Consider the following 56,841-nt stretch of genomic DNA (forward strand, 5'->3'; position numbering starts at 1 on the left):
GCGAGCAGCACGATGACGGGGAACGGGCCGAGCCGGCCGCTGCCGAGCGAGCTCGTCAACAGTGGCACCTGCAGGCTCACATTGGTGCCGTTCGTGATCACCTGGGCGAGGCCGAGGGCGATGCCCATCGTCGCGAGGGTGGTGATCAGGGCGGGGATCCGCAGCACCGAGACGACGACGCCGTTCAGGATGCCCCACGCGACGCCCGTCGCGACCGCGACGAAGAGGCCGACGACGATCGCGAGCGGCTGGCTTGTCGGTGCGATCGCGTTCATGGCGAGGCTCGAGACGACCGAGGCGAAGATCAGCACCGATCCGACGGAGAGGTCGAAACTGCCCGAGATGATCAGGAAGGTCTGGCCCACCGCGATCACGAGGATCACCGAGGTGCCGATGGCGATGGACGTCAGGTTGAACTGGGTGAAGAACTGCCCGGGGGCGAGCACCGAGAACAGCAGGACGAGGCCGGCCAGCACGAGCACGATCCAGCCGTTGCTGTCGGCCACGGCGGACCAGACGCGCCGGAGTGCGCCGGGCGCGGCGTCGGGAGCGGGCGGGTGCTCGGTCAGGGTGGACATCAGTGGTCTCCTTCGGTGCTGAGGGCGCCGGTCATCGCGGCAACGAGCTGTTCGGCGGTGGTATCGGCCGTCCGGAACGCGCCGACGCGCTTGCCGAGGCGGAGGACTTCGACGCGGTCGCAGGTGTCGATGACCTGGGGCATGTTGTGGCTGATCAGCACAACGGCGGTGCCGGTGTCCCGCACCCGGGAGATCAGCTCCAGGACGCGCGCGGTCTGGACGACGCCGAGCGCCGCCGTCGGTTCGTCGAGCATGACGAGCTTCGCCGACCATGCGACGGCGCGGGCGATGGCGACAGACTGCCGCTGACCGCCGGACAGGGAGGAGACCGGTTCGCTCTGCGAGCGCAGGTTCACCCCGAGCTCCGCGAACTTCTCCTGCGCGACCGTCGTCATCCGCTTCGTGTCGAGCATGCGCAGCATGCCGCGGATCCCGCTCGCGTAGAGCTCCCGGCCGAGGAAGAAGTTCGCGGCGGGGGTGAGGTCCGGGGCGAGCGCGAGGTCCTGGTAGACGGTCTGGATCCCGGCGTCCTGGGCGTCGCGCGGGGAACCGAGCGTGACCGGGCGGCCGTCGACGAGGAGCTCGCCGGAGTCCGGCTGGACGGCGCCGGAGAGTACCTTCACGAGCGAGGACTTGCCGGCGCCGTTGTCGCCGATCAGGCCGACGACCTCGCCGGGGTTCACGGTGAAGCTGGCTCCGTCGAGGGCCCGGACATGTCCGTAGTTCTTGACGATCGCTCTCGCTTCGAGGATCGGGGTGGGCATCGCATCTATCCCTTCGTCGGGGTGCTGTGGCGGGCGGCGGACGATCGTGGATCGTTCGGGTCGTCGCCCTGGTGGAGGAAGGCGCGGATCTCCGCGCGGGTGGGGATCGACTCGGCCGCGCCCTCGCGGGTGCAGGCCAGGGCCGCGGCGGCCTGCCCCCAGCGGAGCGCCTCGGCCGTGTCGACGCCGGCGCTGAGCTCGGCGACGAAGCCGCCGCAGAACGCGTCGCCGGCGCCGACGGTGTCGACGGCGTGCACGGTGTGACCGGGGGTGAAGCGCCGGCCCGCGGGGGAGAGCATCGCGACGCCCCGCCGGCCGAGGGTCACGAGCGTCGTCTCCGGCATCCCCGGTCGCCAACTCGTGTCGCCGTCGAAGGGGGAGCCGAAGCTCAGCTCGAACTCGAGCTCGTTGAGGATCAGGGCATCGGCGAGGGCGAGCTCCGCCGGTGTGACCGCGTCCGCGGTTCCCGCGTTCAGGATGGTGGTCACCCCGAGGTCTCGCCCCGCCGCGAGGCAGAGCTCCGCGATGGCCGCGCCGAGCTCGCGCTGCACGAGGAGGAAGCCGGCCTCGGCGAGCACCTCGGTCACGGCTCGCCCGAGCGTCGGCGGCGCCGGCGTCGCGGGCGCGACCATGATCTGCTTCTCGCCGAGCCGGTCGACCGCCACGATCGCCACGCCCGTGCGCTCGGACTCGACCCAGTGGCCGTCGATCCCGGCCTCGTCGAGTCGTCGTCGCAGCCATTCCCCGCCGTCGTCCGCCGCGACCCCGCTGACCAGCCGGACGTCGGCGCCACTGCGCCGGGCGGCGATCGCCTGGTTCGCGGCCTTGCCGCCGAGCGTGCGTTCGATCCGGCTCGCGAGCACCGTCTCACCGCTGAGCGGGAGACGGTCCACTCGGACCCGGAGGTCGACGTTCGCGGCCCCCACGACGGCGACCGGGCGCGGCGAGCCGGTCATCGGGCGTCGGGCTCCGCGGCGAGCCAGCGGATGAGCTGGTCCCAGAGTCGGGCGTACCCGTCCCAGGCGAGGAACTCCGCGGGCGCCCAGTGCGGCGCGAGGTCAGAGGCGAAGGCGGCGGAGCGACCCTGACCGTACTCGCCCACGACGAGCAGCGGGTGCTCGGCGCACTCGGCGAGGGTCGTCGCCCCGGGCCGCTGCGTGAACTCGTTGAGACCGAGCAGCGCGGGCCAGACCGGGTCGAGGCCGTCGACCACCGGGTGGGCGGTGGCGACCGTCGGGGCGACGCCGGCGGGCAGCTCCACCCGGTCGTCGCGGTCGAGCAGCGCGACGGGGAGGGCGTCGGCGAGGGCGGTCCGGCCCCAGCGCGCCTTCGCGTCGATGCCGCTGAAGCTCAGGTACCCGCCGACCATCAGCAGGCTTCCGCCGCGCTCGACGTAGGCGCGGAGCTGCTCGGTCTTGTCCGGGGTCGGGATCGACTTCGTGAACGTCTCGGCGGGCAGCAGGAAGGTGTTCGCGCCGACGTCGCTGATGACGACGACGTCGAAGCGGTCGAGGAAGTCGCGGTCGAAGCTCGTGCCGTCGATGCGGTGCGACGGGAGGTACTCGACCTCGTGGCCGTGCGCGGCGAGCGAGTCGAGGAACACCCCGGCGCCCTCCACGTAGTCCGAGGTGTAGAAGGCGTCGAAGCCCTTCTGGTGGACCGTGTAGGTGAACCAGGATTCTCCGAGAACCAGTACGGAAGTCATATTTCGCTGCCCCTTCATTGCAGTGCGTGGGGCTACGGTATGAACGACAAAGCGTTTTGGCTAGCGCGAATCCGGGGATCTTGATTTCGGCGGCGATGGCCCTAGCGCGCGGCGGTCGCCGACTCGGCCGTGCTGCCGCGGACGACGAGCTCGACGGCAAGCCGGTCGAGCTGGGCCACGTGCGGGCGTCGGTCGTGGGTCGAGATCTCCCCGATCAGGTGGGTCATCGCCTGCCGGCCGATCTCGTACGCGGGCTGGCGGACCGTGGTCAGTCGCGGGTCCGTGTAACCGGCCTCCCGCACGTCGTCGAAGCCCACCACGGAGAGATCGTCCGGGCAGCGCAGGCCCGCCTCCCGGAGCGCGGTGAGCACACCGAGCGCCATCAGGTCGTTGCCGGCGAACACCGCGGTGGCGCCGTCGAGCCCCTCCGGCGAGGCGATGAGCTCGGCGATCAACGCCCGTCCCGAGGCGGCGTCGAAGGCGCCGGCGCGCCGGACGATGCGGCCGGGGAAAGCATCCTCGAAGCCCTGGGAGCGTTCGAGGCTGCTCACCAGGTTGCCGGGACCGGTGAGCATGACGGCCCGCGTGTGCCCGAGCTCGGCGAGATGGCGGCCGGCCAGCACACCGCCCGCGTAGTGGTCGGCGGTGACGGAGGTCACGTCGGACACGCCGTAGAACGTCTCGTCGGCGAAGACCACGGGGAACCGCCCGCGCAGGGAGTCGAGCCGGAGCTGGGTCGGATGCGATCCTGCGGCGTACACCATCCCGTCGATGAAGCGGGAGCGGATGAGGTCGAGGTAGGACTCCTCGCGCACCGGGTCCGAGGAAGTGTTGCAGAGGATCAGCCCGTAGCCGCTCTGGTGCGCGAGATCCTCGGCGCCCTTCGCGATCAGCGCGTAGAAGTCGTTCCGGATGTCGGGCACGAGGAGCGCGACGACGTGGGTCGAGCCGGACTGCAGGTTCCGTGCGAAGGAGGCCGGCACGTAGCCGAGCTGATCGACCGCTCGGCGCACGCGCGCCTCGGACTCGGGGGAGACCCGCCGCTTGCCGCTCAGCGTGTGACTGACCGTCGTGATGCTGACCCCGGCGAGCGCGGCGACGTCGTAGATCGAGGCCGGTTGGGTGCGCCGGCCTCCGCGCTCGTGTGCCACGCTCGGTCTCCTTCGGCTGGGCGGATGCAGCCGAGGCTACCGAATGCCGGGCTCGGCAGTGGCCCGGCGCGACCGCACGGCGGCGTCCGTCAGCCGAGCAGCGCCCGCGCCCGGTCGAGCAACGGGGCGAGGCCCGCGAGCACGGCGACGTGGCCGTCGCCCTCGCGGGCGTGCAGTTCGGGGCGGGGGAGCGCGGCGGCGATCCGCTCGGCATGGGCGAAGGGGATGACCCGGTCGGCCGTGCCCTGCACGAGCAGCACGGGCTGCGTCATCGCGGCGAGGGCGACGCCCCAGTCGGTGACGAAGGCGACGTCGTCGTCGACCGCGCCATCCGGTCCGAACGCGTCTGCGGCCTGGGCGTCCTCGCCGACCGCGCCCCATTCGCCCTCGAGCGCGGCCCAGTCGACGGGGAGGAACTGCTCGGGGTCGAACACCTCCTGCGCGGCGTAGGCGAGGCGGGCGGCCCGGCCCTCGCGCGCGGCCAGCAGGCCGCCGGGCGCCTGCATGCCGGCGAACCATCCCCCGCCCGTCATTCCGGTGTCGCCCTTGAACGGCGCCGGGCTCACGACCGCGACGACCGCGCCCACGAGCTCGGGCGCGAGTGCGGCGAGGGCGAGCGCGTGCGGGCCGCCGCCGGAGTAGCCGGCGGCGATCGCCCGGGTCACCCCGATCGTGTGGAGCACGGCGAGGGCGTCGCGCGCGGCGCTCGCGACGGTGCGGCCCGGGTGCGGCGTCGAGCCGCCGAAGCCAGGCCGGGCGATCGAGACCAGCCGGAGCCCCAGCCGTTCCGCGTGCACGACGAGCGGCGCCGGCGGCCGGCCGGTGTGCGGCGTGCCCGGATGCCACACGATCGCGGCCTCGGCATCCACCGGTCCCGTCTCGAAGCTGCGGATCATGCGCCCATCGGGCAGCACGGTGTCACTGGCTCGCATCGTCGTCCTCCGCGTTCGCGCACTCGCTCGTCGCCCGCATCGTGAGCCGGGCGCGCTCGTCGTCGCCGGTTGCGACGACATCGACCGTGATGAGCTCTCGCCCGACGATCCGAATGTCGAGGTTCTCCCGGCGGTCGAGCGCCGTCACACGCCGCTGCCACCCCTCCGCCTGGGGGAACGCGTCGCCGAGCGTCGCGGCCCACTCCACCCGGTCGAAGCCCGGATCGAGCTCGACGTGACGCCGGTGCACGGTCTGCTCGCCTCGGCCGGCAACCGGGCAGGGCTGCGTCATGACCTCGGCGGTGCGATCGAGCGCGCTCGCCGCGGGGACCGTCGCCTCGATCGCGTCGAGCTGCGCCGCGACGGCCGAGGCGGCCTGAGCAGCGGTGCGCGTCTGCTGCGCCTCGGTGACCGCCACCGCGACCCAGACGGTCCCGCAGAGTGCGACGACGCCCGCCACTGGCAGGGCGACGCGCCAGAACTCCCGCCGTGCTTCCCCCATGCCAGCACGCTACCCGAGCGGGGTCACCGGCCGTTCACGATCCGTTCGATTCGGAGTCCGCCGGTCTCGTAATTGCCGGACACCTTCGGGAGTTGGAATACCGATGGTCTCGGAATGCCGAGGCATCCCCCTTCCGAAAGGTCATCATGCGCCGCTTCACCCTGCCCGCCGTCGGCGTCCTCGGCGTCGCCGCCCTCGCCCTCACCGGCTGCCAGAGCACCGCCGGAGAGGCGGCCGCCGCCAACCCGAACGCGCCGATCACGATCGCGACGATCCCCGTCGGCGAGGATCCCACCGCCGAGAACCCCGTCGAGGTGTTCGCCGAGCTCCTCGAAGCGGCGACGGGCCGCGACGTCGAGATCACCGACGTGCCCGACTACCTCAGCGTCGTCGAGGCGATCCGCGCCGACCACGTCGACATCGGCATCATGAGCGGCTTCCCCTCGGCCCTCGCCGTGAACACTGGCGAGGTCGACGCGCTCGTCGCGTTCCAGGGCGACGATGCGCCGGTCTCGACCTGCGTCGTGCTCGACGACTCGCCCATCCAGGAGGTCGAGGACCTTGCGGGCAAGACCGTCGCCTTCGCCGACCAGACGTCGAGCTCGGGCTACTTCATGCCGGTGTACATGCTGCACGAGGCGGGGCTCGAGCGGGACGCGGACTACGAGGCGATCTTCGCCGGCGGACACGAGGGCAGCTTCGCGGCGCTCGCGCAGGGCCAGGTGGACGCCGCCTGCACCGCGGTCATGCTGACCCAGCTCGGCAAGCCGATGTTCCCCTTCGAGGACGGCGAGTGGCGCGCGGTCGGCGAGAGCCCGGCCATGCCGATCGCGGGCGCCGTGCTCGGCCGGCAGTCGCTCGACGCCGAGACCCGCAAGGTCATCCAGGACGGCATCGCCGAGGTCTTCTCGCCCGAGAACGCCGAGCGGCTCGGCGCGTACGGCTCCTTCGCCGCTGCCCCGCAGACCGTCGACCCGAAGGCCGAGGAGTTCGCCGGCTTCGCCGAGATCGCGGCCGTCGCCGGGGTCGAGCTCAAGGATCTGAAGTGACGCTCGTGGCGGGCGCGCACGAGGTCGAGCCGCGCGTGACGACGGCCGAACTGCGCCAGGCCCTGCCGCTCGTCACCGTGCGCGGGCTCGAGGTCGCCTACGACGCGCAGCGGGTGCTCGCCGGCGTCGACCTGGAGCTGTTCCCCGGTGAGATGGTGGCGCTCCTCGGCGCCTCCGGCTCCGGCAAGTCCACGCTCATGCGGAGCCTCACCGGCTTCGCCCCCATCACGGGCGGCGCGGTGCGGGTCGCCGGGCACGACGTGACGAACCTCCGCCGCGGGCAGCTGCGGACGCTCCGCAGCGAGGTGGGGCAGGTGTTCCAGCAGTTCAACCTGATCCCGCGGCTCAGCGTGCTGACGAACGTGCTCGCGGGCGCGCTGCACGACGCCGGGCCCATCAACTTCGTCGGCGGCTTCTCGAGCGCGCACCGCCGGCGTGCGCTCGAACTGCTCGACCGGGTCGGCATCGCGCACAAGGCCCTCGAGCCCGCCCGATCGCTCTCGGGCGGGCAGCAGCAGCGCGTCGCGATCGCCAGGGCGCTCATGCAGCGGCCCAAGGTGATCCTCGCCGACGAGCCGGTCGCCTCGCTCGACCCGAAGCTCGCCGACTCGGTGCTGGAGCTGCTCCGCGAGATCGCGAGCGAGGACGGCATCCCCGTGCTCGTGAGCCTGCATGTGCTGCCCCTCGCGCTCGCGCACAGCGACCGCATCGTGGGCCTGCGCCGGGGCGAGATCCTCGTCTCCGGTCGCACATCGCAGCTGGATGCCTCGGCGCTCGCGCCGCTCTACGAGGACGAGGAGCCCGGCGATGACGAGCACTGAGCCGCGCAGCCGGGTCGCGACCGGCACCTCGGCGGGCGGCCCGAGCGCCGCGGACCCGGTGCTCGCCGCCGCCGAGCGGCAGCGCCTGGAGCGCGCGTTCCGGATGCCTCGCACCCGCTTCCTGATCGGGCTGCCCGTCGCGGCGCTCCTCCTGATCTGGTCGTTCAACGGCGCCCAGTTCAACTTCGTGAAGCTCGGCGAGGGCGCGGTGAACATGGGGGAGTTCCTCTCCCGGCTGTTCCCGCCGGACTTCTCGAAGCTCGGCACAATCCTCGCGCTGCTGCTCGAGACGTTCCAGATGGCCGTCGTCGGCACCGTGCTCGGCGCCGTGCTCTCGCTCTTCGTCGCGGTCTGCGCCGCGTCGAACATCGCCCCGAAGTGGCTGTATTACCCGACGCGCTGGGTGATGAACATCATCCGCTCGGTGCCCGACCTCGTCTTCGCGCTCATGTTCGTCTCGGCCGTCGGGCTCGGGCCCTTCGCCGGCATCCTCGCGATGACGCTCGGCTCCATCGGCTCGATCGGCAAGATCTTCGCCGAGGCGATGGAGCAGGTCGATCGCGGCCCCGTCGTCGCCATGCAGGCCGTCGGCGCCTCCAAACGCCAGGTCGTGCAGTACGGCGTGCTGCCGCAGGCGGCGCCGCTGCTCACCTCGTACAGCCTGTTGCTGTTCGAGGGGAACGTGCGCGGCGCGACCATCCTCGGCCTCGTCGGCGCGGGCGGCATCGGCCTCGAGCTCACGACGGCGATGCGCATGTACGACTACGGCCACCTCAGCGCCATCATCATCTGCATCATCGTGCTGGTGACGGCCATCGACCAGGGCAGCGCCCTCATCAGAAGGAGAATCACATGACGATCATCGACGGCCCCGCGCTCGCCCTCAGCGCCCCGGTCAACCTCCGCGACCTCGGCGGCATCCGGATCGACGGGGGCGTGCTGCGCGCCGGCCTCGCGATCCGCACCGACGATCTCGCCCTCGTGACGGAGGAGGCGGCCGACGAACTGGTCGCCGCCGGCCTCACCGCGATCATCGACCTGCGCTCGGCCGACGAGGTCGCCATCAGCGGGCGCGGCCCGTTCGGCTCCCGTCCGGTCGCGTACCACCACCTCGCGCTCATGGCGAACGTGGGCGACTCGATGCAGACGCAGCTGCCGTTCACGCACGAGTCGATGGGGGAGTCCTACGTCGCGATGGTCGAGACCGCCGCGCCGCAGCTCGTGACGGCGCTGAACGTCGTCGCGCACGCCCCCGGGGCGACCGCGTTCCACTGCGCGGCCGGCCGGGACCGCACGGGCGTGCTCGCCGCGATGCTGCTGCTCGCCCTCGGCGCCGACGACGAGGACATCGTCATCGACTACGCCCGCACCGACGAGAACATGCCCGCGATCATGCGCCGCACGCAGGGCGTCATGGGGCCGCTGCTCGCCCGGCTCGGCTTCGACGAGGAGCGCCTGCGCGCCTCGCTGCCCGACGGGCCGATGGAGGTCTCGATGCGGATCCTGCTCGGCACGCTCCGCGCTCGCTACGGCGACCCGCTGACCCCGCTGCGCGACGCCGGGCTCTCGGCGGACACCGTGGCTCGCCTCCGCGCGCGGGCGCTCGCCGCGTGACGAGCCCCGCTCCGCTGCTCGCGCCGCCAGCAGCCGCCTCGGCCGGGGCCGCGCACCGCCGCGGTCCCGGTCGGCCGCGCGACGAGGAGCTCGACGGGCAGCTCGTCGCGGCCACGCTCGCACTCATCGATGCCGGTGAGGAGGTGACGGTGGGCCGGGTCGTCGCCCGCAGCGGGGTGAGCCGAGCCGCGCTCTACCGCCGCTGGCCCTCGCTCACGACCCTCATCGCCGCGGCCCTCGACGTCGGCCGCGAGGTGCCGCCCGAGGTGGGCGACGCGGTCGACCTCCACGAGCTGCTGCTCACCGGGCTCGGCCTCGGCGCCGACGGGGTCGCCCCCTCGGCCCCCGGCTACCCGGAAGCACGGTTCCGCCAGCGCATCCGCCTCGTCATGGCCGACCGCGCGCTGCAGCGGGCGTACTGGACCTCCCACGTCGCCCGCCGTCGCGTGCCGCTCGAACGCGCGCTCGCCGCGGGCGTCGCGCGCGGCGAGCTGCGCGCGGATCTCGACGTCGAGGCCGCGTTTGACGCCATCGCGGGCGTCGCCTACTACCAGCTCGTCGTGCGCGGCGAGCGGATCGACGAGCCCGCGGTCGTCGCGCGGATGCGCGCCGCGATCGAGCTGATCTGGCGGGGGATGCGGGCCTGAGCGGCGCCGCTCGAGCGGCGGTGACGGGCCGCTCGGGGAGTGGCGCGCCCTGGCGGAGATCGCGCTCCGGACCGGGGGCGTGGCCCTACACTGAGGGGATGGTCGAGCGGACACCCACGAAGAGGCCGATTGCCGATCAGATGTACGACGTCCTGCTGCAGCAGTTCATGTCGGGGGAGCGCGGCGCCGGCCAGAGCCTGAACATCGGCGCGCTCTCGCGCGAGCTCGACGTCAGCCAGACGCCGCTGCGCGAGGCGCTGGCCCGGCTCGAGCACACCGGCCTCGTCGAGCGCGAGGCGCTCCGCGGCTACCGGGTCGCGCCGATGATGACGCGCACCGAGGTGCAGCAGCTCATGGAGGCGCGACTGCTGCTCGAGCCGAAGCTCGCCGAGCAGGCCGCGCTCCGCAAGACGGATGCCTTCATCGCCGAGTTGCGCGAGGCGGTCGACGAGTTCCACCAGTCCGCCGAGCTCGCCGACATCGAGACCGAGGGCTTCGACCTGTACTGGCGCTCGGACGACCGCTTCCACATGTGCATCGCGGCGCAGGCCGGCAATCGCTTCCTGGAGATGGCGTACGGCGCGCTCGGGGGACAGATCCAGCGCTTCCGGCTGTTCTCGAAGTTCGGACGCACGGGGGCGCGGCGCGCGGCGCCCGAGCACACGGCGATCTTCGAGGCGATCGAGGCCGGCGACGGTGCGGCGGCTGCGGAGGCGATGCGGGCCCACGTGATCGGGGCGACGGAGCGACTGCTCGGCGACTGATCGAGCGCTCGGCGACTGAGCGGGTCGGGCGGCGCCTGTGGGGCAGCCGTCGGGTCAGTTCTCGAGATTGTGCAATACTATAGTCCATACTATTTTGAGGAGGCGGCGATGGAGCGCGACGGAACCGAGGCGGTGACCGCCGGCGGCGGCTACACGGCCACGCCGCTCGTCGAGGGTTTCCCGGGCAAGTCCGCCTCGCACGGCGCTTTCGGCTGGAGCAGCCTCTGGCTGCTCGACGACGGGGAGCGCCGCGTGCTGATCGACGCGGGCCAGCCCGCGTACATCCCGCTCATCCACGAGGGGCTCGGTCGGCTCGGCCTCACCCCGGCCGACGTCACCGACGTGCTCATCACCCACCTGCACTGGGACCACGTGGCGAACTTCACGATGTTCCCCAGCGCGACCACCTGGGTGGGGGAGGACGAGCTCGCCTGGGCCGCCGAGCAGCCGGCGGGCACGAAGTTCATCCCCGATCTGCACGTGCAGGAGCTGCTGCGCCGCCGCCAGGGCGTCGAGCGGATGCGCGCCGGGCAGGAGGTGCTCCCCGGCATCCATGCTCTCGCGAGCCCCGGGCACACCCCGCACCACCTCGCCTTCTTCGCCGAGCGCACCGACGACCGCTTGGTCTTCGCGGGCGACGCGGTGAAGAACCTCCACGAGCTCACCACCCTCCGCGCCGACTCGAGCCTGGACGACGAGGCGAGCACCGCCACGATCGACCGGCTGCGCTCGCTCCTCGGCGACACCGCGGGCCTGCTCGTGCCCGGCCACGACGTCGGGCTCGCGCTCGCCGACGGGGCCGTGCACCGCGTACGCCCGCAGCGCGCCGAGATCGGCTACTTCGCGGATGCCGAGGGCGAGCAGGACCGAAGCATCGGCTGACGCCGCTGCGAACGAAAGGACGACGATGACGACCGTGCTCTACACCGGCGGCACCGGCCGCATGGGCCAGGTGATCCGCGAGGGCCTCGCGGGCCGCTACGACCGGGTGGTGCTCTTCGCCCGCCGCGCCCCGGAGGGCGAGCTGTTCCCCGGCGAGGAGCTCGTGCTCGGCGACCTCGCGGAGCTCGACCGGCTCACCGAGGCCGCCGCGGGGGTCGACGTGATCGTGCATCTCGGCGGCGTCGCCGATGAAGCGCCCTACGAGGCCATCCGCACCGCGAACATCGACGGCACCTACCACGTGTACGAGGCCGCCCGCCGGGCCGGCGTCCGCCGCGTCGTCTACGCGAGCTCGAACCACAGCGTCGGCTTCCACCCCTCCTCCGAGCTGCTCGACGAGTCGGCGGCCCTCCGCCCCGACAGCTACTACGGCGTCTCGAAGGCCTTCGGCGAGGCGCTCGCGAGCCTGTACCACGACAAGTGGGGCGTCGAGTCGGTGCTGCTGCGCATCGGCACCTTCCGCCCCGCGCCCGAGGACACCCGCCAGCTCGCGCTCTGGCTCAGCTGGCCCGACGGCGTCGAGCTCGTCCGCTGCGCGATCGAGGGCGGCCCGGTCGGCTGCCAGGTCGTCTACGGCACCTCGGCGAACTCGGAGCGCTGGTGGAACGCCGACGCCGGCTGGGACGCCATCGGCTACCGGCCGAAGGACGACGCCGCCGACCACGCCGACGCGGTCGACCGCAGCAAGACCGTGCCCGCCTTCCACGGCGGCGCCTTCACCGCCGCCGACTACGAGGGAGGGATCTGGTGACCGGAACCGCCGACGTCCTCATCACGACCGCCTTCCTCCACCCAGGCGACGAGGTCGACCTGATGCTCGGCGCCGCCGGGCTCTCCACCCGGCACGTGCCGGACCTCGCCGCCCTCGGCGAGGCGGAACGGCTCGAGCTGCTCGCCGGCGTCCGCGCGATCATCGCGGGCACCCTGCCGCTCACCGCCGAGCACCTCGCCGCGGCCGAGCGCCTCGAGCTCATCGTGCGCACCGGCGTCGGCTACGACAGCGTCGATCTCGACGCGGCCACCGCCCGCGGCATCCCCGTCTGCATCACGGCCGGAGCGAACCGGCAGGCCGTCGCCGAGCACGTCTTCGCGCTCATGCTCGCCGTCGCCCGGCGCGTGCCCGAGAACATCCAGAACCTGGCGGCGGGCAGCTGGCAGCAGCTCACCGGGCGCGAGCTCGCCGGCGCTACGCTCGGCATCCTCGGCCTCGGCTCGATCGGCAAGGCCGTCGCGACCATCGCCGCGGGCTTCGGCATGTCGGTCGTCGCCTACGACCCCTACTTCGACGAGGCGTTCGCGGCCGCCAACGGCATCCGCCGCGCCGAGCTCGACGAGGTGCTCGCCCAGTCCGACTTCGTCACCCTCCACCTCTTCCTCGACGACTCCACCCGTAACCTCATCGACGCCGCACGCCTCCGCACCATGAAGCGCGACGCGGTACTCGTGAACACGGCCCGCGGAGGCATCGTCGACGAGGACGCCCTCGTCGACGCCGTCCGCGACGGCGTCATCGGGGGAGCGGCACTCGACGTCTTCGCCACCGAGCCGCTGCCCGCCGACAGCCCGCTGCTGCACACCCCCGGCATCCTCGCGACCACCCACGTCGCGGGCGCGACGCGGGAGGCCCGCGGCGAGTCCGGGCGGATGGCCGCGGCCAACGTCATCGACGTGCTGAGCGCCGCCGGCGCGCCCCGCTTCGTCGTGAACCCTGGCTACGAGGGGGTGCCCGCGTGATCGTCGAGACGGCCTCGGGGCCCGTGCGCCTCGCGGCGAACCTCAAGTGGATGTTCACCGAGCTGCCGTTCGAGCAGCGCTTCGACGCGGCCGCCGCGGCGGGATTCACCGCCGTCGAGTACGCCTCGCCGTATGAGTTGCCGGCCGAGCGGATCCGCGAGCTGCTCGCCGGTGCCGGGCTCGCCCAGGCGCTCATCAACACCCCGGCTGGGCCCGCGGGCTCGGCGACCGTCATGGGCGCCGGCTTCGTGCCGGGCGCGGGGGAGGAGTTCCGGGCCGGCGTGCTGCAGGCGCTGGAGTACGCGACCGCGATCGGCGCGCCCGTCGTGCACGTCATGGCCGGGCTCCGGCCCGAAGGCGTCGACCCGCAGCTCGCCTTCGCCGGCTACGTCGCGCACATCGGCTGGGCGGCCGAGCAGGCCCGCGGCACCGGCATCCGCCTCGTGCTCGAGCCGATCAACAAGCGCGACCAACCCCGCTACGGCCTCGCCACGATGGAGACCGCCGCGGCCGTCGCCGAGGCCGTCGACCCGGAGACGGTCGGCGTGCTCTTCGACGTCTACCACGCGCAGATCGACGGCGGGAACGTCATCGAGCGCTTCGAACGGCTCGTGCCGCGCATCGGGCACGTGCAGATCGCCGACAACCCCGGCCGCGGCGAGCCCGGCACGGGGGAGATCGCCTACGAGCGCGTCCTCGCACGCATCGCCGCGAGCGAGTACGACGGCTGGATCGGGCTCGAGTACGGGCCGGTCGCCGGCACCGTCGAAGGGCTCGGCTGGACGGAGAGGATCCGAGGATGACCGACCCGAGGATCGCGCTGATCAGCGCGACGCCGCTCGCCATCGCACCCGCCGCCGCGGCCATCGCCGCGCAGTTCCCCGAGGGCACGGTCTGGAACCTGCTCGACGACCGCCTGCTCGCGGACGCGCAGGGCGAGGGCGGGATCACCGCGCCGCTCGCCGCCCGGATGGACCGGCTCATCGCCCTCGCCATCGAGGGCGGCGCAGACGGCGTGCTGCTCACCTGCTCGCAGTACGGCGCGCGCGCCGAGCTGCGCGATCCGGTGGCCGACGGGGTGGCCGTGCTCGCCGCGGACGGCCCACTGTTCGACGCCGCCGTGGCGCTGGGCGCCGCCCGGGTGCTCCTCGTCGCCTCGCTCGACTCGGCCGCCGCCGACAGCTCGACCCGGCTCGCCGCCGCCCTCGACGCGGCCGGCGTCGCGACCGAGCTCGACACGCTCGTCGTACCGGCCGCCGCGAAGCCGCAGCCCGAAGCCGAGCTCACCGCCGTGCTCGCCGCGGCGATCGAGGCGGCCGCGCCGGGCTACGACGCCGTCGTGCTCGCCCAGTTCTCGCTCGCCCCGGCCGCCGCCGCTCTCGCCGAGCGCTTCGGCGTGCCGGTGCTCGATGCGCCCACGGCGGCGGCGAGCCGCCTCGCTGCGGAGATCGCGGGGCGCGGCCGATGATCGGCGTCATCGCCGACGACGTGACGGGCGCGACCGACGTCGCGGCGGCGCTCAGCCGAGCGGGCCTGCGCACCCTGCTGTCGCTCACGACGGAGCTCGAGCCGGGTGAGGCGGAGGCCGACGCGATCGTGATCGGGCTGAAGACCCGCTCCATCCCCGTCGCCGACGCCGTCGCGCAGAGCCTCGCGGCCCTCGCGGCACTGCGCGCGGCCGGTGCCGAGTGCGCCTACTTCAAGTACTGCTCCACCTTCGACTCGACGCCCGAAGGCAACATCGGACCGGTCACCGGGGCGCTCGCCGCCGAGCTCGGCGCGGCCCTCGTCGTGACGACCCCGGCGGCTCCGCTGCACGGACGCACCGTCACGGGCGGGCGGCTCTTCGTCGGCGGCGTGCCGCTCGACGAGACGCACATGCGCGAGCACCCGGTCACCCCGATGCGGGACTCCTCGGTGCCGCGGCTGCTCGCGCCGCAGGTCGCCGGCGAGGTCGGCCTGCTGCCGCTCGAGGTCGTCCGGGCGGGCGCCGCAGCGGTGCGCGACGCGGTCGCGGCCGCCGAGGCATCCGGCGTCGTCCAGCTCGTCGCCGACGCGGCCGAAGACGCCGACCTCGACGTGATCGCGGAGGCGATCGACGGCGCACCGCTCGTCGCGGGCTCGGCGGGCCTCGTCGGCGCGCTCGCCCGGCGCCGGCCAGCGAGCGGGCGGCCGGCGAGCGCCCCGCCCGCCGGCCGCACCGCGATCATCGCGGGCAGCTGCTCGCGCCGCACGCTGGAGCAGATCGATCGCTTCCAGCGTTCCGGGGCGCCCAGCTACCGCCTGCGCGCCGAGCGCGGCGACACCGCCGAGGGCCTGGCCGCCGGCGCGCTCGCCTGGTGGGATGCGCACTCGGGCGACGGCTCCGCCCTGATCTACTCGTCGAGCCCCGCGGCCGAGCGCGACGCCGAATTCCCCGAGGCGGGCGAGCTCTACGAGCGCACCGCCGGACTCATCGCCGAGGGCCTCGCGGCGCGCGGCGTGCAGCGGCTCCTCGTCGCCGGCGGCGAGACCTCGGGCGAAGTCGTGCGCGCGCTCCGCATGGGCACCGCGGTGGTCGGCGAGGAGGCCGCGCTCGGCGCGCCCTGGATCCACGACCCGCGCCGAGCGCTGCACCTCGTGCTGAAGTCCGGGAACTTCGGCGAGCCCGGGTTCTTCGTCGACGTCGCCGAAGCGGGGGCCGGCGAGTGAGCGGCGCCGGACCCGCGGCGCTCGCGGTCGAGCGCATCGCGCACGCCATCCACGGGCGCGGACTTAGCCACGGGCGCACCGGCAATCTGGCCGTGCGCGACGGCGAGCACATCCTGCTCACCCCGACCGGGGTCAGCCTCGGCGAGGTCGAGGCGGGGGCGCTCTCGGTGCTCGACGCCGAGGGGCGCCGGCTCGACGGGCCCCGCCCGACCAAGGAGGCGTTCCTGCATCTCGCGGTGCTCCGCGCCCGGCCCGAGCTGAACGCCGTCGTGCACACCCACTCGCCGTACGCCGCCGCGCTGTCGTGTCTCGACGGGCTCGACCCCGAGGCGCCCCTGCCGCCGCTCACCGCCTACTTCGCGATGCGGGTCGGCGCGCTGCGCCTGCTGCCGTACCTCGCGCCGGGGGATGCCTCGGGCACCGCCCTCGTCGAGGAGGCCGCCGCCGCGAGCCACGCCCTGCTGCTGCGCAACCACGGGCCCGTCGTCGCCGGTAGCGACCTCGACGGCGCGCTCGACGCGCTCGAGGAGCTGGAGCACACCGCGCAGCTCTTCTTCCTCACCGCCGGGCACCGCACCGCTCCGCTCACCGCGGAGCGGGTCGCGGCGCTCGCACAACCGCCCATTCAGCCGCCCACCGAGGGAAGGACCCCCGCCGCATGATCACCCTCTACAGCGGCCTCGTCGTGCGCCAGCCGCTCGTCGACTCGCTCATCCCCGCCTTCGAGGCGGAGACGGGCGAGCGCATCGAGGCGACCTTCGAGCCGACGACGGTGCTGCTCGACCGGATCGCCGCGGGCGAGCGCCCCGATCTCGTGCTCGGCGTCGCCGGTTCGGTCGGCGAGCTCGCGGCGCAGGGCGTGCTCGACCCCGAGACCGTCACCGAACTCGCCGTCTCGGCGATCGGCGTGGCGCGCCTGCCGGAGACACCGTCGCTGGCGGATGCCTCGGCCGAGGCGTTCCTCGACCGGCTGCTCGAGGCCCGGGCCGTCGCCTACTCGCTCTCCGGCGCGAGCGGGCTGCACTTCGCCGGGCTCCTGCGGAAGCGGGGCCTGCTCGAACGCCTCGACGAGCGCGCGGTGCGCTTCCCGGCCGGGCTCACGGCGGAGGCCGTCGTGGACGGCCGCGCCGAGCTCGCCATCCAGCAGCTGAGCGAACTGCGCTCGGTGGACGGGCCCCACCTCGTCGAGCCGATCCCGCACGAGCTGCAGTCCTACGCGCGCTTCGCGATCGGGGCGCGCAGCGGTGCGCCGGCCGCCGCGCGAGACTTCGCGGCGTCGCTCGCGGGGGAGCGGGCCCTGGCGGCGTTCGAAGCTGTGGGGCTCAGCGCCCCCTGAACCGTGCCGGCCAGCGCCGGCATCCGACCACGGCCGCAGGCCGGACGAGAACGAGAGAACAGAAGGAACGGACCATGAGGAAAGTAGTGGTGGACACCGACACCGGTGTGGACGACGCCCTCGCGCTGATGCTGCTCGCCGCCGATCCCGAGGTCGAGATCCTCGCGGTGCTGAGCGTCTTCGGCAACTGTCACGGCGACCGCGCCGCCGACAACGCGCGCTACGTGCTCGACACCTGCGGGCGGCAGGACGTTCCCGTGTACCGGGGCTCCGACGTGCCGCTGAAGCAGGAGCTGAAGCTCTCGTCCGGCGTGCACGGCGACGACGGCTTCGGCAACACCGGGCTGCGCCCGGAGACGAGCGTGCCCGCCGAGCCCAACGGCATCCCGATCCTGCTCGACCTCGTCGCGCAGCACGAGGGCGAGATCGACTACCTCGCCCTCGGCCCGCAGACGAACCTCGCGAAGGCGCTCCAGCAGGAGCCGCGGCTGCTCAAGCGGCTGCGCAGCACGACGATCGTCGGCACGCTGGGCCCGGCGCTCTACCACGACACCGAGCCGTGGGCCGACCGCCGATTCCGCGTCTCGCGCGACCCGAACGTGTCCTTCGACATCGACGCGGCCGAGATCGTCGCGAGCCACGAGGGGAACGTGACCTGGTGCGGTCCGTACGTGACCCGACAGGCGCTCGTGCCGGAGGACTTCTTCCTCGAGCTCGCCGCTGAGACGAAGTCGCCGCCCGCGGAGCTCATCACCGCGATCAGCCACGACTACGCGGGCTTCTACTCCCGTTCGTACGGCCGCCCCGACACTGCGCGCGTGATGGGCATCAACGACAGCCTCGCGGTGGCGACGCTGCTGCGGCCGGAGCTCGTCGCCGGGGCCGTGCAGCGTCCGCTGCAGACCTTCGAGGACCAGGCGACGGGGGAGCGGTTCCTCGCCGGCGTGCACCCGGTGAAGGGCGAGACCCGCCCGATCCACCGGGTGATCTTCGACATGGACTTCGACGGAGTGCTGGAGCTCATCGGGGAGACGCTCCGCCGCCCGCTGCCCTGGCGTTAATCCTATAGCGCCCGCTATACTATTTTATTACCGACAACCTCACCCCGCTTCTGCGAAGGTGGCATCGAGCGAAGGAGCTCCCCCCGATGTCGAAACTCCAAGACCCCGCGCCCGCGTCGCGCGCCGAGGCCTCGCCCGTCCGGAAGCCCGGGCACGCCAAGCAGCTGTTCGCCCTCAGCGCGGGCCACGCGCTCGAGTGGTACGACTGGGCGATGTTCGGGCTCCTGTCCGTCTACATCGGACAGGCCTTCTTCCCGGGGGAGAACGCGGTCGCAGCGACCCTGAACTCGCTCGCCGTCTTCGCGGTCGGCTTCGTCGTCCGCCCGATCGGCGGCGTCGTCTTCGGCCTCGTCGCCGACCGGCTCGGCCGCAAGCCCGTCATGGTGGGGGCCGTGGCGGTCACCGCGGCGGCGAGCCTCGTCATCGGCATCCTGCCGACGCACGAGACGCTCGGCATCTGGGCCGGCGTCATCGTGCTGTTCTGCCGCATCATGCAGGGCTTCTCGACGGGCATCGAGGGCTCGCTCGGCGCGGCCTACGGCGTCGAGCTCGTGCCGGACCGCCCGGGCTACGTCGCCGGCTTCATGGCGACGTTCAACAACCTCGGCAACATGCTCGCCCCGCTCACCGCGTTCGTCACGAGCTCGCTGATCGGCCCCGAGGGCATGGCCGAGTACGGCTGGCGCGTGCCGTTCATCCTGGGCGGCCTGCTCGGCTTCATCGTGCTGTGGCTCCGCCGCACCCTGCCGGAGACCCTGCCCGCCGCTTCGAGCGTCGCCGAGGGCAGCGCGGTCACCACGCGGAAGCAGACGAGCGAGGTCTGGAGGGGCGTGCGCAAGTACTGGCTCAGCATCCTCGCGGTCGTCTTCATCGTCGGCGCCATCCAGGCGTACAACTACACCTGGCTCTCGGGGCTGCCGTCCATCGCGACCGGCACCTACGGCGAGGACCCCACGGGCGTCTTCGCGGTGTCGACCTCGCTTGGCGTCATCCTCACCGTCGGCGCCTTCGTGCTCAGCCGCGTGCTCGACAAGTGGGACCTCTCGCGCTGGTTCGTGCTCGGCCGCCTGCTCGCGATCCCGACGATCTTCCTCGTGCTGCTCTACACGGGCAACGGCGTCGGCCCGCTCGCGGCCGTGCTCCTCGGAGGCTCCCTCGTGCTGCTGCTGAACCTCACGATCTTCAGCACCGTCGCGAACCTGATGATCCCCCAGCAGTTCCGCGGCACCGCCGTCGGTCTCGGCTACGGCATCGGCGTCGCGCTCTTCGGCGGCACGGCCTCGTACCTGTTCGTCTACCTGCAGAGCGTCGGCCTCGGGAACGTCTTCCCGTTCTACGTCGCCACGCTCTGCGCGATCAGCGTCGTGCTCTACCTCGTCGCGAAGCGCAAAAACGGCGTCTTCAAGGGCAAGCAGGCCGACTAGGCATCCAGATCGGCCGCGCCGTCGGTCCTCCGCGAACCGTGGGGGGACCGGCGGCGCGGTCGTGCGCGCGGAGACCGGAGCCTTATGGCGCCGGGCGCCTTCAGCGCGCGGGCGGCTCGGCCGTGCCGGCGCTCGCCGCGCGCTCGTCGGTGAGCGTGCGGCGCCTGGCCTCTTCGATGTGCGCCCGCATGAGCCGCTCCGCGGCCTCCACGTCGCCGCCCGCGATCGCGTCGTAGATGCCGCGATGCTCGGCCGCCGCCTCGAGCGCGTGCGTGCGGCCGGCCCGGCCGCTCAGCCGGAAGCGCTGCAACTGGCTGCCGAGCGCGGCGAAGGCGCGGTGCGTGAAGGGGTTGCCGGTCTGCGCGCTGATGAGCGTGTGGAAGGACTCGTCGGCGACCCAGCTCGCCTTCAGCGTCTCGGGGTCGGCGAGCTCGCCCGCCCGCTCCATCGTCTCGATGGTGGCGAGCAGCCGGCCGAGGAACTCGGGATCCGCCTTCGCCGTCGCCTCGCCCGCGAAGCTCGGCTCGAACAGCAGCCTGGCGTCCATGAGCTGCACGATCTCGGTGGGGGAGAGGAGCGGGGCGACCTCGTAGCCGCGGAGCGGATGCCGCAGTACGAAGCCGGTCGGCTCGAGTCGGGCGAGCGCCTCGCGGATCGGCGTCGCCGACAGGCCCATCTCGCGCGAGAGGGCGCCGATGTTGAGCCGGTCGCCCGGCTCGCGCCGCCCGCCGATCATCTGCAGCAGCAGCTCGTCGTAGGCGCGGTCGGCGTACGGCACGCGGGTGGACCGCCGTCGCGACGGCGGGACGCGCTCTTCGCTCACTCGGGCTCCTCGGGGTGGTCGGTCGTGCCTGCTCGAACCTATCGCGTCGCCGGCGCACGGCTCGGGGCCCGCGCCGTAGCGGCGCGGGCCCCGAGGTGCTGCGGGCGGGAGCTGGACGGCTCAGGCCGCCTTCTTGACCTGACCCGAACGCCAGAGCTGCACGAACTCGCGGGTCATCTCACCGCTCGCGGGCAGGTCCATGTCGGCGTTCGGCTTCGAGCCGTAGCCGAACACGGCGCCGTCGGCGACCTCCGCGTAGGTGGCGGCGTGCTTCGCCGTCATGCCCGAGCCGAGGATGATCGGGGCGTCCGCGATGGCGTCCTTGACCTGGCGCAGGCGGTCGAGGCTTGGCGGCATGCTCGTGTCGTCGCCGGCGAGGATGATCGCGTCGGCGCCGCCGCGGTGCAGCATGTCGGCCGCGATGACCGGTACGGGGCGCTCGACGAGCGGGCGCGCGTGCTTCGTCAGCAGATCCGCCAGGGTGAGGATGTGCTCGCCGCCGATGTGCTTCTTGTAGCGGGCCACGAGGTGCGCCTCGCTGTTGATGATGCCCTGGTCGGTCACCGAGGCGTCGGTGAGGATGTTCAGCCGGATGAACTGCGCGTCGACGGCCGCGGCGATGCCGAGCGAGGCCTTCCACGAGTTGCGGAGGATGTTGATGCCGATCGGCAGCTCGGTCTGGCGACGCACCTCGCGGGCGACGACGGCGGCCGCGGCGACGGTCTCCGGCTCGATGGTGACGGGGTAGAAGGGGTAGTCGTGGAAGTTCTCGACGAGGAGGGCGTCCACGCCGCCCTCGGCGAGGGTGTTCGCGTCCTGCACCGCGCGGTCGATGACGTCGTTCAGATCGCCGGAGAAGGCGGGGGCGCCGGGCAGGGCGTACATGTGCACCATGCCGATGACGGGGGCCTTGCCGCCGAAGACGCCGTTGAAGCGGTCGAGGTAGGGGTAGCTCATGGGAGGGCTCCTAGGGGATGGGACGTGGGCGCGCGGCCGCCATCGGCCGGGCGACGCTGCGTCGACGGGGTTCGTCCGTTCGGCGCACGCGCGCCGAACGGCGGCCGCGAGTGCGGCCCGGGGCGGAAAATGCCTGTCGACCGGCCGTTCTGCTCCCGTTGCTTCAAATAATATTGGATTTGTGTTGGAAGTCAAGGCGCAGGGATCGACGTCACCGACGGGTGCGGCGGCGCGGTGCGAAGCCGATCACGAGGCCGAGGGCGATGGCCGCCATCCCGAGCCAGGCGCCGGGCGAGGGGAGCGGTGCGCCGAGCGCCGCGGCGATGAGGGCCGCAGCCGGGGCGGCGGTCCCCGCGCACAGGCCGGCCGCGGCGGCGCCCATCCGGCTGACCCCCGTGAACCAGAGCACGAAGGCGAGGGCGGTGGCGATCGCGCCGAGGTAGGCGATCGCGCCGAGTGCGGCGGGTGAGGCGAGCGCCGCGGGATCCGGGCGTTCGGTGACGGCCGAGAGGAGGGCGAACACGAGCGCGGCCACGGCGCACGTCGCGGCCGAATAGCTCCACGCGCCCATGCGGGGCAGCGCCCGCGCGCCGAACAGGGTCAGCCCGACCTCGCCGGCCACGAGTGCGAGGCCCATCAGGATGCCGATTGGATCCGCGCGGCCCCAGCCAGTCACGGCGATCGCTCCGACGCTGACGACGACCGCGCCGACGACGAGGCGGGGCGAGGGGCGTCGGCCCGCCGCGAGCGGAGCGGCGAGTGCGAGCACGAGGGGGATGCAGCCGACCGCGGCGCCGAGGAACGCGGGCTCGGCATGGGCGGTGCCCACGATCGTCGCGAGGTTGAAGCCGACGAGGCCGGTCGCCGCCCCGCCGAGCACCCAGCCCAGGTCCCGGAGCCGCGGCAGTACCAGGCGCACCCGGAAGATGCGCGCGAACACCACGATGGCCGCGACGGCCACGGCGTAGCGGGCGGACTGCAGGGCGAACGCTGGCAGGGTGCGCGTCGCGTCGATCACCGCGACGCTGCTGCCGAGCAGCGCCATCGCGGCGAGTCCCGGCCAGAGCGCCCACCAGCCGAGCCCGGCGGTGCGGGACGGTGCGGTCGCTGTGAGAGAGGTGGTGGGCATGCCGCGAGCCTGCCCGCTCGAATGGACCATCGACAGGTGCCATCGATGATGGATAGATTGGGCCAATGCCGGGCGACGGATTCCTCCTGCTGGATTCGACCGCGGTGCCGCGCGGACGTCGCGCGGACTGGCTCGCCGGCGAACTGCGTGCGGCCATCGCGGGTGGCGCCCTGCGCGAGGGCTCCAGGCTGCCGGCGAGTCGGGTGCTCGCAGGCGAACTCGGCTTCGCCAGGAACACCGTCGCCGAGGCGTATCGACGGCTCGCGGAGGAGGCCCTCGTCGTGCCGCGCGTCGGGGTCGGTACCGTGGTTGCCGCCGCGGGCCCGCAGCGGGCACCGCGGGCATCGGCGACCGCCGCGGGGCAGGTCTTGCCGTCGCGGCCGCCCCGGCGCACGGCGCAGGATCCGATTGACCTCGCCGCGGGAGTACCCGAGCTCACGGCGTTCCCCCGCGCGGCCTGGCTGCGCGCGGAGCGCGAGGTGCTCGCCGAGGCGTCCCGGCGCACGCTCGGCTATCAGGACCCGGCCGGCGCCCTGGCGCTCCGCGAGGCGCTCTCGGCGTGGCTCGCCCGCTCGCGCGGCGTGGTCGCCGAACCGGGCGGCGTCATCGTCACCGCCGGCGTCACTGGAGCGCTCGCGCTGCTCGCCGGCGCGCTCCTCGGCGAGGGGCACGACTCGGTGGCGCTCGAGGATCCGGGCGCGACCGGCAACCGCCTGATCCTGGAATACTGGATGCCGCGGGTCGAGCCCGTGCCCGTCGACGGGGACGGCCTGGCGGTCGAGGAGCTCCGGCGGCGCGATGCCGACGTCGTCCTCGTGACGCCCGCGCACCAGTACCCGAGCGGCGTCGTGCTCGCCCCCGGGCGGCGGCGCGAGTTGGTGGCGTGGGCGGACGAGCGAGCACGCCGGCTCATCGTCGAGGACGACTACGACGCCGAGTACCGCTACGACCGACGCCCCGTGCGCGCGCTGCAGCCGCTCGCGCCCGAGCGCGTCGCCTACACCTCGAGTCTGTCGAAGACGCTCGCGCCCGCCCTCCGGCTCGGCTGGCTGGTGCCGCCCGCGCGGCTCGTCGAGCAGCTCGTCGAACGGCAGTGGGCGAGCGGACTCGGTTCGCCCGCGCTGCCGCAGCTCGCGCTGGCGCGGCTGTTGGACACCGGCGCGCTCGAACGGCACCTGCGGGCGATGCGGGCACGGCACCGGCTCCGGCGGGACGCGGCCGTCGCGGCGGTCCGCGCGCAGCTCCCCGGGGTTCGCGTGCACGGCGTCGCCGCGGGCCTCCACCTGCTGCTGGAGCTGCCAGACGGGGTCGACGATGCCCGGATCGCCGCCTCGGCGCGCGAACTGGGCGTGCTCGTGCAGCCGCTCAGCGCCCAGCGGCACCGCCCCGGCCCACCGGGCCTCATCGTGCACTACGCGGCGGAGCATCCCGCGCGCTTCGAGCAGGCGATCGCCATGATCGCCCGGGTGCTGCGCCCGCACCGAGGGGGTCGGTTTCCGAGATCCAATCGGCCCGTTGCGGGCGCGGATGCCGGAATGTGACCCCCTCGATGAGCGGAGAGCGTGTCGGCGGTCGTCGCTATCGTGGGCACGTGCCCGCAGAGTCCCCTGAGCCCTTCGTCGTTCCCGACGCCGCAGCCTGGCGCGCCTGGCTCGACGCCAACGAGCACGAGTCCGACGGGGTCTGGCTGTTGCTTGCGAAGAAGGGCACGCGCACGCCCACCTCGCTGAGCTACGCCGAGGCGCTCGACGAGGCCCTCTGCAGCGGGTGGATCGACGGGCAGAAGCGCAGCTACGACGAGGCGACCTTCCTGCAACGCTTCACTCCGCGGCGCCGCGCCTCGCTCTGGTCGCAGCGCAACATCGGGCTCGTCGCCGCGCTCATCGAGGCGGGTCGCATGCGACCCCGCGGCGAGGCTGAGATCGCGCGGGCGAAGGCCGACGGCCGCTGGGACCGCGCCTACGCGGGCTCGAAGACCGCAGAGGTGTCGCCCGATCTCCGGGCGGCGCTCGACGCGGAGCCCGCGGCCGCCGAGCTCTTCGCCAGACTCAACGCCACGAACCGCTTCGCGGTGCTGCACCGCATCGCGACCGCCCCGAGCGAGACGAGCCGCCGCAACCGCCTCGAGAAGCTCGTCGGCATGCTCGCCAGGGGCGAGACCCCCTACCCCCAATGAACCGGACCACTGCCCACCCTGGCGGGTGCGCGACATCGGGGCGGCGTGTGACGCGACCGAGTTGCACCCGTCGGGCAGTTTCGGCACGCTGAGTACCGTGCCGTCCTCCCCGCGCTCCGCGCTCGATTTCCGTTCGCCGAAGCGCCTCGCGATCCTCGCCGTCGGCGCGGTCGTGCTGCTCGGGCTCGCGGTGCTGCTCGCGCGGTGGCTGCGCACCCTGCCCGAGGTCGAGGCTTTTGTCGCGAGCTACCCCGGACACAGCCCGCTGCCGGAGGGGGCGCCCGTCGGCATCCCCGCCTGGCTCGGCTGGCAGCACTTCTTCAACGCGTTCTTCCTCGTGCTGCTCGTGCGCACGGGGCTCATCATCCGGTCCAAGGCGCGTCCGCCGGCGTTCTGGACGCGGGACAACACGCGCTGGCCGCGCACGAAGGGCGCCCCGCGCCGGCTCGGCATCTCCGTGTGGCTGCACCTCGTGGTCGACGCGCTCTGGGTGCTGAACGGGCTCCTCTATGTCGTGCTGCTCTTCGCGACCGGGCAGTGGCTGCGCATCGTACCGACGAGCTGGGACGTGGTGCCGAACTCCATCTCCGTCGTGCTGCAGTACCTCTCGCTCGACTGGCCCGTCGAGAACTCCTGGGTCGCGTACAACGACGCGCAGGTGCTCTCGTACTTCGCCGTCGTCTTCCTCGCCGCGCCCCTCGCCGTGCTGACGGGGCTGCGGCTCTCGCCCGTCTGGCCCATGCAGGGCCCGCTCGCCCGGGTGTTCCCCGAGCGGCTCGCGAGAGCCGTGCACTTCCCGGTGATGCTGTTCTTCCTGCTCTTCACCTTCGTGCACGTCGTGCTCGTGCTCGCGACCGGGGCGCTGCGCAACCTGAACCACATGTACGCCTCGCGCGACGCGAGCGACTGGGTCGGCTTCGCGATCTTCGCCGTCTCCGTGCTCGCCCTCGTCGGGGCGTGGGTGCTCGCGCGTCCGCTGCTGCTGGCGGGCCTCGCCGGCCGGTTCGGCCAGCTGCGGCGGATGCCTCCGCCGCCGCCCGCGAAACCCGCACCGCCGCGCGACTGAGCGCGCGCACCCGCGCACCGGCGCCGCCGCTCAGCCGGCCGCGTCGATCTCCGCGACGATCGCGCTGAAGCCGCGCTGCTCGGCGAGCCGGCGCGGCAGCACGCCGTCGCCGTCCGGGATCGAGGGGTCGGCGCCCGCGGCGAGCAGCAGCCGCACGGTCTCGACGTGCTCGGGGCTGCCGTCGCCGAGCACGATCGCCTCGTGCAGGGCGGTCCAGCCGAGCCGGTTCACGTGATTCACGGGCACGCCGGCCGCGAGCAGGATGCGCACCGTCTCGACGTGCGCGTGCTCGCTCGCCGGGATGAGCGCGGTGCCGCCGTACCGGTTCGTGCTCGCGACGTCGGCGCCGTGCTCGAGGGTGAGGCGGAGGACCTCGTTGAGGCCCTCGGCGCCGGCGTAGAGGAAGGCGGAGTCCTCGATCGCGTCCTTCGCGTTCGGGTCGGCCCCGGCCTCCAGCAGCGCCTCGGCGAGATCGGCGCGGTCGGCGCGGGTGGCGGTGACGAGGACCGGTCGGTTCTCGGCGTCTCGGGCGTTCGGGTCGGCGCCCTGCTCGAGCGCGCGCCGCGCCTCGGCGAGGTCGCCGGCGGCGGTCGCGGTGACGAGCAGCGCGGTCGCCTCGGCGGGCGGCAGGGTCGGGGTCGCGGGCATGGGGGTGGCCTCCTCGGCGGGTGCGGTGGTGGGCGGGGGAGTCGTGGGGCTCGGACCGGCGGCGACGCAGCCGGCGAGGGTGAGTGCGGCCGCGGTGGCGAGGGCTGCGGCCGCGGCCGTCCGAGCGCGTGTGGACCTCATGGGGACCTCCTGGTGGTGGCGGGGCCGGCGGTGGACCGTCGATTCGCGCGACGCGGCACGCGGGGGGACGCGAGCGGACCCCGGGGCGCGGGGCGCCCGGGGGCGAGGCCGAAGGCGAGCTGCGCGCCCGCGACGAGCGAGAGCCCTGCGATGAGCGGCGTCCACGGCACGCCGGCCGAGGAGAGCAGGCCGAGCGTGAGCGGGCCGAGTGCGGCGACGGCGTAGCCGGCGCCCTGGGCGACCGCGGAGAACGCCGAGGTGCGCGCGGCGTCGGGCGCGCGGGCCACGATGAGCCCGACCGCGAGGCCGAACGCGGCGCTCTGGGCGATGCCCAGTACCGCGACGAAGGCGGGCGCGAGCGCGATCGGCGCGAAGGCGAGGCCGAGGATGCCGAGGACGGAGCATGCGGAGACGACGGCGATGACCCCCGACTGGGTGCGGAAGCCCGCGGCGATCGTCGGAGCGAGCAGGGCGGCCGGGATGCCGGCGACGCTCATCCAGGCGAGCAGCAACCCCGCCTGGGAGGGGGCGAGTCCGCGATCGACGGCGATGGTCGGCAACCAGGCCGTCAAGGCGAAGTAGATGAGCGCCTGAGCGGCGAAGAACCCGGTGACCGACCACATGCGCGGCGCGCGCAGGATCGAGCCCGGACCGCGCGGGGTCGAGCGCTCCGGCAGGCGGGCGGCCGCGCCCGACAGCCGCGGCAGCACCGCCCAGGCCAGCACGGCGGCGGCGACGACGGGCAGGCCCCAGAGCCCGACCGCGATGGCCGCGCTGTCGCCGGTGAAACTGAGCATCGGCACGGCGAGGGAGGCGCCGAGTGCGGCGCTCGCGCCGAACGCGGCCGTGTACACCCCGGACCAGAGCCCGTGGCGCCGGTCGAGGTGGGTGCGGACGAGCTGCGGCGTGAGGATGCCGAGGAGGGAGATGCTCGCGCCGACGACGACGGTGCCGAGCAGCAGTGGCACCGTGCCGAGGGGGCGCAGCAGCATGGCGAGCGCGAGGGCGCTCAGCAGGACCGCCGCCGCTCGGTCGGCGCCGAGCCGACGGGCGAGCGGGGGAGCGATCGGCGCCGCGAGCCCGAACAGCAGGACCGGGATGGTGCTGAGCCACGCGGCGCCGCTCGCACCCAGCTCGAAGTCGCGCTCCAGCTCAGGCAGGAGCGCGGCGACGCTCGTGATCGGCGAGCGCACGGAGAGGCCGATACCGACGACGAGGGCGCCGGCCGCGAACGGCGCGCCGAGTGCGGCGCGCCGGTCAGCCATCGAGCGACTGCTCGCTCTGGTCGAGGACGCCGACCGCTGCGGCGGAGGCCGCGTCGACGTCGCGCCGCTCGATGGCGCGGAAGAGGGCCTCGTGCAGATCGGCGGTGTTCGGGTCCGCGTTGTTCGAGAGGCACGAGTTCTGCGCGACGGAGTGCCGGAGCGAGGCGTCGAAGCTCGCGTAGAGCCCGACGAGGAGCCGGTTGTGCGTGGCGCCCGCCACGCCGAGGTGGAACGCGACGTCGTGGTCGGCGAAGGCGTCGACGTCCTGCGCCTCGATGGCCGCACGGCGCCCGGCGAGGGCGTCGGCGAGCGCGGCGAGATCGTCGTCGTCGCGGTTCCCGGCCGCCTCGCGGGCCGCGAGGATGTCGAGGGCGCGACGGACGGCGAGCACCTCCCGGGCGTCGGCGACGTCGATGGTGCGCCGGAGCGCGACCTCGGTGGGGTCATCGGCGACGACGTAGGTGCCGTCGCCCTGCCGGGTCTCGAGCAGGCCGAGCTGCACGATCGAGCGCACCGCCTCGCGGACGGAGGGGCGGCTGACGCCGAGCTGCTCGGTGAGTTCCGCCTCGGTCGGGATGCGGGTGCCGACGGGCCAGGACCCGGAGGTGATCTCGGAGTGCAGACGGTCGACCACGGTGTCGACGAGGGAGCGGCGCTGGATGGGTTTCACGATTCCATTCTCTTCTCTCGTGAATGTATGGTTATCATACATCTGACAAATCGCCTGGGAGACCGCCACGCGGTCGAGCCGCGAGAACGAAGGAGTTCAGCAGGGATGCCCGAAGCCACCACCGGCACCGCCGCACACCACAACGGCGCGCCCGCTCCCGGCCGCGTGGTCGCGGGCGGCCTCGTCGACGCGCACGTCCACCCCGACAAGTCCAGCTGGGGCGGACCGTGGATGTCGCGCACCGCCGCCGCGGGACTCTCCGAGTTCATCGCCAACGATCTCGCGACGCAGCGCGGATACACGCGGAGCGTCGAGGAACGCGCGTACGGGCTGCTCAGCACCGCCCTCGCGAACGGCACGCTCGCCATGCGCGCCCACGTCGACGTGTCGAGCGAGCTCGGCCTGCGCAACGTGGAGGGCGTGCGCGCGGCCGCGTCGCGGCTCGCGCCGTGGCTCACCGTGCAGATCGTCGCCTTCCCGCAGTTCGGCCTCCTGACCAATCCCGGCACGCTCGAGGTGATGGCCGCGTCGCTCGACGCCGGCGCCGACCTCGTCGGCGGGATCGACCCGCTCGGGCTCGAGGGTGACGTCGAGGCCCACCTCGACGCGGTGTTCGGGCTCGCCGAGCGCAGCGGACGCGATCTCGACATCCACCTCCACGACGGCGGCGAACCCGGCCTCGCCCAGATCCGAGAGATCGCGGCGCGCACCGTCGCGCGGGGCATGCAGGGCCGCGTCACCGTGAGCCACGCCTTCGCGCTCGCCGAGCAGAACGCCCCCTCGCTCCGCGAGACGCTCGACCGGGTCGCGGAGACCGGACTCTGGGTCACCACCTGCGCGCTCGGCGACGACCCCGTGCTCGACCCCGAGCTGCTCGAAGCGCACGGCGTCGAGCTCGCGCTCGGTTCGGACGGCGTGCGCGACTCCTGGACCCCGTTCGGCACCGGCAGCATGGTCGACCGCGCCCACCTCTTCGCCTACCGCACCGGCGCCATGACCGACGCCCAGCTCGAACGCGCCTACCGCATCGCCTCCGAGCAGGGCGGCCGCCTCCTCGGCATCCCCGAACTGTCCGCCCCGGCCGCCGCCGACGCCCCCACCCGGCTGGAGTTCGCGGGCGAGTCGCTCGCCCAGCTCGTCGTCGACCGCCCGGCCCCCGAGCGCGTCGTCCGCAACGGACGGACCCTTCCCGCGCGCTGAAGCCGCGCGACCCAGTTTTCGCTCCATCCCCCCATCGAATCGACACACCGACGAAGGAGTTCCCGTGTCCCGACGCCGCATCACCCTCGCGACGGCCGCTTTGGCCGCCGCCGGGCTCGCCCTCACCGGCTGCACCGCGCAGACCGCGACCGGGGAGGGCGGCCTCGAGGTCGACCTCTCGAACCTCGCCACGACCACCGAGCCGGGCACCGCGCCCGTCGAGCTCGTGAAGTGGAACCTCCCGTACGAGCCGATGTCGCTCGACCCCATGTACACGTTCAACTACGCCGAGAACACCGTCGTGGCCAATCTCTGCGACAGCCTCATGCGCATGAAGCCGGATCTCAGCACCGAGCCGGGACTCGCGGCAGCGGTCACGCAGCCCGACGACACCACCGTCGTCTACACCCTCCGCGACGGCGTGACCTTCTGGGACGGCACCCCACTCACCGCCGAGGACGTCGTCTACTCGCTGCAGCGCCAGACCGGCGAGACCACGACGAGCTACTTCGCGAGCTACTTCCAGAACGTCGCCTCGATCACCGCGACGGCGCCGAACGAGGTCACGGTGACGCTCACCAAGCCCGACGTGCTGTTCACCCAGGCGATGGCGACGGCCGCGGGCGCGATCGTGTCGAAGCAGGCCGCGGAGTCGGCGGGCGAGGCCTTCGGCACGCCGAACGGCGGTCTGCAGTGCACCGGCCCGTTCTCGCTCGAATCCTGGAGCTCGGGCAAGAACCTCCGACTCGCGGCCAATCCCGGCTACTGGGACCAGGCGCTCGCGCCGAAGGCCGCCGCCCTCGAGTTCAGCTTCATCGCCGACGAGTCGACCGCGGTGAACGCCCTGCGCTCCGGCGACGTCGACGGGCAGTTCTTCTATCTGCCGCCGGCCGGCCTCACCCAGCTCGAGCAGAGCGACGAGGTCACCACCACCTACGGCAAGTCGCTCGTCTTCTGGACCATGACGACCACCGACTTCGACGGAGCGCTCGGCGACGAGCGCATCCGGCAGGCGCTCTCGCTCGCCATCGACCGGGAGGCGCTCACGAAGGTCGTCTTCCAGGGCGCCGGCATCCCGGCGACGAGCCTCGCGGGCCCGGACTACTGGGGGTACGAGCGCGACGCCTTCGAGGAGGCGTACGGCGAGTTCTCCGCCGAGCCGGATCTCGCCGCGGCGAAGGCGCTCGTCGCCGAAGCGGGCACCGTCCCACCGATCGTGCTCGCCGTGCAGGGTAGCTCGGCCGTGCACGAGCAGACGGCGAACGTCATCCAGGCCGCGGGCCAGGCGATCGGCCTCGACATCCAGACGAAGGTGATCCCCGTCGAGCAGTTCGGGAACCTCTACTTCGACCCCGCCGCCCGGGACGGCATCGACGGCTTCTTCACCACCAACTACGGCAGCTTCGCGGACGCGCTCGACGTCTACCAGTTCTTCGCGAGCACCGACAGCCACAACTACACCGGGTGGGACCTCGCCGACGAGCCGCTCTTCGCCGCCCGCGCCGAGACCGACGACGCCGCACGCGCCGCGCACGTCATCGAGGCGCAGCGCATCATCACCGAGCAGCTGCCCTGGATCCCGCTCGCCTACGAGCCCGTGACGCTCGTGCAGAACGACCGCATCTCGGGCGCGACGGCGTCCTTCGCCTACCTGTACGCGCCGTGGGCGGCCACGATCGGCGGGGTGGAGTAGCCGGATGTCCCTCGGCGCGTACCTGGCGCGGCGCACGGGCGGCCTGCTGCTCGTGCTCCTCGTCACCTCCTTCCTCGTCTTCGGGCTGCTCTACCTCGCCCCCGGAAGCCCGCTGGCGTTCATCCTCGGGCCCCGCGGCGGCACTCCGGAGCAGATCGCGGCGGTCACCGCGCAGTATCACCTGAACGATCCGTTCTTCGTGCGCTACGTGGCCTGGCTCGGCGACCTCCTTCGGGGCGACCTTGGCTACTCGATCGTGTACCGCCAGGACGTCTCCGACCTCATCGCCGGTCGCGTCGGCACCACGCTCGCCCTCGTGTCGATGGCGGCGCTGATCATCGCCGTCGTCGGCATCTCGGCCGGCACCCTCGCCGCGCTCCGCGGCGGCTGGACCGACCAGCTCACCTCCTCGATCGCGGCGATCGGGCTGTCCACCCCGTCGTTCGTGATCGGCGTGGCGCTCATCAGCGTCTTCGCCGTCGGACTCGGCTGGTTCCCCACGTTCGGCTCCGGGAGCGGCGGGCTGGACACCCTCGTGCACCTGGCGCTCCCGGCGCTCGCGCTCTCGGTCGCGAGCGCCGCCTACCTCGCCAGGATCACCCGGGCCTCGGTGCTCGAGGAGCGGGGGCGCGAGCACGTGCAGACCGCGACGGTCCGCGGCCTCGCGCCGGGCTACATCGTCCGCCACCACGTGCTGCGCAACTCGCTCGTCCCCATCGTCACCGTGCTGGGGCTGACGATCGCGACGCTCATCGCCGGGGCGGTGGTCGTCGAGAACGTCTTCGCGCTCGACGGCCTCGGCTCGCTGCTCGTGCGCGCCATCCTGCAGCGCGACTTCGCCGTGGTGCAGGCGGTCATCCTCGTGCTCGTCGTCGCCTTCGTCCTCGTGAACGCCGTCGTCGACGTGCTCTACACCTTCATCGACCCGCGCATCGCCCTCGGGAGCCGGAAATGACCACCCCATCGACCACCAGCCTGGCCGTCGCCAGAGTCGCCCGGGAACGACGCGGGGCCGGGCTCGCGAAAGCCGCCGGCGATCGGCTCGGCGTCGTCGGCTGCATCGCCGCGGCCGTGCTGCTCGTCATCGCCCTCGCCGCGGCGTTCGCCCCGGTCGTGGCCCCGTACGACCCGGACTACCCCGACCTGCTCGCCTCGCTCTCCGAGCCGAGCCCCGCGCATCTCCTCGGCGCGGACGCGCTCGGCCGGGACATCCTGTCCCGCCTCATCTGGGGCGCCCGCATCACGCTCGCGGGGCCCGGCCTCGTCATCCTCATAGCCACGGTGGTCGGCACGCTGCTGGCGCTCCTCGCCGCCTGGCGCGGCGGGCGCATCGACACCGCGATCAGCTGGCTGCTCGACGTGCTGTTCGCGGTGCCCGGCATCGTCTTCGGGCTCATCGCGGTCGCGATCTGGGGCCCGAGCCTCATCACCGTGGTCTGCGGGCTCGCGATCGCGTACGTGCCGTACGTCGCCCGCGTCGTGCGCGGCGCGGCGCTCCGCGAGCGGAACATGCCGTACGTGTCGGCCGCCTGGCTGCAGGGCCAGTCGGGCGCCGGCATCACGTTCACCCAGATCCTGCCGAACGTGCAGCCGATCGTGGTCGCGCAGGCGGTGTCGTCGCTCGGCTTCGCGGTCATCGATCTCGCCGCCGTGTCGTTCCTCGGGCTCGGCGTGCAGCCGCCGACGGCGGACCTCGGGCTCATGGTGAAGAGCGGCTTCGACTCCCTGCTGCGCGGCCAGCCCACCGAGGCGATCGCCGCCGGCACCCTCATCGTCCTGATCGTCTGGTGCGTCACCGTCATCGGCGACCGCCTGACCTCGAGTGCAAGGAGCATGCGATGACCGACCCCCTGCTGCGGCTCGACGACGTGCGAGCCACCCTGCGCCTCCGCGGCGGCGAACAGGAGCTGCTGCGCGGCGTGAGCTTCACGATCGGCCAGGGGGAAGCGCTCGGCCTCGTCGGGGAGTCCGGCTCGGGCAAGTCCCTCACGACCCGGGCCATCACCCGGATGCTCGACCCCGCGTTCCGGGTCACCGGCGACATCGCCTTCGAGGGCGCCTCGGTGCCGCGGATGAACGCCCAGGCGCTCCGCCGCTACCGGCAGCGGGACGTCGGCATGATCTTCCAGGACCCGCGGGCCCACGTGAACCCGGTGCACCGGGTGGGCGACTTCCTCACTGAGGCGCTCGTGCGCGACCGCGGCGTCGATCGCCGCGACGCCGAGCGGCGGGCCGTCGAGCTCCTCGACGAGGTCGGGGTGCGCAGCCCCGAGCAGCGGCTCCGCCAGTACCCGCACGAGCTCTCCGGCGGGCTCCTCCAGCGCGTGATGATCGCGAGCGTGCTGCTCGCCGAGCCGAAGCTCATCCTCGCCGACGAGCCCACGACCGCGCTCGACGTCACCGCGCAGTCCGACGTCATGGCGATCCTCGACGAGCAGCGGCGGGCGAGAGGCCTCTCCCTCCTGTTCATCACGCACGACCTCGAGCTCGCCGCGGCCTGCTGCGACCGGCTCGCCGTCATGTACGCCGGCGAGATCGTCGAACAGGGCGCGCACGTGTATGAGGCGCCGAGGCATCCGTACACGATCGAACTCCTCGGCGCCCGGCCGAGCATCGAGCACCGCGTGGAACGGCTCCCGGTGCTGCGCTACGACCGGGCCACCCACGAACTGCTGAAGGCGGAGGCGTCATGACCCCCAACGAGACCCACGCGACCGACCCGGCGACGGCCGGTCGAGCCGAGCCCATCGTCGTCGCCCGCGGGCTGCGCAAGATCTTCCCCGGCCGAGCGGGGGACGAGCCGGTGATCGCCGTCGACGACGTCTCCTTCGAGCTCTTCCCGAACGAGTGCCTCGCGATCGTCGGGGAGTCGGGCTCCGGCAAGACCACCGTCGCCCGGATGCTCGTCGGCCTCGAGACGGTCACCGCGGGCGAGCTCGCCGTGCGCGGCGAATCGCGCGCCGCCGGCGTGAAGCGGCTCGCCGACCGCCGCCGCTGGGCCAAGGAGGTGCAGTACGTCTTCCAGGACCCGTACTCCTCGCTGAACGGCCGCCAGCGCATCGGCGACATCGTCGCGACGAGCGTCGCGCTCCACGCCGGGGACGCCGCGACGCGGCGCGCCGTGCAGCGCCGCGCGCTCGAGATCCTCGACAGCGTCGGTCTCGACGAGCGCTTCGCCGCGAAGCACCCGCACCAGCTCTCCGGCGGCCAGCGCCAGCGCGTCGCGATCGCCAGGGCGCTCGCCGCCGACCCCGCGGTCATCGTGCTCGACGAGGCCGTCGCCGCCCTCGACGTCTCCATCCAGGCTCAGATCCTCAACCTGCTCGCCGACATCCGGGCCGCCCGCGAGGTCAGCTATCTCTTCATCTCCCACGATCTCGCCGTCGTGAACCAGATCTCCGACCGCATGATCGTGATGGAGCAGGGCAGGGTCGTCGACGGCGGCCGCACCGCGGAGCTCCTCGCCGACCCCGTGCACCCATACACCCGCTCGCTCCGCGCCGCGGTGCCGCGGCCGGGATGGCGCCCGGTGCGGCGCGAACGGCTCGCCTCGTGACCGCGCGACGGACGCTCGTCACCGCGGACTGGGTCGTCGCCCGGGCCGGGGAGCGGACCGCATTGCTCGAGCAGGGCGCCGTGCTCGTCGAGGGGGAGCGGATCGCGGCCGTCGGCCGACCCGGCGATCCCGCGCTCGCCGGAGCGGTCGACGAGCGCATCGAGCTCGGCCGCAGCGTCCTCATGCCCGGCCTCATCGACCTCGACGCGCTCGCCGACCTCGACCACCTCCAGCTCGACGCCTGGGGCGACGCCGCCCACGAGCAACGCCTCGGCTGGTCGGCCGACTACGCCGCGCACCGCCGGCGCGAGGTGCTCTCGGCCGAGGACCGCTCCACGATGCGGCGGTACGCGCTCGCGCAGCTCGCGCTGCACGGCATCACGAGCTTCGCGCCCATCGCCTCGGAGGTGCACTCGGCCTGGGCCGAGCAGCACGACGATCTCCTCGACGTCGCGCGAACCGCCTCGGCGTTCGGACTGCGCGCCTTCCTCGGCCCGAGCTACCGCTCGGGGGTGCACGTCACCGACGAACGAGGCGCCGCCGCGATCCACTGGGAGGACGAGCTCGGCCGAGCCGGCTTCGCCGACGCGGTGCGCTTCCTCGACACGGTCGAACGCCTCGACGACCCGCTCGTCACCGGGATCCTCGCCCCGTGCCGGATCGAGACGCTGCGTGAGGAGCTGCTGCACGAGACCGGCCGGGTCTCGGCCGAGCGGGGCGTCCGGGTCCGGGTGCACGCCTTCCAGGACCACGCCGAACGCGAACTCATCGCCGCGGCCAGCGGCACGACGCCGCTCGGCCTCATCGAACGGGCCGGCCTGCTCAACGAGCGCCTCATCCTCGCCCACGGGGTCTACCTCGACGTGCATCCCGACGTCGCGGGCGAAGACCTCGGCGACCTCGCCGCGCTCGCCGGAGCGGGGGCCAGCATCATCCACTGCCCGCTCACGAACGCCAGATACGCCTTCCTCCTCGAACGGCTGTCCGACTACCTCGACGCGGGGGTGAACATCGCCCTCGGCACCGACTCGTTCCCGCCGGACCTGATCCGCGGCATCGACGCCGGGGTGCACCTCGCGAAGGCGCAGCACGGCGAGCTGTCGCGGGGATCGCTCGCCGAGTACTTCGAGGCGGCGACCCTCGGCGGCGCGCACGCGCTCGGCCGACCCGATCTCGGGCGGATCGCGCCCGGTGCGAGCGCCGACCTCGTCGCGTTCGGCCTCGACGAGTTCCGCACCGGACCGGTCGACGATCCGCTGCGCGCGCTCGTGCTCGCGGGATCCGCGCGGGACACCAGGTTCAGCATGGTCGCTGGCCGGCCCGTCGTGGTGGACGGGGCGCTGCCGGGCGTCGACCTCGCCGCGCTCGCGGTCGAGGCGCAGCGGATCTTCGAGCAGCTTCGCGCGGCCTACGCCGAGCGCGACGTGCGACCGGGGGACGGTCCGCTGTTCCCGGGCACGTTCCCGCTGCTCGGCTGACGAGCCGCGGGCCGGGGTCCAGCCGAGCGAAGCTCAGGGACACGCCGCGTTCCCGCCGAGGCTGGACATGTGGGAGGCCCTGGGGTTCCATTGAACGAGGGGCCCTCGTCCGGGGGGACGGCGGGCGACCGCGACGCAGCATCGGGGAGACAGACGCGGATGGATCGGAATCTCCGGAATCGGGACTTCATCGACCGGCGTACACCGCTCGGGGTGCTCGGCGGGCTGCTCGGGCTCGTCCTCGCCTCCGCGGCCGCGGGCGCGCTCATCGTCGCCGGCATGACCCCGGTGATCGGGCTCGTCGGCGCCTCCGCCACGCAGTCGATCGGCATGTTCGAGAGCCTTCCCGGGTACCTCGACATCGAGGAGCCCTCGGAGAAGAGCAACATCTACGCGACCGCGTCCGACGGCAGCCAGGTGCTGCTCGCCTCGTTCTACGAACAGAACCGCGTCGAGGTCGGCTGGGACCAGGTCGGGCAGTTCGTGAAGGACGCCGTCGTCGCGGGGGAGGACCCGCGGTTCTACGATCACGGCGGCGTCGACGTGCAGGGCACGCTGCGCGCGGCGGTGAAGACCGTCACCGGCGGCAACACTCAGGGCGGTTCGTCGATCGCTCAGCAGTACGTGAAGAACGTCCGGGTGCAGGAGTGCGAGACCGAGTCCGGCGACGCGGCGATCGCCGAGGCGGAGGAGCAGGCGACGGCGGAGGGGCGGGAGCTGACGAGCGAGGAGCGCGACCAGCTCGTCGCGGACGCGAAGGAGAGCTGCTACGACAAGGTCACCGAGACCAGCCTCGACCGCAAGCTCAAGGAGGCGCGCTACGCGATCGGCGTCGAGAAGCGCTACTCGAAGGATCAGATCCTGCTCGCGTACCTGAACATCGCCGGCTTCGGCGGCACCGTGTACGGGATCGAGGCGGCCGCGAACTACTACTACGGCACGACGGCCGCGAACCTCAGCCTCGCGCAGGCCGCCTCGCTGGTCGCGATCGTGAACAACCCCGAGAAGTTCCGGATCGACCAGCCCGACAACGAGCGCAACGGCGCGGCCGACGGCTACCGGAACAACACCGACCGACGCGACTACATCCTGCGCGAGATGCTGAAGCTCAAGAAGATCACCCAGGGGCAGTACGACGAGGCCATCGCCACGCCCGTGACCCCGACGATCGTCGAGCCGAGCACGGGCTGCCAGACGGCGGGCGGCAGCGCCTACTTCTGCGACTACGTCAAGACGATCCTGGAGACGGACCCCGCCTTCGGCGAGGACAGCGCGGAGCGCCTCGCGAACTTCCGACGGGGCGGCTACAACGTGTACACCACGCTCGACCTCGACCTCCAGGCCGCTGCCGAGGCCGCCATCGCCGAGAACGTGCCGCAGACCTACCCCGGCTGGGACCTCGGCGCGGTGATCTCGAGCGTGCAGGTCGGCACCGGCCGGGTCCTCGCGATGGCGCAGAACAAGATCTACAGCCAGGACCCGACCGTGCTGGCCCAGGGGCCGCAGTACTCGAGCGTCAACTACAACACCGACTTCGACCACGGCGGATCGAGCGGCTTCCAGCCCGGCTCGTCCTACAAAGTCTTCACCCTCGCCGAGTGGCTGAAGGAGGGCCACGCGCTCACCGAGCGAGTCGACTCGAAGCCGAAGGCGAACTGGGGCTCGTTCCGGGACAGTTGCGACGGCACCCAGGTGGCGACCGGGTGGAACCCCAAGAACGACGCGAACGAGTCGGGCGCGAACTACACGGCGCTCGAGTCGACGACCGGCTCCATCAACACGGGCTACGTCGGGATGGCGAAGCAGCTCGACCTCTGCGGCATCCGCAAGACCGCCGAGGCCTTCGGCGTGCACCGGGCGAACGGCGGGCCGCTCGAGCAGTACCCCTCGACCATCCTCGGCACGAACGAGGTGGCGCCGCTCACGATGGCGATCGCCTACGCGGGCATCGCCAACGACGGCGTGACCTGCACGCCGGTCGTCATCGACCGCATCGTGGACCGCAACGGCGAGGAGCTCCCGGTGCCGCAGACCTCGTGCACGGCCGCGGTCTCACCGGAGGTCGCCGGCGCTATGCATTACGCGATGAGCCGGGTGATGTCCGGCGGCACGGCCACCGCGTCGAACCGCGCCGTCGAACCGTACGTGCCGCTGATCGGCAAGACCGGCACGACGGACGGCAACAAGGACACCTGGATGGTCGGCGCGTCCACCGCGGTCGCGACCGCCGCAGCCGTGGTGAGCGTGAACGGCGAGGCGAACCAGCGCGGCATCTACTTCGACAGCGGGCAGGCCGCGACCGCCCGGCACCGGATGTGGCCGCGCGTGATGTCCGTGGCCGCGGCGAAGTACGGCGGCGGCGAATTCTCGATGGCCGGTCCGGGGCCGGTCGCGCCGCGCGCGGGCACCACGCCGACGGCGGACCCCACGGGTGCCGGTCAGGACGCCGCGGATCGCGGCGACGAGCCCGGACGCGGCGACGAGGGCGACGACTCCGACGACTGAGGGCCGCTCGCTCGCGGAGCACAGCGTCGGTCGCCGGTCTGAGGTCGCCGCTCAGAAGTCGCCGCTCAGAAGTCGATCGTGTCGCCGGGCTCGAGCGCCAGGTACGCCGAGCCCGCCCGCTCGGCGGCCCACGCGAGTCGCGCGTTCGCGAGGTCCTTGCCGGCGCGCGAGAGCAGCATCTCGTGGGTCGGGAACGCCCGGCGCGGTGCGACCGCCTCGACGTAGTCCATCGCCTCGCTGAGCCGCATCCAGGGCGCGCCAGCGGGGGCGGCGAGCACGTCGACGTCGACGCCCTCGGGGACGGTGAACGCGTCGCCGCCGTAGTACAGCGCGTCGTTCACGAGCACGCCGAGGTTGTCGATGACGGGGATGGCCGGGTGGATCACCGCGTGCCGGCCGCCGAAGAAGCGGAGCCGGAACGGGCCGAGCTCGCGCTCCTCACCGGCCCGCACGGTCTCCACCGCATACTCGCTCGCCGCGGCGGCGACCCCGGCCGGCCCGAAGATGCGGGCGTCCGGGCTCTGCTCCAGGATGCGGTCGAGCTGGGCGGGCGCCCAGTGGTCGTCGTGCTCGTGCGTGATGACGACGGCGAGCGTGCCCTGCGCCTCCGTGATCGGCGTCGTGAACTTGCCCGGATCGATGAAGAGCCGGTCCCCGGAGTCCTCCAGGACGAGGGCGGCGTGTTCGAGCTTGGTGAGGCGCATGCCTCGAGCCAACACCCGCGCGGCGCCGCGCGCAAGCAGCTCTGGGAGCGCGTGGTTCCGGCCTCCGTTCCGGTCCGCGGGCGGGGTCTCGACGGCGGGCCGGGCTCGATTTGGAATGTGCTCCGAACGTGTGTCATACTCTTCGAGTTGCCGGAAACGGAACGAGATTCCGAAGACACGGCCCCATCGTTTAGCGGCCTAGGACGCCGCCCTCTCACGGCGGTAGCGCGGGTTCAAATCCCGCTGGGGTCACGATCGGCAACACGGCGCAAAGCCCTCGCGAAAGCGAGGGCTTTCGTCGTTTCCGGGCAGTGTTTCCAGGCAGTGTTTCCGGGCAATGTTTCCAGACTGTCGCCGCGTCGGTGCCGGAACGGCGGATGCCCCGGGGCAGGTGCTGCTCCGGGGCATCCGCCGTTCCTCGGCCGGGTCAGTGCCGCGGCGGCGCGGCCGCGTGCTCCTGCGGTGCCGGTGACGCGGCGGCGACCGTACCGTGCTCCGTTCCGGCGATCGGGACCGGGACGCCGTCGTGGGTCTCGCCGGGGTGGGCGCGGTGGTAGGACATCCGGTCGATCCAGGCGAGGGCGAGCGCGGACAGGATGAACACGCAGTGGATGATGACCTGCCACATCACGCCGGTGGAGGTGTACTTCTCGCCGTTCTCGACCGCGCCCTGCTCGGTGATCGCCCCGACCCCGATGAAGGTCTTGAGCAGGTGGATGGACGAGATGCCGATGATGGCCATCGCGAGCTTCACCTTCAGCACGTTCGCGTTGACGTGCGAGAGCCACTCGGGCTGGTCGGGGTGCCCGTCGACCTTGATGCGGGAGACGAAGGTCTCGTAGCCGCCGATGATGACCATGATCAGCAGGTTCGCGATCATGACCACGTCGATGAGGCCGAGGACGACGAGCATGATCTGCGCCTCGGTGAGGGCGTGCTCGAGGTTGAAGACGCCCTCGAGCAGGTGCCAGAGCTCCTTCAGGAACACCCAGACGTAGATGCCCTGGGCGACGATCAGTCCGAGGTACAGCGGGGCTTGCAGCCAGCGGCTGGTGAAGATCAAGAGCCCGATGGCTTTCGACCACGGGGCGGTTCGGTAGGCGGGCGGCGTCGTCTGGGCGCTCATCGGTCTCCTCGATTCCGGGGGTACGAGTCTATGTCCGCGATTCCGCTAGACTTCCCGGAGCGAAGGGGAGTATCCCGCGGTGCGCGAGCGCCGTGAGCCACGATCGTCAGTACGAACGCCGATGAAGACGTTCCGGGCGTGGCAGCGCGAGAGCGCGGAGGAGAGACTTTCGGGTTCCGTCAACCCCACAACTCCCCGAAAGGCCGCCTGTGCTCGAGCTCCCCATCTGGTTCGAAGTCGGATCCCTCGTGGTCCTGACCCTGATCCTCATCGCCGACCTGCTGCTGGTCGTGAAGCGTCCGCACGTGCCCTCGTTCAAGGAGTCCACCCTCTGGGTCGTCTTCTACGTCGTGCTCGCGCTGATCTTCGCCGGCCTGATGTTCCTCCTCGGCGACGCCGAGCACGGCGGGCAGTTCCTCGCCGGCTGGTTGACGGAATACAGCCTCTCGATCGACAACCTGTTCGTCTTCGTCATCATCATGGCGAGGTTCCAGGTGCCGCGGAAACTCCAGCAGGAGGTGCTCATGGTGGGCATCATCCTCGCCCTGGTGCTGCGCGGCATCTTCATCCTGCTGGGCGCCTCGCTCATCGAGAACTTCAGCTGGATCTTCTACCTCTTCGGCGCCTGGCTCGTGTGGACCGCGATCGGGCAGATCCGCGGCGGGCACGACGACGAGGAGCAGAAGGACTCGTTCCTCATCCGCACGCTGCGCCGACGGGTGCGCCTCTCCGACGAGTACGACGGCGTGAAGCTGCGCACCACGATCGACGGCCAGCGCTTCTTCACCCCGATGCTCATCGTCTTCGTCGCGATCGGCACCACCGACCTGCTGTTCGCGCTCGACTCCATCCCCGCGATCTTCGGCATCACGCAGAGCCCGTTCATCGTCTTCACGGCGAACGTCTTCGCGCTGATGGGGCTACGCCAGCTGTACTTCCTGCTGGGCGGTCTCCTGGAGCGCCTCGAGTACCTCAAGTACGGCATCGCCTTCATCCTCGCCTTCATCGGCGTGAAGCTCGTGCTGCACGCGATGCACGTGAACGAACTGCCGTTCATCAACGGCGGCCAGCACATCGAGTGGGCCCCCGAGATCTCCACCTGGACGTCCCTCGGCGTCATCCTCTCGGCAATGCTCGTCGCGACCGTCGCGAGCCTCGTCAAGGCGCGGATCGACGCGCGCCGTCGCGGGCACACCCTGATGGAAGAGGTGCCGCACTTCACCGAGGACTGACGCCCCGGCGTCACCTCGACCGAGCCGAACGGGCCGGGCCGCGCGGCCCGGCCCGTTCCTCTTGGTAGCGTGGTCTCCGGCTCGCCCGCGACCGGCGTGATCGAGCCGGCCAGGGGAGGCGAGCGTGGCGATCGACGACGAGGGGCGCACAGCACTGCCGCACGGCGGGGCGGTGATCGCCCACAGCGCGTCGAGCGACGTCGGCCGGGTGCGGCAGGTGAACGAGGACTCCTACCTCGCCGAAGCCCCCGTCTACCTGGTCGCCGACGGCATGGGCGGGCACGCGAAGGGCGATGCCGCGAGCCGGGCCGTGCTCGAGACCTTCCGGCGGCACCTCGAGTTCGGCCGCGCGTCGACACCGGAGCAGATCCTCGACGCCATCCACTCATCGAACGAGGCCGTCCGCGCGCTCAGCGACGACGGCGAGCTCGGCACGGCCGTGGCCGGCACGACGCTCGCCGGGGTGGCCCTCGTCGACGCGGGGGCGGACGACGGGCTCCGCTGGATGGCCTTCAACGTCGGCGACTCGCGGGTCTACGCCTGGGACGGCCGTCGGCTCCGCCAGGTGAGCGTCGACCACTCCGCCGTGCAGGAGCTCGTGGACGCCGGGGTCATCCGGCAGTCGGAGGCGGAGCGGCATCCGGAGCGGAACGTGATCACCCGAGCGCTCGGCGCCGAGGAGTCCGTGGAGCCGGACGTCTGGCTGCTGCCCACGGAGGGACGCCAGGTGTTCCTCATCTGCTCCGACGGCCTCACCAAGGAGCTCGACGACCACGCCATCGCCGAGGTGCTCGCGACCGGCCGCGGCCACGCGCACGGCCTCGCCGGCGAGCTCGTCGACCAGGCGCTCGCCCGCGGCGGCCGCGACAACGTCACGGTCGTCGTCGTCGAGGCGGAGAGCGGCCATCACGGGGTCGACGAGGAGACGACCAGGGACCGTGCACCGGCCCCGGAGGACACGCTGCCCAGGAGGGGCGAGGCATGATCGAGTACATCCCCGACTCCGCCGCGAAGACGCTCGCCGCCGCGCGCGGCGAGGCGGCCATTCTCCTTCCCGCGGCCGCCTGGCAGGCGCACCCGGGGCTCTGGGACGCCCTCGGCGCCGCCGACCCCGTGGAAGCGGTGCTCGGCGAGCTCGCGCGCGACGGCATCACCGCCCTGCCGGAGTTCGCGCTCGTGGTCGCCGTCCCCGGCCGCCTGCGGGTCGTCGTCCGCGGCGGGTTCCGGGTGCGCACCGCGGACGAGAGCGTGACCGCGGCCGGCGTCTCGACCTGGCACGAGCGGGCGCTCGAGGCCGAGGCGGTCTTCGAGGTGCTCGCCCCCTTCGCACGGGCGAGCGGCGCAGCGCCCCTGCCCCTCGTCGAGGGCGCGGTCCCCGCCCGTTCGCTCCGTCGCGGCGCGCTGGACGCTCCGGCGCCCCCGCCAGCGGATGCCGCAGCGAATGCCGTGGAGCCTGGCCCCGAGCCCGAGCCCGAGCCCGAGCCCGAGCCCGAGCCCGAGCCCGAGCCCGAGCCCGAGCCCGCACCGCTCGAGGCGTCCGCGCCAGCGAGCCCCGCAGCACCCGAGCACACGCTCGTCCCCGCCGACGACGAGACGATCGTCATCGCGACCGGGGCCGCGGGCCAGGGCGCGCGAGACGCGGCTCCCGCCGAGCCGGTGACGGGGGACCACGACGGGCTCACCGTCGCCGTCACGAAGCTGCAGCGCCTCCGCCGGGAGCGGGGGACCGGCCCGCTCGCCGACGCCCCGGCGGCCGAGCCGGAGACGCCGGCGCTGCGGCTCGTGCTCGCCGACGGACGCGAGGAGCCGCTGATCGGCGAGCTCGTGCTCGGCCGTTCGCCGAGCGCCGGCCGTTCGAGCGGATCCTCCCTGCCGAAGCTCGTGCAGATCGGCCTCGGCGATCCCGACATCTCGCGATCCCACCTGCGGCTCACGGTCGAGGGCGGCACCGTCGTCGTCACCGACCTCCAGTCCAGGAACGGCACGACCGTGGTGCAGCCCGATCGAGCGCCGGTCAAGCTGCGCGCCGGCGAGCCCACGCCCGTGCTCGCCGGGACCGTGATCGACCTCGGGGGCGGTTGCACGATGCGCGTGGTGGCGGGCTGATGCGCCGTCCGCCCAGCGCCCCGCCGGAGCTCCCCGGCTACCAGTACGTCGACCTGCTCGGCTCGGGCGGGTTCGCCGACGTGTTCCTCTACGAGCAGCGCCTGCCCCGCCGCCGGGTCGCCGTGAAGGTGCTCGTCGCGGAGGAGCTCTCCCGCGATACCCGGGCGCAGTTCGTCGCAGAGGCGAACCTGATGGCGCAGCTCTCCGCCCACCCCTACATCGTCACGATCTTCCACGCGGACGTGGCCGCGGACGGGCGCCCGTACTTCGTGATGGAGTACTGCTCCGGCCCGAGCCTGGCCGCCCAGCTCAAGCGCGAGCCCTTCCAGGTCGACGCGGCGCTGCGCACCGGCATCCGGCTCGCGAGCGCCGTCGCGACCGCGCACGCCGCCGGCATCCTGCACCGCGACATCAAGCCCGCCAACGTGCTGACGAACGACTACGGCTGGCCGGCGCTGACCGACTTCGGCATCTCCTCCACCCTGGAGGGGGAACTGCCGGTGCACACGATGACTTTCCTCGGCGGTGGCGGGGACGGTGGATCGACCGGCGGCGGGCAGTCCGCGATCGGGCTCAGCGTGCCGTGGTCGCCGCCCGAGATGTTCGACGACGACCCGCGCCCCGATACGCGGAGCGACGTCTACGCGCTGGCCGCGACCGTGCATACGCTGCTGGCCGGGCGCTCGCCGTTCGAGCTGCCCGGGCGGTCGAACGGTTCGCTCGACCTCATCGGTCGCATCGAGCGCGGGGCCATCACGCCGATGGACCGGGATGACGTGCCGCCGAGCCTGCAGAGCGTCCTCCGTCGGGGCATGGCGGTCCGCCGCGACGATCGCTACGCGAGCGCCGTCGAGTTCGCCCGGGCGCTGCAGCGGGTCGAGCTCGAGCTCGGGTACGCGGCGACGGCGATCGAGGTGCCGACGCAACTGCTCGCCGCGCCGGCTGAAGCCGAGCCCGAGCCGGACGACGCCGCCGACGCGACCCGCGCCAGGGTCGCCTCCATTCAGGCCCAGCCCCCGGCACCGGACGCGGACGCGACGCGGGCGCGGGGGCCCGTGACGGTGACGGCTCAGGCCCCGCCGCCCGCTGCGCCGGTGGCGGCCGTCCCGCGACCGGCGGAGGAGCAGACGCTCGTGCGGCCCCGTCAGGTGCCCGCACAGCTGAGCCCGCAGCCGGTCGAGGCCTCGACGCCGGCGCCGAAGCCGACGCCGCCCGCCGAGCGACGACGCTCGCGGCTCGGATTGATCATCGGCATCGCGGCCACGCTCGTCGTGGTGGCGGCGGTCGGCACCGCGGTAGCCCTGTCGGGGCAGCTCGCGGGGCCGCCCGAGGCCAGCCGGCCGCCGGTGGCCGACACCGAGGACGCGATCGCAGGTGCGCAGGTGCCGTCGCCCGTGATCGAGCCGGGCGTGGCCTCGGCCGACGGCACCTCGGTCACGTTCCGCGTCTCGCACAAGGATGCCGCGGACGGGGACCGGTACCGCTGGGAGCCGGCGGACGGCTCGGGCACGACGGCGGTGGCCGACGGCCCGGAGATCGTCGTGGCGCCGGTGGCGCCGGGGCAGAACGTCTGCATCGACGTGCAGGTGCAGCGGGGGAGCAAGACGAGCGAGCGCGTGCGGGGGTGCACACCATGAGGCCGTTGCGGATCGAGTTCTGCGGGGAGTGGTACACGGTCGAGGAGGGCGTGCCCTTCGGCATCGGCCGGGAGGCGGATCTCGTGATCGATGAGAACCCCTACCTGCATCGGGTGTTCCTGACGCTCCGGGCGGAGTACGGGCTGTGGTGGCTCGACAACGTCGGTCAGCTGCTGTCCGCGACCGTGTCGGACGCGACGGGGAGCGTGCAGGCGTGGCTCGCGCCGGGGGCCCGCCTGCCGATCGTCTTCCAGACGATGCACGTCATGTTCAGCGCCGGATCGACCGCGTACGACTTCACGGTGCACGCGGAGGACGACTTCTACAACACCTCGCTGACCGCCGAGATCTCCACCGCGGGGACGACCATCATGCCGGTCACGCTCACGCCGAGCCAGCGGCTGCTGGTGCTCGCGCTGTCCGAGCAGGTGCTCGTGCAGCCCGCGGGCCGCGCGACCGTGCCGAGCTCGGCCGAGGCGGCCGAACGGATCGGCTGGAGCATGACGACCTTCAACCGCAAGCTCGACAACGTGTGCGAGAAGCTCGACAAGATCGGCGTGGAGGGGCTCCGCGGCGGCCGCGGCAAGCTCGCGACGAACCGTCGCGCGCGCCTGGTCGAGTACGCGGTGGCCACCCGGCTCGTGAGCGCCGACGAACTCCCCTTGCTCGATCGGGCGCGCGAGGAGTCTGATGGCGCGCGGGCCGCGGAGGCCTGAGCCGAGCCTCCGGTCGACGGGGCATGGGGAGTCCTCCCCGTTTGGGGGGCCCCTCCCCGCGTGTTAGGTTGATGCGCGGCCCGGCGCGCTCCGTCTGAGGAGACCGGGCCTTCGACGACGACCCGACGACGGCACCGAGGGGGGAGCGCCATGGGCTTCTTCGGCGCCCGCCGCCGCACGATCGCCACGGCCACCGCGCTCGCGGTCCTCGCCGGCGTGCCGGTCGGATTCGCGGTCCTCCATCAGGGCTTTCCCGTGACCGACCCGGACCTCCGAGTGCGCGAGGTCTGGGTGACGAACGCCGAGGAGCTCCAGATCGGCCGGCTGAATCGACAGATCGACGAGCTCGACGCCGCCGTCGCCACGGCCGCGAGCGAGACCGACGTGCTCCAGCACGGCCTCGACGCCTTCGCCTACGACCCCTCAGTCGGATCGCTCGAGCGGATCGACCCCGCGTTCACGACCCTCGTGGAGCGGATCGACGTTCCGCCAGCGTCGACCGTGGCCTACGGCGGCGACGTCCTCGCGGTGCTGTCGCCGAAGGGCGAGCTCTGGGCCGTCCCGGCCGGCGGGACGCTGTCCTTCGACTGGCGGGGCACCGAACCGCTCGCCGAGCTCGGTGCCGGCGCCGACGTCGCGGTGAGCGAGCGGGGCACGATCTTCGCCAGTGACCCGAAGGCCGGCGAGCTGCTCTCGATCGAGCGCGGTTCCGAGACGCCCGCCGTGCGGGAGATCGGCAAGCTCGGCGACCACGAGCTCGCCGCCGTCGGCGAACGTGCCGTCGTCCTCGAGCGCGAGCGCGGAGAACTCATCGTCGACGGTCGTCGGATCGAGCTGCCCGAGGGGGCGCTGCGCTTGCAGCAGTCGGGCCCCGAGGCATCCGAGGCCGTCATCGCGACCGACGATGCCCTGCTGTTCGCGCCGCTCGGCGGCGGTGAGGTGCGCGAGGTGGCGCGCGAGGGCGCGCCCGCCACCGAGAAGCTCTCGAGCGTCGCGGCGCCGGTCCGCGTCGGCAGCTGCGTGCACGGCGCCTGGGCGGAGTCCGGTCGGTACCTTGCCGTCTGCGACGGCGAGAAGCCGCGCGGCGTCGACCTCGAGCAGTCCACGGCGGGCGGCCGGCTCGAGTTCCGGGTGAACCGCGACGTGGTGGTGCTGAACAACCTCGCGAACGGCGACGCCTGGCTGCTCGACTCCGAGCTCCGGCTCGTCGACAACTGGGAAGAGGTGACGCCGCCCGAAGAGACCGACGAGCTCGAGGGTGACGAGAAGAGCGCCCAGCAGACCTTCGAGGACACCCTCGCCGAGCGGACCGAGCAGAACCGCCCGCCCGTCGTGCGCGACGACGACTTCGGCGTCCGACCGGGTCGCACCACCATCGTCGACGTGCTCGCGAACGACACCGACCCCGACGGCGACGTCCTCACGGTCGCGCGAACGAGCGAGATCGCCGAGGCCGCGGGCCGGCTCGATCTCATCGACGGCGGTCGCGCGCTCCAGTTCACGCCCGTGGAGGGCGCCGCGGGCACGGTCAGCTTCCGGTACACCGCCGACGACGGGCGCGGCGGCGTCGCCGAGGCGAACGTGAACCTGCGCATCGTCCCCGACAGCGAGAACCAGCCGCCCGCTCCGCTGCGGAACGGTGCCACGAGCGTCGAGCAGGGCCAGCAGATCTCCTACAACCTGCTCGCGGACTGGACCGATCCCGACGGCGACGACCTCTTCCTCGTCGACGCATCGCCGACGAGCGGCGACGTCGTCCGCGCCAGCCCGGACGGCTTCGTGACCTTCGAGCACAAGTCCGCCGAGCTCGGGCTGAAGGAGGTCGCCTACACGGTCTCCGACGGCCGCACCGCCTCGACGGGGAAGTTCACCGTCGACGTGAAACCGGCGGGCGAGCTGAACCCCATCGGCACACCCGATTTCGCGCAGGCCTTCGTGGGCGAGAACGTGCTGATCGAACCCCTGCTCAACGACCTCTCGCCCTCCGGCGCGCCGGTCGAGCTGCTCGGCGTCCCCGAGCCGCCGGAGCGGGCGACGGTGACGCCGAACCCCGAGCGCGGCACGATCGCGTTCTCGAGCAACACGCCGGGGGAGTACGTCTTCCTCTACGACCTCGGCGCCGGGGCGAACGTGAGCGTCGGGCTCATCCGGGTGCAGGTCGTCGAGCCGCCGGCCGACGCGCCGCCGCCGATCGCCGTCAAGGACACGGCCTACCTGCGCCCCGGGGAGCCGACCTCGGTGTCGGTGCTCGCGAACGATGTCTCGCCGTCGGGCCGGGTGCTCGCGGTGCAGTCGATCGACGACTCCGGCACCGACGACCTCGTCTCGGTCGAGCTCCTCACGAACACCGTCGCCCGGGTGAGCGCCTCCGAGGCGCTCGACCGCCAGCTGCAGTTCTCCTACACCGTCTCCGACGGGGTCAACACGGCGACGTCGACGGTGACCGTCGTGCCGGTGCCGCCCCTCGTGAAGCACCAGCCGCCGGTCGCGCTCGACGACTCCGCGATCGTCCGGGCCGGCGACATCGTCACCGTGCCCGTGCTGGCCAACGACTACCACCCGGATGCCGCGCCGCTGCACCTCGATCCCGAGCTCGACCTCAGCGGTGCTCCGGGAGCCCTCGCGTTCACCGACGGCGAGCAGCTGCGCTTCCAGGCGCCGCGCGAGGCCGGCGTGCACACCGTCGTGTACACGATCACCGACGACTACGAGCAGATCGCCCGCGCGGCGGTCACGTTCACCGTGGTCGGCACGGACGCCGAGAACCGCGCGCCGCTGCCGACGCCGCTGACCTCCCGCACCTTCGCGGGCTCGGCGGTGACGATCGACGTTCCGCTCGACGGCATCGACCCCGACGGCGACTCCGTCGTCCTGACCGGGATCGACCAGGCGCCCGCGCTCGGGCGGATCCTCGAGCGCACCAGCACCTCCTTCACGTACCAGGCCTTCGCGGGCGGCAGCGGCACCGACGAGTTCCGCTACGTGCTGCAGGACACGAAGGGCGAACAAGCCGTCGGCACGATCCGGATCGGCGTCATCCCGCGTCCCGAGGTGCAGGCGCCGCCAAACGCCGTCGACGACGCGATCGAGATGAAGCCGGGCCGGACGGTCGGCGTCGACGTGCTGCTGAACGACTCCGATCCGAGCGGCTACAGCCTGCACGTCGCCGAACTGCCCGAGATCGACGAGGGCATCGAGGCCGAGATCCGCGACCGGCGCCGGATCGTCGTCACCGCGCCGGAGGGCGAGGGCGCCTACACGATCCGCTACGCGATCTCGAACGGCCACGGCGGCACCGACACCGCGTTCCTGCAGCTCGCGGTGAGCGAGGACGCCGTCATCGACCCGCCGACCGCGGAAGACCAGGTGCTCGAGCCCGAGCGGCTCGTCGCGGGCGAGGACGCCGTCGTCGATCCGCTGAAGGACGCGACCAACCCGGGCGGTCTGGTCGAGGACCTCGTCGTCTCGGTCGAGGGCCCGAACGCGAACCGCGCCGAGGTCGCCGCCGACGGCACGATCTCCGTCCGGCCCGGCCGGGAGCGCTACGCGGTCGCGTTCCGGCTCACGAACGAACTCGACGAGCTGTCGGCGATGGCCTTCGTCATCGTGCCGCCCGTGCCGGACGGCGACGCGGTGCCCGAGGAGACGCAGCGGCCGAAGACGCCGGAGGAGATCGCCGCGGAGGAGCGCGCGAAGTTCCCCGCGCCGTACCTGAAGAACCTCGGCGAGATCGTCGTGCCCATGAACGGCAGCATCGAGTGGAGCGTCTCGCAGCTCGTCGAGGTGCCGTCGGGCCAGCCCGCGACCGTGCTCTCCGCGTCCGCGACGAACTCGCGCTCCGACGTCATGCAGAGCAGCACCGAGCTGCGGTTCCAGCCGGCCACCGACTACCGCGGTCCCGCGACCGTCACCTTCGAGGTCACCGACGGCAAGGGGGCCGACGACCCGGTGGGCCGCCGCGCCATCCTGAGCTTCCCGGTGACCGTCGGCGATCCCGGCTTCAACGACGTCGCGCCGACCTTCACGCCGCGGAACGAGACGATCGAGGCCGGCGAGGCGCCGCTCGAGATCGACCTGCGCCAGATGACCGATCAGCCGAACCCCGACAACATCGCGAAGGTGAGCTACACGGGGCTCAGCGGGCAGACCCAGGAGATCCAGGCCGAGATCGTCGACGGTGCGACCCTCCGGATGCAGGCGCCGCTGGGCGTGCAGCCGGGCGCATCGACGAGGCTCTCCTTCCAGCTCGGCTTCAACGAGTTCACGGTGCCCGGCTACGTCGACGTGAAGGTGGTCTCCTCGACGCGGGCGAAGCCGCGCGCGGTGGCCGACCCGAACACCGGCGAGCTCGAGGTGAAGCGCGGCGGCTCGGTCACCGTCCCGGTGCTCGAGAACGACTTCAACCCCTTCGCGCAGGACGGCGTGCCGCTCCGCGTCGTCGCCGCCGACGTCGTGAGCGTGGGGGCGAACGCGACGGCGAGCTTCACCCCGGAGGACGTCACGATCCGTACCGGCTCGGCGTTCACCGGCACGGTCACGGTGAACTACCGCATCGAGGACGGCACGAAGGACCCGAGCCGGCAGGCCCAGGGCCAGGTCACCGTCGTCGTCCGCGACGTGCCGGATGCCCCCGGCGCCCCCGCGATCGTCGCCGGCGGCGACGGCCGGGCGACCATCAAGTGGAGCGCGCCGGCGAACAACAACGCGGCCATCACCGGCTACGACGTGCTCTGGCCGGGCGGGAGTCTCGCGTTCGGCGCGGACGCCGCGGGCAAGAACCAGGTGATCACTGGGCTCACGAACGGCCGGGCATACACCTTCCAGGTGCGGGCGAGCAACAAGATGGGCGACGGAGGGTACTCCAACGCCTCCGCTTCGGTGACCCCGTGGGGCACGCCGAGCGCACCGACGAGCGTGCGGGTGACCGCCGACGGCAACGCCCCGACGACGGTCCGCGCGAGCTGGAACGCGCCGACGGAGGACGGCGGCGGCCAGCTCAGGTACCAGGTGCGCTTCGACGGCGGCGGCTGGCAGGACGTGCCGGCCCGGGCGGCGAGCTTCCCGAACCAGGGCGCGGGCACGCACACCGTCGAGGTGCGCGCGGTGAACGGCGGCAACAACGCCGGACCGGGCGCCTCCGACCGGGTCACCGTGAACAACCCGCCCCCGCCGTCGCCGAGCGCCTCGGTCTACAAGGGCGGCGACAGCGGCTGCTGCCGCTACGTCGCGGGCCGGTACTCCGACTTCACCCCGGGCTCGTACACCGTCACCGTCGAGTACAAGCACTGGAGCACGAGCGCCGGCTGGACCTCGATGTCGCCGATGAACGTGAACCTCGGCACCGGCGGCACCTTCCAGACGCTGAGCTATCTGGGCGAGGTGAACCCGGCGGAGTTCCCGGCCGTGCGCATCCGCTTCCAGGGGCCGGGCGGCACCTTCTACAGCAGCGTCGCGAACTGGGGCGCACTCTGATGATTTCGACCGTGGAGGAACGAACGACATGGCAGTGACGCAGGAGCAGGCGGAGTGGTTCCGCGACGCCTTCGGGCGCCTGGTCGAGAACATCGACCGGGCCATCCTGGGCAAGCGCGACATCATCGCGCTCGTGCTGACCGCGATGCTCTCCGAGGGGCACGTGCTGCTCGAGGACGTGCCGGGCACCGGCAAGACCGTGCTCGCGAAGGCGCTCGCCAACACGCTCGACGGCACCAACTCGCGCATCCAGTTCACGCCCGATCTGCTGCCCTCCGACGTCACGGGCGTCACGATCTTCGACCAGACGAAGGGGCGCTTCGAGTTCCACCGCGGTCCGATCTTCGCCTCGGTCGTGCTCGCGGACGAGATCAACCGGGCCAGCCCGAAGACGCAGTCCGCGCTGCTCGAGGTGATGGAGGAGGGCCGCGTCACCGTCGACGGCGTCGGGTACGAGGTCGAGCGTCCCTTCATGGTCATCGCCACGCAGAACCCGGTCGAGCAGGCGGGCACCTATGCCCTCCCCGAGGCGCAGCTCGACCGCTTCCTCATCAAGACCTCGCTCGGCTATCCCGACCACGCCGCGGCCGTCGCCGTGCTGCTCGACTCGGCGAACCGGGCCCGCGCCGACGGCATCACGCCGATCATCGCCGCGAGCTCGATCTCCGCGATGGCGGCGCTGGCCGCCGAGGTGTACGTCGACGAGTCGGTCGTGTCCTACCTGAACGAGGTCGTCACGGCGACGCGGGAGCACCCGGATGCCGCGCTCGGCGTCAGCATGCGCGGCGCCCTTGCGCTCGCCCGCGCGGCGAAGACCTGGGCGATCGCGCAGGGTCGCGGCTACGTCACCCCCGACGACATCCGCGAGCTCGCGGTGCCCGTGCTCGCGCACCGCATCATCGTCGACCCCGAGGCGGAGTTCACCGGCGTGACCGCGAACGACATCGTCGCCCGCGCGCTGGCGGACGTGGCCCCGCCCGCCTACCGGGCGGCATGACGGGCGACGCCGGCACCGCGCCGCAGCCTTCGCAGTCCCGACTGGCCTTCCAGGCCGTCGGGCGCTCGCTCGCGCGCACGGGCGGGGAGCTCGGCGCGCGGATCGCGGGGGCCTGGCGCGCGGTCGCGGCGTTCGCGCGGCCGGCGACGAGCCTCGTCTCGACGACCGGATGGCTCGTGCTCGTCGCGGCGCTCGTGTCCGCGCTCGTCGCCGTCGTCTTCGACTGGGTGGAGTTCGCGTTCCTCGCGGCCACCCTCGCCGGCGCGCTTCTGCTCGCCGTGCCCTTCGTGTTCGGTCGACTGCGCTACCGCGTCGGCGTCGAGCTCGAGCCGCGACGCGTCGTCGCCGGGGAACGCGCGCTGGGCCGGCTCGGCGTCGTGAACGACGGCACCGCGAAGTCGGTCTCCTCCCGGATCGAGCTGCCGGTGGGTGCGGGCTCGGCGGTGTTCCGCATTCCCTCGCTGGAGCCGCGCGCCGGGCACGAGGAGCTCTTCGCGGTGCCGACCAATCGTCGCGCCGTGATCGTCGCCGGCCCGGCGATCTCCGTCCGGGGCGACGAGCTCGGCCTGCTCCGCCGCACCGTGCGCTGGAACGACCCGGTCGAGCTCTTCGTGCACCCGGTCACCGCCAGGCTCCGGCCCTCGGCGGCGGGCCTCGTCCGCGACCTCGAGGGCGAGGTCACGAAGGTCATCACCGACCACGACCTCTCGTTCCACGCGCTCCGCGCCTACGAGCCCGGGGATCCGCTGCGGAACGTGCACTGGCGCAGCTCGGCCCGCACCGGCCGGCTGATGGTGCGCCAGTACGAGGAGACCCGGCGCTCCGAACTCGTCCTGCTGCAGTCGACCGAGGAGTCGCACTACGACGACGAGAGGGAGTTCGAACTCGGGGTCTCGGTGTTCGCGTCGATCGCCGTGCAGCTCATCAAGGACGCCACGAAGACGGTCTGCGCCACCGAGCGGATGCGGCTGCGCACGACGAGCACGACGAGCCTGCTCGACGACAGCTGCCGCATCCAGCCCTACGCCCGCCGCGGCGGTCCGGCGCTCGGCGGACTGCGCGAACTGGTCCGGGACCGCATCCGCCTGGCGCCCGCCGCGAGCGTCGTGGTGCTCGTCACGGGCGGCGCCCAGCCGCTCAGCGAGGTGCGCGCCGTGCAGACGGTGCTCCCGCCGGAGATGCCGCTCGTCGCGATCCGGGTGCAGCGCGGCGCCGAGTCGCGCATCGCGAAGGTCGGTCGGAGCACGGTCGCCACGATCGGCGATCTCGGCGAGCTCGCCGCGGTGATGCGGAGGGTCCGGCCATGACCGCATCGCAGCCGATCCTCGCGCCCGCCTCGCCCGAGCGGCGGCCGTCGGCCGGCGGGGTCACGAGCACCCAGCTCGTCGACCTCGGCGTCCTCGCCGCGCTGTGCCTGCTCGCGGTGGCGGGGTACGAGACGAGCTTCGGCGGAATGGACTTCCTGCTCGCGGCCGTCGGCGGCCTCGTGGTCGGCACCGGCGCCGCCCTGCTCGGCTCGGTGCTGCGCCTCGGGGTGCTGAACACCGTGCTGCTCGCGCTGGCCGCCTACTTCCTGCTCGGCACGCCGTTCGCGATGCCCGGCCAGGGGATCGCGGTGGTGCTGCCGAGCCTCGACTCGCTCGCCGGCCTCGCGATCGGCGCGGTCTACGGCTGGGCCGACCTCGTGACGATCGCGGCTCCCGTCGAGGCGCCCTACTACGTCGCCGCGGTGCCGTACGTCGCGACCTGGCTCGTCTCGCTCGTCGGCGGGCTGCTCGTCCTGCGCTGGCTGCCCGCGCGCCGGACGGTGCTCCGCGCGGCCGTTCTGCTGATCGGGCCCGTACTGCTCTACCTCTCGGGCATCCTCCTCGGCACGGACGAGGCCTTCCTCGCCGCGGTGCGCGGCGTCGCCTTCGGCGCGATCGCGCTCCTCTGGCTGGCGTGGCGCCGCCGCTCCGGCATCGAGCAGGGCGGAGCCGACGGCGGCACGCTGCTCCGCCGCATCGGGGGAGCCGGTGCGGTCGTCGGCGGGGCGGTCGTGGTCGGCACCGTCGCCGGACTCGCGTTCGCGCCGACCGCGGCGGAGCGGTTCGTGCTGCGCGACGAGATCGTGCCGCCCTTCGACGCCCGGGAGTTCTCGAGCCCGCTCGCCGGCTTCCGCAGCTACACGAAGGACCTCGCCGAGGAGCCCGTGCTGCGGGTCAGGGGGCTCGAGCCAGGCGATGTGCTCCGGCTCGCGTCGATGGACGCCTACACCGGCCGGCTCTTCACGGTGGCCGGACCCGAGTCGGCGATCGACGGCGGCTATGCGATCGTCGGTGCGACGCTGCCCGAGCCCGCGCTCGCCGACCTCGGCGGCGAACGCCGTATCGAGGTCGAGTCGCTCGGCTACCACGACGTCTGGCTGCCGACCGTGGGGTACGGCGAGCGGCTGCAGCTCCTCGACCGGGCCACGGCCGCCCGCGCGGGCGACCTGCGGTACAACGCCGACGCGGGCACCGCGGTGCTGACGAGCGGGTTCCCGGTCGGCGGCCGCTACGAGCTCGACGCGCGCACCCAGCTCCAGCCCGACCCCGAGTCGCTCGCCGACGTCCCGGTGGCGCGCCTCGAGCTGCCGCCCGTCGATCAGCTCCCCGACGTCGTCGCCGCGAAGGCGGAGGAGTACGCGGGCGAGGAGGAGAGCGCGATCGGCCGGATCCGTGCCATCGAGACCGGCCTGAAGACGAACGGCTTCTTGAGCCACGGGCTCGCCTCGGACTCGGTCGCCTCGCGCGCCGGGCACGGCGCCGACCGGCTCATCGAGCTGTTCACCCGCTCCCAGATGGTGGGCGACGAGGAGCAGTACGCCGCCGCGATGGCGCTCATGGTGCGGCATCTGGGCTACCCGGCCCGGGTCGTGATGGGCTTCGCCCCCGAGGTCCAGGAGGGTGCCGACGAGATCGAGGTCCGCGGTGAGGACGTCACCGCCTGGGTCGAGGTCCCGTTCGAGGGCGTCGGCTGGGTGAGCTTCCGGCCGACTCCCGACCAGGTGGACGTGCCGCAGGAGCAGACGCCGCGGCCGAAGAGCGAGCCGCAGCCGCAGGTGCGCCAGCCGCCGCGCAACGAGGCCACCGACGACGAACTGCTGACGACGGTCGAGATCGACGACACCGAGGACGAGAAGCGGGACCACCCCTTCGAGGTGCCGGGCTGGGTGTGGGTGCTCGCCGGTTCGCTCGGCATCCCGCTCGCGATCGTCTTCCTCCCGCTCCTGTTCGTCGCGCTCGCGAAGCGCCGGCGGCGGGCGCGTCGGCTCCGGGAACGACCCGATCGCAGCTCGGCCGGTGCGTGGGACGAGCTCGTCGACCGCTACGCGGAACTGGGGCTCGAGCCCCCGGAGCGGGCCACCCGCCTGCAGACGGCCGCCGCGCTCGCCGGGCAGTCGAGCGAGCAGGGGCTCGCGGGCGCCGAGTCGCTCGCGACCCTTGCGGCATCGGTCGACCGCGACGTCTTCGAGGGCCGGGAGCTCGACGAGACGGTGGCGGCCCAGCGCTGGACGGAAGCGGATGCCGTGGCCGCCGCCGCGACGGCCGCGGCCGGTCGGATCCGGAGGATCGTGAGCCGGTACCGCTATGCGCGACGCCGGAAGCGGGGCGGCCGCCGCTAGGCTTGCGGCGTGGACGGGTCCGACTTCATCGTGCCGCCGCCGGGCCTCGTGCCCGGCGAACCGCCGGCCGCCCCCGAGCGCGCCGCCAAGCCGGTCGAGCGCACGCTGCCCTCGTTCGCGCCGGGCCGGAGCGGGCCGCCCCCGCTCGTGCCGACGCCCGCCGGGCCGGTGGTGCAGGCTCCG

52 protein-coding genes and 1 tRNA gene (2 of these 53 cut by a window edge) are annotated in these 56,841 nt (G+C 72.9%); 38 read left to right on the top strand and 15 right to left on the bottom strand.

Annotation, left to right across the window (positions count from 1 at the left end):
• The 7 genes from QSJ60_RS09695 to QSJ60_RS09725 all read right to left on the bottom strand — a co-directional run.
• Positions 1-578, bottom strand: the 5' portion of a protein-coding gene (locus tag QSJ60_RS09695; protein ID WP_285463471.1) for an ABC transporter permease. The gene continues 448 nt to the left of window position 1, outside the view; 578 of the gene's 1,026 nt are visible here — the first part of the coding sequence; it begins with the start codon at positions 576-578; its stop codon lies beyond the left edge, outside the window.
• The gene (locus tag QSJ60_RS09700; RefSeq protein WP_285463472.1) at positions 578-1,342 is read right to left on the bottom strand and encodes an ATP-binding cassette domain-containing protein; all 765 of its coding nucleotides are present in this window, start codon (positions 1,340-1,342) and stop codon (positions 578-580) included. The genes QSJ60_RS09695 and QSJ60_RS09700 overlap by 1 nt, the downstream gene beginning before the upstream one ends.
• A 5-nt stretch (positions 1,343-1,347) precedes the next feature.
• Positions 1,348-2,298, bottom strand: a complete 951-nt coding sequence (locus tag QSJ60_RS09705; RefSeq protein ID WP_285463473.1) for a ribokinase — start codon at positions 2,296-2,298, stop codon at positions 1,348-1,350.
• Positions 2,295-3,047 carry a glutamine amidotransferase gene (locus QSJ60_RS09710; RefSeq protein ID WP_285463474.1) on the bottom strand — a complete coding sequence of 251 codons (753 nt, stop codon included), beginning with the start codon at positions 3,045-3,047 and terminating at the stop codon, positions 2,295-2,297. Before QSJ60_RS09710 ends, QSJ60_RS09705 begins: the two co-directional genes overlap by 4 nt.
• A gap of 101 nt (positions 3,048-3,148) precedes the next feature.
• Complete coding sequence (locus QSJ60_RS09715) at positions 3,149-4,198, bottom strand: LacI family DNA-binding transcriptional regulator (protein ID WP_285463475.1); 1,050 nt, start codon at positions 4,196-4,198, stop codon at positions 3,149-3,151.
• A gap of 89 nt (positions 4,199-4,287) precedes the next feature.
• Complete coding sequence (locus tag QSJ60_RS09720) at positions 4,288-5,130, bottom strand: alpha/beta fold hydrolase (RefSeq protein ID WP_285463476.1); 843 nt, start codon at positions 5,128-5,130, stop codon at positions 4,288-4,290.
• Complete coding sequence (locus QSJ60_RS09725; RefSeq protein ID WP_285463477.1) at positions 5,117-5,632, bottom strand: hypothetical protein; 516 nt, start codon at positions 5,630-5,632, stop codon at positions 5,117-5,119. Before QSJ60_RS09725 ends, QSJ60_RS09720 begins: the two co-directional genes overlap by 14 nt.
• A 146-nt stretch (positions 5,633-5,778) precedes the next feature.
• On the opposite strand from QSJ60_RS09725, the gene phnD reads away from it, so the two are divergent.
• The 16 genes from phnD (at position 5,779) to QSJ60_RS09805 (ending at position 19,715) form a co-directional block, all read left to right on the top strand.
• On the top strand, positions 5,779-6,681 hold the full coding sequence (gene phnD, locus QSJ60_RS09730) for a phosphate/phosphite/phosphonate ABC transporter substrate-binding protein (RefSeq protein WP_285463478.1): 903 nt from the start codon (positions 5,779-5,781) through the stop codon (positions 6,679-6,681).
• On the top strand, positions 6,678-7,502 hold the full coding sequence (gene phnC, locus QSJ60_RS09735) for a phosphonate ABC transporter ATP-binding protein (protein ID WP_285463479.1): 825 nt from the start codon (positions 6,678-6,680) through the stop codon (positions 7,500-7,502). The genes phnD and phnC overlap by 4 nt, the downstream gene beginning before the upstream one ends.
• Complete coding sequence (phnE, locus tag QSJ60_RS09740; RefSeq protein WP_230763065.1) at positions 7,489-8,358, top strand: phosphonate ABC transporter, permease protein PhnE; 870 nt, start codon at positions 7,489-7,491, stop codon at positions 8,356-8,358. Before phnC ends, phnE begins: the two co-directional genes overlap by 14 nt.
• Positions 8,355-9,116 (top strand): tyrosine-protein phosphatase, encoded by a 762-nt coding sequence (locus QSJ60_RS09745; protein ID WP_285463480.1) that lies wholly within the window; start codon positions 8,355-8,357, stop codon positions 9,114-9,116. Before phnE ends, QSJ60_RS09745 begins: the two co-directional genes overlap by 4 nt.
• Positions 9,113-9,763 carry a TetR/AcrR family transcriptional regulator gene (locus tag QSJ60_RS09750; RefSeq protein WP_285463481.1) on the top strand — a complete coding sequence of 217 codons (651 nt, stop codon included), beginning with the start codon at positions 9,113-9,115 and terminating at the stop codon, positions 9,761-9,763. The genes QSJ60_RS09745 and QSJ60_RS09750 overlap by 4 nt, the downstream gene beginning before the upstream one ends.
• Positions 9,764-9,861: 98 nt before the next feature.
• Positions 9,862-10,527, top strand: coding sequence for a GntR family transcriptional regulator (locus QSJ60_RS09755; RefSeq protein ID WP_285463482.1), 666 nt, complete (start codon positions 9,862-9,864; stop codon positions 10,525-10,527).
• A gap of 108 nt (positions 10,528-10,635) precedes the next feature.
• On the top strand, positions 10,636-11,409 hold the full coding sequence (locus QSJ60_RS09760) for an MBL fold metallo-hydrolase (protein ID WP_285463483.1): 774 nt from the start codon (positions 10,636-10,638) through the stop codon (positions 11,407-11,409).
• A gap of 25 nt (positions 11,410-11,434) precedes the next feature.
• Complete coding sequence (locus QSJ60_RS09765) at positions 11,435-12,220, top strand: NAD-dependent epimerase/dehydratase family protein (protein WP_285463484.1); 786 nt, start codon at positions 11,435-11,437, stop codon at positions 12,218-12,220.
• Positions 12,217-13,203 (top strand): phosphoglycerate dehydrogenase, encoded by a 987-nt coding sequence (locus QSJ60_RS09770; RefSeq protein ID WP_285463485.1) that lies wholly within the window; start codon positions 12,217-12,219, stop codon positions 13,201-13,203. The genes QSJ60_RS09765 and QSJ60_RS09770 overlap by 4 nt, the downstream gene beginning before the upstream one ends.
• On the top strand, positions 13,200-14,006 hold the full coding sequence (locus QSJ60_RS09775; protein WP_285463486.1) for a hydroxypyruvate isomerase family protein: 807 nt from the start codon (positions 13,200-13,202) through the stop codon (positions 14,004-14,006). Before QSJ60_RS09770 ends, QSJ60_RS09775 begins: the two co-directional genes overlap by 4 nt.
• Positions 14,003-14,671 (top strand): hypothetical protein, encoded by a 669-nt coding sequence (locus tag QSJ60_RS09780; protein ID WP_285463487.1) that lies wholly within the window; start codon positions 14,003-14,005, stop codon positions 14,669-14,671. The genes QSJ60_RS09775 and QSJ60_RS09780 overlap by 4 nt, the downstream gene beginning before the upstream one ends.
• On the top strand, positions 14,668-15,894 hold the full coding sequence (otnK, locus tag QSJ60_RS09785) for a 3-oxo-tetronate kinase (RefSeq protein WP_285463488.1): 1,227 nt from the start codon (positions 14,668-14,670) through the stop codon (positions 15,892-15,894). The genes QSJ60_RS09780 and otnK overlap by 4 nt, the downstream gene beginning before the upstream one ends.
• Positions 15,891-16,556, top strand: coding sequence for a class II aldolase/adducin family protein (locus QSJ60_RS09790; RefSeq protein WP_285463489.1), 666 nt, complete (start codon positions 15,891-15,893; stop codon positions 16,554-16,556). Before otnK ends, QSJ60_RS09790 begins: the two co-directional genes overlap by 4 nt.
• Positions 16,553-17,230, top strand: a complete 678-nt coding sequence (locus QSJ60_RS09795; protein WP_285463490.1) for a substrate-binding domain-containing protein — start codon at positions 16,553-16,555, stop codon at positions 17,228-17,230. The genes QSJ60_RS09790 and QSJ60_RS09795 overlap by 4 nt, the downstream gene beginning before the upstream one ends.
• A gap of 89 nt (positions 17,231-17,319) precedes the next feature.
• Entirely contained in the window at positions 17,320-18,291 is a 972-nt protein-coding gene (locus QSJ60_RS09800) for a nucleoside hydrolase (protein WP_285463491.1), read from the top strand.
• 86 nt (positions 18,292-18,377) lie between these two features.
• On the top strand, positions 18,378-19,715 hold the full coding sequence (locus QSJ60_RS09805) for an MFS transporter (RefSeq protein WP_230763090.1): 1,338 nt from the start codon (positions 18,378-18,380) through the stop codon (positions 19,713-19,715).
• A gap of 100 nt (positions 19,716-19,815) precedes the next feature.
• On the opposite strand, the gene QSJ60_RS09810 is transcribed toward QSJ60_RS09805, so the two are convergent.
• From QSJ60_RS09810 to QSJ60_RS09820, 3 genes are all read right to left on the bottom strand, one after another.
• Positions 19,816-20,538 carry a GntR family transcriptional regulator gene (locus tag QSJ60_RS09810; protein WP_285463492.1) on the bottom strand — a complete coding sequence of 241 codons (723 nt, stop codon included), beginning with the start codon at positions 20,536-20,538 and terminating at the stop codon, positions 19,816-19,818.
• Between the two features lie 120 nt (positions 20,539-20,658).
• Complete coding sequence (locus QSJ60_RS09815) at positions 20,659-21,495, bottom strand: BtpA/SgcQ family protein (RefSeq protein WP_189084734.1); 837 nt, start codon at positions 21,493-21,495, stop codon at positions 20,659-20,661.
• Positions 21,496-21,706: 211 nt separating this feature from the next.
• A complete protein-coding gene (locus QSJ60_RS09820) occupies positions 21,707-22,624 on the bottom strand; it encodes an EamA family transporter (RefSeq protein ID WP_285463493.1) in 918 nt (305 codons plus the stop codon).
• Positions 22,625-22,689: 65 nt separating this feature from the next.
• Between QSJ60_RS09820 and pdxR the strand changes: the two genes are divergently transcribed.
• From pdxR to QSJ60_RS09835, 3 genes are all read left to right on the top strand, one after another.
• Positions 22,690-24,165 (top strand): MocR-like pyridoxine biosynthesis transcription factor PdxR, encoded by a 1,476-nt coding sequence (pdxR, locus tag QSJ60_RS09825; protein WP_285463494.1) that lies wholly within the window; start codon positions 22,690-22,692, stop codon positions 24,163-24,165.
• A gap of 8 nt (positions 24,166-24,173) precedes the next feature.
• Positions 24,174-24,800: a YdeI/OmpD-associated family protein gene (locus QSJ60_RS09830; protein WP_502871384.1), complete on the top strand. Its 627-nt coding sequence runs from the start codon at positions 24,174-24,176 to the stop codon at positions 24,798-24,800.
• A gap of 88 nt (positions 24,801-24,888) precedes the next feature.
• Entirely contained in the window at positions 24,889-25,866 is a 978-nt protein-coding gene (locus tag QSJ60_RS09835) for a cytochrome b/b6 domain-containing protein (protein ID WP_502871401.1), read from the top strand.
• A 30-nt stretch (positions 25,867-25,896) separates the two neighbouring features.
• On the opposite strand, the gene QSJ60_RS09840 is transcribed toward QSJ60_RS09835, so the two are convergent.
• From QSJ60_RS09840 to QSJ60_RS09850, 3 genes are read right to left on the bottom strand one after another with little or no spacing between them, the layout of a single operon-like run.
• Positions 25,897-26,655 carry an ankyrin repeat domain-containing protein gene (locus tag QSJ60_RS09840; protein WP_285463497.1) on the bottom strand — a complete coding sequence of 253 codons (759 nt, stop codon included), beginning with the start codon at positions 26,653-26,655 and terminating at the stop codon, positions 25,897-25,899.
• Positions 26,652-27,920 carry an MFS transporter gene (locus tag QSJ60_RS09845; RefSeq protein ID WP_285463498.1) on the bottom strand — a complete coding sequence of 423 codons (1,269 nt, stop codon included), beginning with the start codon at positions 27,918-27,920 and terminating at the stop codon, positions 26,652-26,654. The genes QSJ60_RS09840 and QSJ60_RS09845 overlap by 4 nt, the downstream gene beginning before the upstream one ends.
• A complete protein-coding gene (locus QSJ60_RS09850; protein WP_285463499.1) occupies positions 27,913-28,590 on the bottom strand; it encodes a FadR/GntR family transcriptional regulator in 678 nt (225 codons plus the stop codon). Before QSJ60_RS09850 ends, QSJ60_RS09845 begins: the two co-directional genes overlap by 8 nt.
• A gap of 105 nt (positions 28,591-28,695) precedes the next feature.
• Between QSJ60_RS09850 and QSJ60_RS09855 the strand changes: the two genes are divergently transcribed.
• The 8 genes from QSJ60_RS09855 to QSJ60_RS09890 all read left to right on the top strand — a co-directional run bounded on the left by QSJ60_RS09855 (position 28,696) and on the right by QSJ60_RS09890 (position 39,022).
• The gene (locus tag QSJ60_RS09855; RefSeq protein WP_285463500.1) at positions 28,696-29,790 is read left to right on the top strand and encodes an amidohydrolase family protein; all 1,095 of its coding nucleotides are present in this window, start codon (positions 28,696-28,698) and stop codon (positions 29,788-29,790) included.
• Positions 29,791-29,854: 64 nt separating this feature from the next.
• A complete protein-coding gene (locus QSJ60_RS09860; protein ID WP_285463501.1) occupies positions 29,855-31,483 on the top strand; it encodes an ABC transporter substrate-binding protein in 1,629 nt (542 codons plus the stop codon).
• 4 nt (positions 31,484-31,487) lie between these two features.
• Complete coding sequence (locus QSJ60_RS09865) at positions 31,488-32,438, top strand: ABC transporter permease (protein ID WP_189084745.1); 951 nt, start codon at positions 31,488-31,490, stop codon at positions 32,436-32,438.
• Positions 32,435-33,325, top strand: a complete 891-nt coding sequence (locus QSJ60_RS09870; protein WP_285463502.1) for an ABC transporter permease — start codon at positions 32,435-32,437, stop codon at positions 33,323-33,325. The genes QSJ60_RS09865 and QSJ60_RS09870 overlap by 4 nt, the downstream gene beginning before the upstream one ends.
• On the top strand, positions 33,322-34,176 hold the full coding sequence (locus QSJ60_RS09875; RefSeq protein WP_285463503.1) for an ABC transporter ATP-binding protein: 855 nt from the start codon (positions 33,322-33,324) through the stop codon (positions 34,174-34,176). The genes QSJ60_RS09870 and QSJ60_RS09875 overlap by 4 nt, the downstream gene beginning before the upstream one ends.
• On the top strand, positions 34,173-35,039 hold the full coding sequence (locus tag QSJ60_RS09880; RefSeq protein WP_285463504.1) for an ATP-binding cassette domain-containing protein: 867 nt from the start codon (positions 34,173-34,175) through the stop codon (positions 35,037-35,039). Before QSJ60_RS09875 ends, QSJ60_RS09880 begins: the two co-directional genes overlap by 4 nt.
• Positions 35,036-36,517, top strand: coding sequence for a chlorohydrolase family protein (locus tag QSJ60_RS09885; protein WP_285463505.1), 1,482 nt, complete (start codon positions 35,036-35,038; stop codon positions 36,515-36,517). The genes QSJ60_RS09880 and QSJ60_RS09885 overlap by 4 nt, the downstream gene beginning before the upstream one ends.
• Positions 36,518-36,676: 159 nt before the next feature.
• Positions 36,677-39,022, top strand: coding sequence for a transglycosylase domain-containing protein (locus QSJ60_RS09890; protein WP_285463506.1), 2,346 nt, complete (start codon positions 36,677-36,679; stop codon positions 39,020-39,022).
• A gap of 65 nt (positions 39,023-39,087) precedes the next feature.
• Here QSJ60_RS09890 and QSJ60_RS09895 read toward each other — a convergent pair whose 3' ends face one another.
• Positions 39,088-39,726 carry an MBL fold metallo-hydrolase gene (locus QSJ60_RS09895; RefSeq protein ID WP_285463507.1) on the bottom strand — a complete coding sequence of 213 codons (639 nt, stop codon included), beginning with the start codon at positions 39,724-39,726 and terminating at the stop codon, positions 39,088-39,090.
• Between the two features lie 179 nt (positions 39,727-39,905).
• Here QSJ60_RS09895 and QSJ60_RS09900 point away from each other — a divergent pair.
• Positions 39,906-39,978 (top strand) — tRNA-Glu (locus QSJ60_RS09900).
• A 175-nt stretch (positions 39,979-40,153) separates the two neighbouring features.
• Here the strand turns inward: QSJ60_RS09900 and QSJ60_RS09905 are convergent.
• The gene (locus tag QSJ60_RS09905; RefSeq protein WP_285463508.1) at positions 40,154-40,852 is read right to left on the bottom strand and encodes a TIGR00645 family protein; all 699 of its coding nucleotides are present in this window, start codon (positions 40,850-40,852) and stop codon (positions 40,154-40,156) included.
• Between the two features lie 209 nt (positions 40,853-41,061).
• On the opposite strand from QSJ60_RS09905, the gene QSJ60_RS09910 reads away from it, so the two are divergent.
• The 10 genes from QSJ60_RS09910 to QSJ60_RS09955 form a co-directional block, all read left to right on the top strand.
• Positions 41,062-42,084 (top strand): TerC family protein, encoded by a 1,023-nt coding sequence (locus QSJ60_RS09910; protein ID WP_285463509.1) that lies wholly within the window; start codon positions 41,062-41,064, stop codon positions 42,082-42,084.
• A gap of 124 nt (positions 42,085-42,208) precedes the next feature.
• Positions 42,209-43,069 carry a PP2C family protein-serine/threonine phosphatase gene (locus QSJ60_RS09915; protein ID WP_230763130.1) on the top strand — a complete coding sequence of 287 codons (861 nt, stop codon included), beginning with the start codon at positions 42,209-42,211 and terminating at the stop codon, positions 43,067-43,069.
• Complete coding sequence (locus QSJ60_RS09920) at positions 43,066-44,190, top strand: FHA domain-containing protein (protein WP_285463510.1); 1,125 nt, start codon at positions 43,066-43,068, stop codon at positions 44,188-44,190. The genes QSJ60_RS09915 and QSJ60_RS09920 overlap by 4 nt, the downstream gene beginning before the upstream one ends.
• Positions 44,190-45,827, top strand: coding sequence for a serine/threonine-protein kinase (locus QSJ60_RS09925; protein WP_285463511.1), 1,638 nt, complete (start codon positions 44,190-44,192; stop codon positions 45,825-45,827). Before QSJ60_RS09920 ends, QSJ60_RS09925 begins: the two co-directional genes overlap by 1 nt.
• On the top strand, positions 45,824-46,543 hold the full coding sequence (locus tag QSJ60_RS09930; protein ID WP_189085140.1) for a hypothetical protein: 720 nt from the start codon (positions 45,824-45,826) through the stop codon (positions 46,541-46,543). Before QSJ60_RS09925 ends, QSJ60_RS09930 begins: the two co-directional genes overlap by 4 nt.
• A gap of 150 nt (positions 46,544-46,693) precedes the next feature.
• The gene (locus QSJ60_RS09935; RefSeq protein ID WP_285463512.1) at positions 46,694-52,015 is read left to right on the top strand and encodes an Ig-like domain-containing protein; all 5,322 of its coding nucleotides are present in this window, start codon (positions 46,694-46,696) and stop codon (positions 52,013-52,015) included.
• 28 nt (positions 52,016-52,043) lie between these two features.
• Complete coding sequence (locus QSJ60_RS09940; RefSeq protein WP_189084757.1) at positions 52,044-53,012, top strand: AAA family ATPase; 969 nt, start codon at positions 52,044-52,046, stop codon at positions 53,010-53,012.
• Positions 53,009-54,319, top strand: coding sequence for a DUF58 domain-containing protein (locus QSJ60_RS09945; RefSeq protein WP_285463513.1), 1,311 nt, complete (start codon positions 53,009-53,011; stop codon positions 54,317-54,319). The genes QSJ60_RS09940 and QSJ60_RS09945 overlap by 4 nt, the downstream gene beginning before the upstream one ends.
• Positions 54,316-56,658 (top strand): transglutaminase-like domain-containing protein, encoded by a 2,343-nt coding sequence (locus QSJ60_RS09950; RefSeq protein WP_285463514.1) that lies wholly within the window; start codon positions 54,316-54,318, stop codon positions 56,656-56,658. The genes QSJ60_RS09945 and QSJ60_RS09950 overlap by 4 nt, the downstream gene beginning before the upstream one ends.
• Positions 56,659-56,667: 9 nt before the next feature.
• Positions 56,668-56,841 carry the beginning of an FHA domain-containing protein gene (locus QSJ60_RS09955; RefSeq protein ID WP_230763145.1) on the top strand. It continues 384 nt past the right edge of the window, so the window shows 174 of its 558 coding nt (coding positions 1-174); it begins with the start codon at positions 56,668-56,670; its stop codon lies beyond the right edge, outside the window.

The sequence above is a fragment of the Agromyces sp. NBRC 114283 genome (assembly GCF_030268405.1).
GTDB classification, from domain to species: Bacteria; Actinomycetota; Actinomycetes; order Actinomycetales; family Microbacteriaceae; genus Agromyces; species Agromyces mediolanus.

Coding starts and splice junctions, on each gene's coding strand:
- phnD (WP_285463478.1), top strand. CDS start 5,779: ATGCGCCGCTTCACCCTGCCCGCCGTCGGCGTCCTCGGCGTCGCCGCC.
- QSJ60_RS09840 (WP_285463497.1), bottom strand. CDS start 26,655: ATGAGGTCCACACGCGCTCGGACGGCCGCGGCCGCAGCCCTCGCCACC.
- QSJ60_RS09865 (WP_189084745.1), top strand. CDS start 31,488: ATGTCCCTCGGCGCGTACCTGGCGCGGCGCACGGGCGGCCTGCTGCTC.
- QSJ60_RS09705 (WP_285463473.1), bottom strand. CDS start 2,298: ATGACCGGCTCGCCGCGCCCGGTCGCCGTCGTGGGGGCCGCGAACGTC.
- otnK (WP_285463488.1), top strand. CDS start 14,668: ATGATCGGCGTCATCGCCGACGACGTGACGGGCGCGACCGACGTCGCG.
- QSJ60_RS09890 (WP_285463506.1), top strand. CDS start 36,677: ATGGATCGGAATCTCCGGAATCGGGACTTCATCGACCGGCGTACACCG.
- QSJ60_RS09795 (WP_285463490.1), top strand. CDS start 16,553: ATGATCACCCTCTACAGCGGCCTCGTCGTGCGCCAGCCGCTCGTCGAC.
- QSJ60_RS09930 (WP_189085140.1), top strand. CDS start 45,824: ATGAGGCCGTTGCGGATCGAGTTCTGCGGGGAGTGGTACACGGTCGAG.
- QSJ60_RS09820 (WP_285463493.1), bottom strand. CDS start 22,624: ATGCCCACCACCTCTCTCACAGCGACCGCACCGTCCCGCACCGCCGGG.
- QSJ60_RS09805 (WP_230763090.1), top strand. CDS start 18,378: ATGTCGAAACTCCAAGACCCCGCGCCCGCGTCGCGCGCCGAGGCCTCG.
- QSJ60_RS09780 (WP_285463487.1), top strand. CDS start 14,003: ATGACCGACCCGAGGATCGCGCTGATCAGCGCGACGCCGCTCGCCATC.
- QSJ60_RS09855 (WP_285463500.1), top strand. CDS start 28,696: ATGCCCGAAGCCACCACCGGCACCGCCGCACACCACAACGGCGCGCCC.
- QSJ60_RS09950 (WP_285463514.1), top strand. CDS start 54,316: ATGACCGCATCGCAGCCGATCCTCGCGCCCGCCTCGCCCGAGCGGCGG.
- QSJ60_RS09710 (WP_285463474.1), bottom strand. CDS start 3,047: ATGACTTCCGTACTGGTTCTCGGAGAATCCTGGTTCACCTACACGGTC.
- QSJ60_RS09920 (WP_285463510.1), top strand. CDS start 43,066: ATGATCGAGTACATCCCCGACTCCGCCGCGAAGACGCTCGCCGCCGCG.
- QSJ60_RS09875 (WP_285463503.1), top strand. CDS start 33,322: ATGACCGACCCCCTGCTGCGGCTCGACGACGTGCGAGCCACCCTGCGC.
- QSJ60_RS09700 (WP_285463472.1), bottom strand. CDS start 1,342: ATGCCCACCCCGATCCTCGAAGCGAGAGCGATCGTCAAGAACTACGGA.
- QSJ60_RS09935 (WP_285463512.1), top strand. CDS start 46,694: ATGGGCTTCTTCGGCGCCCGCCGCCGCACGATCGCCACGGCCACCGCG.
- QSJ60_RS09755 (WP_285463482.1), top strand. CDS start 9,862: ATGGTCGAGCGGACACCCACGAAGAGGCCGATTGCCGATCAGATGTAC.
- QSJ60_RS09720 (WP_285463476.1), bottom strand. CDS start 5,130: ATGCGAGCCAGTGACACCGTGCTGCCCGATGGGCGCATGATCCGCAGC.
- QSJ60_RS09765 (WP_285463484.1), top strand. CDS start 11,435: ATGACGACCGTGCTCTACACCGGCGGCACCGGCCGCATGGGCCAGGTG.
- QSJ60_RS09945 (WP_285463513.1), top strand. CDS start 53,009: ATGACGGGCGACGCCGGCACCGCGCCGCAGCCTTCGCAGTCCCGACTG.
- QSJ60_RS09830 (WP_502871384.1), top strand. CDS start 24,174: ATGAGCGGAGAGCGTGTCGGCGGTCGTCGCTATCGTGGGCACGTGCCC.
- QSJ60_RS09845 (WP_285463498.1), bottom strand. CDS start 27,920: ATGGCTGACCGGCGCGCCGCACTCGGCGCGCCGTTCGCGGCCGGCGCC.
- QSJ60_RS09760 (WP_285463483.1), top strand. CDS start 10,636: ATGGAGCGCGACGGAACCGAGGCGGTGACCGCCGGCGGCGGCTACACG.
- QSJ60_RS09745 (WP_285463480.1), top strand. CDS start 8,355: ATGACGATCATCGACGGCCCCGCGCTCGCCCTCAGCGCCCCGGTCAAC.
- QSJ60_RS09880 (WP_285463504.1), top strand. CDS start 34,173: ATGACCCCCAACGAGACCCACGCGACCGACCCGGCGACGGCCGGTCGA.
- QSJ60_RS09725 (WP_285463477.1), bottom strand. CDS start 5,632: ATGGGGGAAGCACGGCGGGAGTTCTGGCGCGTCGCCCTGCCAGTGGCG.
- phnE (WP_230763065.1), top strand. CDS start 7,489: ATGACGAGCACTGAGCCGCGCAGCCGGGTCGCGACCGGCACCTCGGCG.
- QSJ60_RS09870 (WP_285463502.1), top strand. CDS start 32,435: ATGACCACCCCATCGACCACCAGCCTGGCCGTCGCCAGAGTCGCCCGG.
- QSJ60_RS09925 (WP_285463511.1), top strand. CDS start 44,190: ATGCGCCGTCCGCCCAGCGCCCCGCCGGAGCTCCCCGGCTACCAGTAC.
- QSJ60_RS09940 (WP_189084757.1), top strand. CDS start 52,044: ATGGCAGTGACGCAGGAGCAGGCGGAGTGGTTCCGCGACGCCTTCGGG.
- pdxR (WP_285463494.1), top strand. CDS start 22,690: ATGCCGGGCGACGGATTCCTCCTGCTGGATTCGACCGCGGTGCCGCGC.
- QSJ60_RS09895 (WP_285463507.1), bottom strand. CDS start 39,726: ATGCGCCTCACCAAGCTCGAACACGCCGCCCTCGTCCTGGAGGACTCC.
- QSJ60_RS09815 (WP_189084734.1), bottom strand. CDS start 21,495: ATGAGCTACCCCTACCTCGACCGCTTCAACGGCGTCTTCGGCGGCAAG.
- QSJ60_RS09905 (WP_285463508.1), bottom strand. CDS start 40,852: ATGAGCGCCCAGACGACGCCGCCCGCCTACCGAACCGCCCCGTGGTCG.